Raw genomic sequence first — 57,671 nt, forward strand, 5'->3', positions numbered from 1 at the left:
TCGATGGTCGGGCCAATGGCCGTCACGCTCAGGTTTTCCGCCACGCTCATTTGCCGGCGTCCTGGATGGCACGTACCACGGTGTTCATGTTGTCTGTCATTTCCTTTTCGTACTTCTCGGCACTGTATTCGCCGTAGGAAATGTGCGACAGCGGGTAGAGCTTGACCCCCGACTCGCGCTGGATGGTGTCGACGTAGGTGGACGGGAAGTCCAGCTCGGAGAAGATCACCTTGACGTCCAGTTCGCGCAACTGGTCGATGGTCTTCTTCAACTGGCTGGGGCTTGGCTCGATGCCGTGGGCCGGCTCCACCACCGCGGTGACCTCCAGGCCGAACTCGCGCAACAGGTAGTCGTAGGCCGCGTGTACGGTGGCCACGCGCAGGTCGGCATTCGGCGCCTCGGTCAACTGGGCGAGGGCGTCGGCACGCAGCTTGCGCAGGCGTTTGCCGTAGGCGCGGGCGTTCTGCGTGTAGGTCTTGGCGTTGGCCGGATCGAGCTTGCCCAGCTCCCGGGCGATGTTGTTGACCTGCGCGATGGAGGCGCTGATCGACAGGAAGGTGTGCGGGTTGACCACCTTGCCTGCGCCCCGCGCCGCGATGCCGGTAGCGGCCAGCAGCGGGACATTGGCGTTGGCCTCGATGACGTCGATGTCCGGCTTTTCGCTGGCGGCGATCATGCGGTCGGCGAAGTCGTCGTGGCCGACGCCGTTGAGTACCACCACGTCCAGCGAGCCGATGCGCTTGATGTCTTCCGAGCGCGGCTCGTAGGCATGCGGGTTGAAGCCGGCCGGGATCAGCGGCACCACGTCGGCCTTGTCGCCGACGATATTGCTCACGTAGCTGTAGTAGGGGTGCAGGGTGATGCCGATACGCAAACGCTTGGCGTCGGCGGCACTGGCGGCGCCGATGAACAGCAGGGCGAACAGGCCGATGGTCAGGCGTGACAGCAGGGGACGTGCGCGGAACAGGCGGGAAATGGGCATTGGCGAGCGGTCTTCTGTCGGGTGAATCGGAGGTGATCAGTGGCGATGTTGGCGGGTCACACCTGCGTCGTACTGGGCGGCGATCTGCTGCCAGCCGGCCGCGATCAGGCTGGGCGCGTCCAGGCTGGAAGGCGCGCTGGCGCTGTTGCGGTTGAGCCAGACGTCGGCCTGTTCATGCTCGGCGCCGACCAGCATGAGCAGGGAACCGGCCACGTCCAGCGCCTGGCTGGCACCGAAATAGGCGGGTTCGTCACCACGCAGCAATTGCCATTGGTGGCGGCCACGGCTGGTCGCGCTGGCATCGGCGGCGAACGGCGGAAAGCCTTCCTCTGCCAGTTCTGCCGGGCTGAGCAGCGTCTGCTCTTCGTCACGGCGGATGCGGATCTCGTCGTAGGCGACGCGCAGGTCGGCGAAGATGCCCTGCTCGGCGGCACTGAGATCGCGACGGGCATCGATCTGATGGCTCTCGATACGGGTTTCGCTTGCCGTCTCGCCATGCCAGGCCACTACCGATCCGGCGGCCAGCAGGATGGCCAGGCACAGCAGCAACACGTAGAGGGTTTCATGACCAGCCCCGGCCGGGCGTACGACCTGAACCGTCATGGTGCCTCGATTTCCGTGTGGTCGATTTCCACGATATGGCCGGGGCCGGCATCGAACAGCACGTAGAACTCGCCTTCGGGACGCTTGAAGGTGATGGTCGAGTCTTCGGCCAGCTTGCCGGGCACCAGGATGCTTTCGTCGTAGCCGATCACGTCGAGGGTCACGCCGGCGGCACCGCTGCCGTCGGAAAAACCGCCGGTGCAACGGATGTGCTCGGCGTCGATGTCCTCGCACTGGCACATCGGGTTGTGCGCCAGGGCGGCGCCGCTGAGTACCAGCAGGGCGCTGCCCAGGGCCAGGCGCAGGCAGGTGCGGGCAGGTTTGATCATGGTTTGCCTCCTTGTTGTTTCTTCAGCCAGGCGACGGTGGACGGGGATGCCTGCTCGAGGGGCACGGCTGCCTGGTGTACGGAACCGTCCCAGCCCTCCATGGTGATCCACAGTTCGGCATCGGGCTTGGTTCGGGGCGGCAGCGGCACGGTGGCACCCATGCGGTGTGCGGTGCCGAAGAATATGCCACCGGCGGCACGCAGGCTGCGAGGCTTGCCAATGCGCAGGTAGGTGGCCTTGACCTGGCTGGCGCAGTCGGCGCACAGGGCGCCATTGAAGGCCTTCATGTAGCCTGCGGGGCCATCCAGCTCCGGAGGGCCTGCACGAAATTCGGCCAGGCGGATCGACCAGGGGCCGACCGCCACGTCACCGATCATGCGTTCGCCCAGGCCGCTGGTGCCAGTGAACAGCGCCACATCGGCGAAGTACTTGGGCATGAAGGCCAGCGGGATGAGCACCAGCAGGATGTTGACGTGGAAGCGCCACTTGTACCAGAGGCGGCTCAGCGGCGAGGCGGGGCGGGCGGCGACGGCCTTGCTCATGCCTTGGCCTCCGTGTTGTCGGCGGTGTGTTGGGCGGCGCGGGCGCGGGGCGGGCGCTTGAGCACCTTGGCGGTGGCCTGGGCGGTGCGCTTGGTCCAGATCAGCAGGCCGCTGAGCACCATCATGCTGAGCACCAGGCCGAAGAAGAACCAGATCATCTTGATCCAGAGGCCGCCGAAGTCGCCGGTATGCAGAGGGCGCATGGACTCGGTGACGAACTCCAGCTTGGAACGGTCTTCGAGCAGGCGCTGTTGTGCCACTTCGCCGGTGTAGGGGTTGATGGAGGCACTCTGGAACATCAGCGGGTACCAGCCGCGGCCGCCGACGGAAATGTGATCGTAGGCATTGCTCGGCAGGCGCGTGAAACTCACGTCCAGGCTCGGTACCTTGTCGATGGCGATGCTCGCCGCCTCGTCCACGCCGATCATCGGAATCGGCTCGCCGGGCCTGGCGATCGGCACGTCTTCACGAGCCACAACGGCGGGCACCCCTTCGGTCGAAATGGAGATCTGATTGTCGAACAGGATCGCCTGGATCAGGAACCAGATGCCGGTGACCGACACCACGGCGATGAACCAGATCGACCAGATGCCGCTCAGGCGGTGGAAGTCGCCCCAGAAGATGCGCGCACCCTGGTTGAAGCGCAGGCGCGGTTTGAAGAAGCCTTTCCAGAACTTCTTGTAGACCACCAGCCCGGTGATCAGGGACAGCAGCATGGGAATGCCCATCATCGACACCAGGTACCAGCCCCAACTGAAACCGTTGGTGAACGGCACCAGCCACCAGCCGTGCAGGGCGCGGGTGAACTGGCGGAAGTCGAACTGCGGGCTGACGCCCTGGATGTCGCCGGTGTAGGGGTTGACGTAGAGCGTTGGCATGCTGCCGTCCGGATAGGCGACCCGCACGGTGAGCGCGAAGTGGGACTCGTCCGGCCGGGTGATGGACTGCACGATGGTCTGTGGCTCGGCCTTGTTGATCGCCGCCAGTATCTGGCCGAAGGTCAGCAGCTCGGCATCGTCCGACGGTTTGCTGGCACGCACGTCCGGGTTGGCCAGCCAGACGATCTCCTGGCTGACCACGGCCAGGGTGCCGGTGACGCAGACGATCAGCACGAAGAACCAGATGGGCAGCGCGAGCCAGCTGTGGACGAGGAACCAGATCTTGGAGCGGGACTTCTTGGACATTGAGTATCAGTCTTGTTGAAAGGCCGTGGTCGCTGGGCGGCACAGCGAGAAGGGGCTCTTTATTAACGAACGAAACCCCGCCTGCCTTGCGGCCTGCGAGGGTGAAATCCGGTGGCGGGCGTCAGTATCGCGCGCTTTGGGTGTCGATTACTTATAAAGACGGATGAGAAGCGTAAAACCCGCAGCCGCAAATGAAAATAATTATTTCAGTGATTCAGGCGGAGTGGCGATGGGCGCGACGCAGCTCGCCGGGGGTCTGCTGCAGCCAGCGTTTGAAGGCGCGCTGGAAGGCCTCCGCCGAGGCGAACCCGAGCAGGTAGGCGATCTCCCCGAACGACAGTTCGGTGTCACGTACGTAAGCGGTCGCCAGGTCGCGGCGGGTTTCGTTGACGATGCTGCTGAAGCGCGTGCCTTCTTCGGCCAGGCGCCTGCGCAGGGTCCAGCTCGGCAGGTGCAGGTGGCGGGCGATTTCTTCCATGTCCGGCTCGCGGCCGTGCAGGCGCGGGCCGAGCAATTGGCTGACCCGTTCACGCAGGCTGTGGGTACGGGTCAGGCGCTGCAGCTCCTGCTCGCACAATTGCAGCAGTTCCTGCCAGGTACCGGGGCAGTGCAGCGGGTTGCCCAGGTCGAGCGTCTGCTGGTCGAGGCGCAGGCCATTGAAGTCGGCATCGAAGCTGGCCGGGCAGGCGAACTCCCGTTGATAGCGTTCGGCATAGGCCGGGGCGCAAAACTCCAGTTGCAGGGCCTCGGCTTGCAGCGGCGCCTGGGCAAGCGCGGCCAGCTGTTGCCGCCAGCCTGTCAGTACCGCGTCGACCACGAAACGGTTGTAGGCGTTGTAGGGGCCGATCGAGTGGAAACGCAGCCAGGCGCCGCTGCTGTCCTCGTGAAGCGTCGAGCGGCCCCGGTAGTTGGAGGCATACAGCGGCTCGAAACGGATCAGCGTGCGCGCCGCCTCACGCACCGTAGGCGCCTGGGCGGCGGTGATACCCGCCAGCCCGACCTGCTGCATGCGGCTGTAACGGCCCGTCAACAGGCCCAGCGCTGGCTCGCCGGTGAGCCCGATGGCGGTGTGTCCCAGGTGCATGTAGCGCGCGATCGACAGTCGGGCACGGGGCTCGGCCAGGCGAGCGGCATCGAGGCCATAGCGCTCCAGCAGGGGTTGCGGCGCATGCCCCAGGTCACGCAGGGCATCGGCCAGCGCGTAGACGAAGCCGACGGAGAGATCGCCCAGGCGGATGCGTGCGGGGTTCATGGGCTCTGTCGCTGCTCGTGGAGGAGCGTGCAGCGTATCCTGACCGACACCGCCTCGCCAGCCTGGCTGTCATCCACGATCAGTAAGTTGTCATTCATGATCATTGAGGCAGGGGCATGGCTTCACTATCGTCTGTCGCATACCGACCGCTGCCCACGAAGGCTGCGGCATTCCGTGATCACCGCCGATGGATCCATGACCATGACCGCCTACCCGCATTTGCTCGCTCCGCTGGATCTGGGTTTCGTCACCCTGAAGAATCGCACCCTGATGGGCTCCATGCACACCGGGCTGGAGGAAAAGCCAGGCGGGTTCGAGCGCATGGCAGCCTATTTCGCCGAGCGGGCTCGCGGCGGCGTCGGCCTGATGGTCACCGGTGGCATTGCACCGAACGAGGAGGGTGGGGTGTACGCGGGTGCGGCCAAGCTGAGCACTGCAGAAGAGGCCGAGAGGCATCGCATCGTCACGGCCGCTGTGCATGCCGCCGACGGCCTGATCTGCATGCAGATCCTGCACGCCGGTCGTTATGCCTACAGCCCCAAGCAGGTGGCGCCGAGCGCCATTCAGGCGCCGATCAATCCGTTCAAGCCTCGGGAGCTGGATGAAGAGGGCATCGAAAAGCAGATCGCCGATTTCGTCCGTTGCGCCGTGCTGGCGCGCCAGGCCGGTTACGACGGTGTCGAGATCATGGGCTCCGAGGGCTACTTCATCAATCAGTTCCTCGCCGCTCACAGCAACCAGCGTACCGATCGCTGGGGCGGCAGCTATGAAAACCGCATGCGCCTGCCGGTGGAGATCGTGCGCCGGGTGCGCGAGGCGGTCGGTATCGATTTCATCATCATCTACCGGCTGTCGATGCTCGACCTGGTGGCAGGCGGCAGCGACTGGCAGGAAGTGGTGATGCTCGCCAAGGCCATCGAGGCAGCAGGGGCGACCCTGATCAACACGGGCATCGGCTGGCACGAAGCGCGCATTCCGACCATCGCCACCAAAGTACCGCGGGCGGCGTTCAGCAAGGTCACCGCCAGGTTGCGCGGCGAGGTGAAGATTCCGCTGATCGCCACCAACCGCATCAACACCCCGGAAGTGGCCGAGCAGGTGCTGGCCGAGGGCGATGCCGACATGGTGTCCATGGCCCGGCCGTTTCTCGCCGACCCGGAGTTCGTCAACAAGGCGGCAACTGGCCGTGGCGATGAAATCAACACCTGCATCGGCTGCAACCAGGCCTGCCTCGACCATACCTTCGGCGGCAAGCTGACCAGTTGTCTGGTCAACCCGCGCGCCTGCCACGAAACCGAGCTGAATTACCTGCCGAGCGCAGTGGTGAAATCGATTGCCGTGGTCGGTGCCGGCCCGGCCGGCCTGGCAGCCGCCACGGTGGCCGCCCAGCGTGGTCATCGCGTCACCCTGTTCGAGGCGGCGGACGAGATCGGTGGCCAGTTCAACGTCGCCAAGCGAGTGCCCGGCAAGGAGGAATTCTTCGAAACCCTGCGTTACTTCAAGCGCAGGCTGGAAACCACCGGCGTCGACCTGCGCCTCAATACCCGGGTCACTGCGGGCGACTTGCTGGCTGCGGGCTTCGACGAGGTCATCCTCGCCACTGGTATCGTGCCGCGTACCCCGGCGATTCCCGGGATCGAGCAGGCCAAGGTGATCAGTTACCTGGACGCCATCCTGCAACGCCGACCGGTCGGCCAGATGGTCGCGGTGATCGGCGCCGGCGGCATCGGCTTCGATGTCAGCGAATTCATCACCCACGCGGGCGCGGCCACCAGCCTGGACCCTGAGGCGTTCTGGAAGGAGTGGGGCATCGACCCGACCCTGCAGGCCCGTGGCGGTGTCGCCGGTATTCAGGCGGAGGTCGAGCCCGCCGCGCGCCAGGTGTTTCTGCTGCAGCGCAAGAAGAGCAAGGTCGGCGACGGCCTGGGCAAGACCACCGGCTGGATCCACCGTATCGGCCTGAAGAACAGGCAGGTGCAGATGCTCAATGCCGTCGAGTACCTGAAAATCGATGACGATGGCCTGCACATCCGCATCGCCGATGGCGAGCCGCAGCTGTTGGCGGTGGATACGGTGATTCTCTGCGCCGGGCAGGATCCGCTGCGTGAGCTGCAGGACGAGCTGCTGGATGCCGGGCAGGCGGTGCACCTGATCGGCGGTGCCGACGTGGCGGCCGAGCTGGATGCCAAGCGCGCCATCGATCAGGGCTCGCGTCTGGCCGCCGCGCTCTGACGCATCGCCGAGCGCAGTGCCGAGCAGGTCGCCGTGCGGGCCTTCGCGCTGCTGAATGACTGCCAACCGGGTCACACCGTCGATGAGCCGTTCTCGCCTAGACTGGGCGGGCAGCGGCGCCAGCGCTGCACGATACCGGGAGCCGTCATTCGTCTGGAGGGCATCGATGAGCAAGCCGCAACTGGTCGAGGCCGTGATGTCCTTCACCGAGGACGGCAGCATCGGCAGACAGATGTTCTACACCGAGTTCGAGGCGTTGCTCGATGGCCTGGCGAGGATGCCGGTTTTCGCCGATCAGCAGGTTCGCCTGGTCTATGTGGTGATCAATGCCCGTCTGCAGATCCGGTGCGCGGTGTTCTTCTACCTGGACTTCGACGAAAGCGGCGCGCCCGACAGTGGCTGGAACATCCCCTTGCAGCAGATCGCCGAGCGTGCCGGACGGGGTCCCGATCTCGGCGCCGGGCCCATTCGTCTGGCCTGCCGCAGCCAGTGCCCGGTGTCCTGGCACCAGATGCACCTGTGGGATCCGAACCTGGCCAGTGGCAGTAACGACCTGGCCACGCTGCGTGACGCCGTCAAGCGCAACGGCCTGGGTATCCTGCTGGGCGACGAAGACGCCGCCGGTGTCGCCCCCGAACGCCTGCAGGTGGCCAGCGAGGATCGCTGGTACGCCGTGGATAGCGCCCGGGCCCAGGAGCGCAAACTTGCCGAACGGCTGTCCCACGACTATCGGCAGAAGGCTGCGCAACTGGTCATCCGCCAGCGTGAGCGACTCGCCAGGCTGAAACAGGAGCAGCGGGTCGAGCTCGCGCGGGTCGCTGCCGAGGCTGCCAGGCAAGTCACCGACATGCAGGCGCAGATTCAGGTGTTGCGCCAGACGCTGCAGCAGCAGGAGGCCCTGGCTCTACGCTTCAGGTCGCAGCTGGCCGCACAGCAGCGCGAGCGCGACGAACTGGCGGCGCGCTCGCACGAGGCGGTCGTTGAAGAGCCGCATGTGCGCAACCTGGGTGCCGGAACGGCCCCGCACAGCGGCACGGACCGGTTGCTGCAGCGGCTGGTCGAACAGGGTGTGGTGTTCGTCGTGTTTCATCCGGGGGCCGGGCATCTCAGCGTGCCGCTGGAGGATGTCGACCGCTATCTGGCCAGCCCGGTGGCTTACGCCGCGAGCCGCTGCTCGGTGTCCGAGGCCCTTTATCGCCAATGGCTGGAGCACTACCAGTGGCCGCGCTGCGAGGCCCTGCAGGCCGATGGCGAACGCTGCCATCGTGAGTTGCAACGCATCGCAACGCCAGGACGTTTCGTGGACGGTGATTCCAACCGCTGTGCGCCACACAAGGCGGTGCTCCGGCGTACCCCGGACTGAGGCTGGGATACAATCACCGGCCATTTCACCTGTCGGGTGCTTTCGTGCCGTCACGTTCCCTCGCCGCGCTCAGCCACTGGCGTCCCCATGCGCCGCTGCAGCCCGTGGCATTCGATTGGTTGGCGGGCGTCGAGCTGGCGCTGTTGCGGCTTGATCTGGTCGATCCGCTGATCAGCGGCAACAAGGGGTTCAAGCTTGCGCCCCATCTGCGCGCCGCCGCGCAACAAGGCGCTCGCGGCATCATCAGCCTGGGCGGCGCCCATTCCAATCACCTGCATGCGCTGGCCGCCGCCGGCCAGCGTTTTTCGTTCGCCACCGTGGCGCTGCTGCGCGGCCCACCGCAAGAAACCCCGACTGTGGCGGATCTGCAGCGCTTCGGCATGCAACTGCACTGGTTGGGCTATGGCGGCTACCGTGAGCGTCATCGCACGGGTTTCTGGGCGCGCTGGCAGCAGCGCTACCCCGGCTTCCATGTGGTGCCGGAGGGGGGCGGTGGTCTGCCGGGGGCCATGGGCTGCGCGGGGTTGCCGCTACTGGTGAGCGAGCAGTTGCCGGCGCTGGGCTGGACGGATTATCACGGCTGGTGGCTGGCCGTCGGTACCGGTACCACGCTGGCGGGGCTGGTGATCGGCGAAGCAGGGCAGCGTATCGTGCATGGCGCACTGGCGGTGCCCCGCGACCACGGCGTGCCGGCGCAGGTGCGGGCCTTGCTGGCGGAGGCCGGCATGGACGATGCCGGGTATCGCTTGCTCGATGCCTGCCGGGGCGGTTTCGCGCGCCAGGATGCCGAACTGCTGGATTTCATGGCGCAGTGCGAGCTGCACAGTGGCGTTCCCCTCGAACCGCTGTACACCGCCAAGGCGCTGATGGCCTTGCGCGAGGCCATCGGCAATGGTGCGATCAGGGCCGGCACGCGGTTGATCTTCGTGCATACCGGCGGGTTACAGGGGCGCCGAGCGGCGCTCTCGGCAGGCGGGCGCCTGTGAGAATCGTCTGCTTCCTGCGCGAGCGCCGGCGGTGTGCCGTCTCGGTCATCTGTTGAGCGGCGTACCCGAGCCTGTAGCGGGCTGGCCCGTCGTTGGCCAGTGGTCAGCGACCAGGAACAGGCGCTGCCATTCACGCAGATAACCGCTGCCGTCGGGCCGCAGGTCGACCAGCAGTTGGGCGTCAGCGCTCTCGGGCAGCTCATCGAGCCAGCGTTGCAAACGGGCCGGCGACCAGTCTTCCGTCTGCGGCAGCCGTGCCGGTGCCAGCCAGGCACGGCGTGGCAGCGGTTGCCAGTGGGCCTGGGCATCTGCGGCATGGAATGCCGGCCAGTCACGCCGGTGCAGCCAGGTACCGCGCAAGTGCCGCGGGTGGGCGCCCGCTGGTGCGGCACGCTGCCGGGCATGGGGGTAGAACAGGTAGCCAGCGAGCCACATGGCTGCCTGGATCGGCTTGCCAGTCAGCGCCTCCAGTGCCGGGCGCGCTTCGGGCCGGGCCGACAACGGCAATTGGTGGCTGGCGAGGTGCTCGAGCTTGATATCCAGACGGTCCTGGCTGCCCGGGCCGATCCATTGACCGGCGCCAGGCGAGGTGTTGCCCAGGTACAGCTTGATGGCCAGCTCCAGGTGATGCACGCCACTGTCGTCGCGCAGCAGCAGATCCAGCTCGCCCAGGGTGTGCCCAGCCTCGCGGATCGGCAGGTTGGCCGCCAGTACCTCGATACCCGGTGCGGCCTGCAGGGCGAATTGCCACAGGCGCTCGTAGTAGAGGCCCAGGCGGCGCACCGAACGCTGCGCCAGCCATGCATGCAACGCCTGCGGGGCCTGGTCCTGGCGTTGCAGCCAGGCCGCCAGCCGCCCGGGCTGCCGAGCCCACGGGCTGGCGCTCAACGGGTGGCGCTGCGGGCATGGCGAGCGCGCCAGCAGGGGCGGCGACAGCAGTACCCAGGCGAGGTCGCGGGCAACCGGGTGCTGCAGGCGCTGGGGCAGGTCGGCCAATGCCTCGAAAGGGTCGTGCTGGCAGGTTTTCATCGATTTCAACCGGATGCCCCGCTGTCTGGATGGTGCGCCCCGCGAACAGGCCCTGGTAGCCGAAGTCGGGCGGCCGCGGGGGCTCGTGCCGAATGCCTGGCGCAGTGGCTGTCCTGCCGGCGCGGCTCCGGGCAGGCATCAATGTACGAACAATAATTATTCTTGATAGGATGCGCGCCCCTTTCGTATCGCCTTCGGCCGGCGGGCCAGTGTCAGAGCGTTATTACCACGAACCCATGGGCTTCATCACTCGTACCTTGAGCAAATCGGCGCGCGCAGGACAAGCGCAGTCGTGCCACCCATCCAGAGACCCGATGTCATCATGAAAACAAACCACAGACTGGCGGCCGGCAACGGTCTTCTTCAGCGCAGTGCCTGTGCCACCGGCGTGCTCGCCCTGGCACTCGCCCAGCCGATCTGGGCAGAGGACGCCGTAGTGAAGGCTGCGCAACTGGAGTTGAAACCCGTCACTATCGACGCGAGCGCCGAGCAGAGCACCACCGAGCGCAGCAAGGTCAGCTATCAGGCCACCCGTGCATCGGTGGCCACCCGCACCGAGGCCCCCCTGGTGGAAGTGGCGCAGTCGGTCAACGTGGTCACCAATCGCGTCATCGAGGACCGCGCTCCGCAGAGCCTGGATGAGGCCATCAATGCGGTCAGCGGCGTCAAGCAGGGCAATACCCTGGGCGGTACCCAGGATGCGATCCAGAAGCGCGGCTTCGGTACCAACCGCGACAATTCGATCATGCGCGATGGCATGCAGTCGGTGCAGGCCCGCAATTTCACCCCGACCACCGAGCGTATCGAAGTGCTCAAGGGGCCGGCCTCCATGCTCTACGGCGTCCAGGATCCGGGCGGGGTGATCAATGTCGTCAGCAAGAAACCGCAGCTCCAGTGGGCGCACTCCATTTCCGGCTGGGGCACCAGCTTCGGCGGTGGCGGCACGCAGATCGACAGCACCGGGCCGCTGGGTGAATCCGGCCTGGCCTACCGGATGATCGTCGATGACCAGCACTACGACTACTGGCGCAATTTCGGCGATATCGACCAGACCGTGGTGGCGCCCTCGGTTGCCTGGTACGGCGAAGACACCACGCTGACCCTGGCCTACGAGCACATGGAATATTCGGTACCCTTCGACCGCGGTACGCAGATGAACCCGCTCACCGGCAAGGTGCTGGACATCCCGCGCACGCGTCGCCTGGACGAACCGTTCAACGTCACCACGGGCCGTTCCGACGCCCTCAACATGCGCCTCGAGCGGCGCCTGAACGACGACTGGAAGCTCAACGTCGGCTACGGCTATAGCCGTAACTACTACAACGACTACCAGTCGCGCTTCCGTACCGCCGACTACACCAGCGGGCTGACCACCCGCCGTGGCGATGCGACCCGCGATGCCAGGCAGTTCGCGCATACCGCCACGGTCAGCGCGCTGGGCGACCTGATGTGGGGGGATGTCGAGCACGAGCTTCTGATCGGCGTCGACTACATGAAGAATCATCGCAAGCTCGGCGACCTGATGCGCGACACCCAGCGGGAGGACTTCAACTACAACGACCCGGTGTATGGCCAGGCGCCGCTGCCCAGCACCGTGCGTGCAGCGGACAGTGACCAGACCGACGAGCTGGATACCCATGCGCTGTTCGTTCAGGACGCCATTCACCTGAACGAGCGCTGGATCGTCCAGGCAGGGCTGCGTTACGACGCCTTCGAGGAGCTCACCGGCAAGGGCCGTCCGTTCGTCGTCGGCGCCGACGTGAAGAAGAGCAAGGTGGTACCGCGCCTGGGCCTGGTCTACATGATCCAGCCGGACTGGTCGGTGTACGGCAGCTACAGCGAGTCGTTCCGCCCCAACACCTCGATCGCCTCGCCGATCGGCGATCTGCCGCCGGAGGAGGGCCAGGCCTACGAGATCGGCAGCAAGTTCCAGAACGAGCGCGTCACCGCGACCGTGGCGGCATTCAATATCGTCAAGCAGAACGTGCAGACCAGTGAAACCTGCGGCGACACCACCTGTACCCGGGTATCCGGCAAGGTGCGCTCGCGGGGCCTGGAAGTGGACGTCACGGGGGAGCTGAACGAATTCTGGAGCCTGACCGGCAGCTACGCTTTCACCGACACGGAGGTGCTGGAAGACCCGATCCTCGAAGGTCAGCCCCTCGATGGTGTATCCAAGCACACCGCCGCACTGTACCTGACCCGCAACTTCGGACGCGTCGGTGTCGGCGAGCTGCGTGCCGGCGCCGGGGGCCGCTACATGAGCCGCTGGGGCGCCAACGATGGTGCGGCTGGCGCGGCCAACACCGAGTACTACCTGCCCTCGGCCAAGGTGGCCGATGCCTTCGTTGCCTACAAGATGACCCTCGATAATCGTGACCTGACCCTGCAGCTCAACCTGAAGAATCTCTTCGACGAGCACTACTACGTGTCCGCCAGCGGGCTCGGTTCCCCGGCCGTGGTCATCGGCGAGCCTCGCCAGTTGGTCGGCAAGGCGACCCTGGCGTTCTGACTGATGCGTCTGGCGCCGCCGCCAGGGCTGCGCCATGACCCGCGGGCAAGCACTGCTCGCTACCTGACGCAACACGGGCCATGCGCTTCGTCCACGCCAGGCACGGGCGCCTGGCCGTTGTCCTCGCGTCGGCACCTGCCTGTCCGCCGGGCAGCCGTGGCCAGGTTGCGGGTGGTGGGCGCCAGGGTTTGCCGCTGCGCCGGCCTTTCACCCATAATCGGCACACTACAGCCAGAGTGTCGCGGGAGCCCCATGGAGCATTTTCGTAATATCGGCATCATCGGTCGTCTGGGCAGTACGCAGGTGCTCGACACCGTACGCCGACTGAAAAGGTTTTTGCTCGAGCGCCAGTTGCACGTGATCCTCGAGGATTCGATTGCCGAGATGCTGCCCGGCCATGGCCTGCAGACCGCGGCGCGCAAGCACCTGGGTGAGTTCTGCGACCTGGTGATCGTGGTCGGTGGTGATGGCAGCATGCTGGGCGCCGGTCGTGCTCTGGCCCGCAACAAGGTGCCGGTGCTCGGCATCAACCGTGGCAACCTGGGATTTCTCACCGATATCCGCCCGGACGAACTGGAGTCCAAGGTCGCCGAGGTGCTGGAAGGCAACTACCTCTCCGAGAACCGTTTTCTGCTCGAGACCGAAGTGCGCCGGCATGCCGAGGCGATCGGCCAGGGCGATGCGCTCAATGATGTGGTGCTGCACCCGGGCAAGTCCAACCGGATGATCGAATTCGAGCTGTACATCGACGGCCAGTTCGTCTGCAGCCAGAAGGCCGACGGCCTGATCGTCGCCACGCCTACCGGCTCCACCGCCTATGCATTGTCGGCGGGCGGACCGATCATGCACCCCAAGCTGGATGCCATCGTCATCGTGCCGATGTACCCGCACACCCTGTCCAGCCGCCCCATCGTGGTGGATGGCAACAGTGAGCTGAAGATCGTCGTCTCCAAGGATCTGCAGCTCTATCCGCAGGTGTCCTGCGACGGCCAGAACCACTTCACCTGTGCGCCCGGCGACACCATCACGGTGCGCAAGAAATCCCAGAAGCTGTGCCTGATCCACCCGCTGGATCACAACTACTACGAGATCTGTCGCACCAAGCTGGGATGGGGTAGCCGACTCGGCGGCGGAGGCGACTGATGCGCCTCGACCCGGCTCGCGGTTACGACCTGATCGGTGATGTCCACGGCTGTGCCGATACCCTGGAACAGCTGCTCGAACGCCTGGGTTATCGTCGTCACCACGGGGTATGGCGCCACCCCCGGCGCATGGCGGTGTTTCTCGGCGACCTGATCGATCGCGGCCCGCGTATCCGCGAGGCGGTGCACCTGGTGCATGACATGGTGCGCGCCGGCGAAGCGCTGTGCATCATGGGCAACCACGAGTTCAACGCGCTCGGCTGGGCGACCCCGGCGCTGCCGGGCAGCGGCCGCCAGTACGTGCGCGAGCACAGCCCGCGGCATGCTCGCCTGATCGGCGAAACACTCCAGCAGTTCGAGGCGCACCCTGACGAGTGGCGCGAAGTGCTGGCCTGGTTCTACCAGCTGCCGCTGTTTCTCGATGCCGGGCATTTTCGCGTGGTGCACGCCTGCTGGGACGAGGGGATGATCGCGCCCTTGCGCCAGCAGTTCCCCGACGGCTGCATCGACGAGCATTTTCTGCAGGCTTCCGCCGTGCCCGGCAGCTACGCCTGCACCGTGCTCGACCGCTTGCTGCGCGGTACCGACATGCGCCTGCCGGATGGCCTGAGCATGACCAGCGGCGACGGCTTCAAGCGGTCGTTCTTCCGCACCAAGTTCTGGGAGGACGACCCGCAGACCTACGGCGATATCCAGTTCCAGCCCGATGCCTTGCCCGATCCCGTGGCCAGGCTGCCACTCAGCGAAGGGCAGAAGACCGCCCTGTTGAAGTACGGGCCCGATCAGCCGCTGCTGTTCGTCGGCCACTACTGGCGCAGTGGCACGCCTGAACCGATCCGCCCGAACCTGGCCTGCCTGGATTACAGCGCCGTGATGTGCGGCAAGCTGGTGGCCTACCGGCTCGATCAGGAAACCCGCCTGGACCCGCGCAAGTTCGTCTGGGTCGAGGTAGCGCACCCGGAGGTTCTGCCATGAGCCCGGTGATCGCCCTGCATGCGCCGCTCGATGAAGACCTGGCGCCATTCCTGCAAGTGCTGCGCACCCTGGGTGTCGCTCACCGGGTGGCGGAACGCGCCAATCAGCAGGTGCTCTGGGTGCCGGACGAACACACCGCCGGCCAGGTGCGCGCGCTGTATGCCCGCGTGCCCCGGGGCGATCCCGGTCTGCAGCCGTTGCCCGTTGCGGCCGCGGGCCAGCGCACCGGTGTGCTCGCCCGGGCCAGGCGCAGCCCCCTGACCCTGGTCGTGCTGGTGCTGACCCTGCTGGTGGCGCTGCTCACCTGGGGCGGCGAGGACTACGACAGGGTGCGCTGGCTGAGCTTCGTCGACTTCCATATCGACGGGCAGTACATCTATTTCGACTCCTTCGCCGAGGTCGTCGACAGCGGCCAGTGGTGGCGCGTGTTCACGCCGATGCTGCTGCATTTCGGCGTGTTGCACCTGGCCATGAACAGCCTCTGGTACTGGGAGCTGGGCCGGCGCATCGAGGCGCGCCAGGGGGCGCCGATGTTGCTGGCCCTGACCCTGTGGTTCGGCCTGGCAGCCAATGTTGCCCAGTACCTCTACGGCGGACCGGCACTGTTCGGTGGTCTGTCCGGTGTGCTCTACGGGCTGCTCGGGCACTGCTGGCTGTTCCAGTGGCTGGCACCGACCGATGCATACCGGCTGCCACGCGGTGTGCTGGTGAGCATGCTGGTCTGGCTGCTGATCTGCATGACCGGTGTCTTCGAGCTGCTGCAGTTCGGCGCCATCGCCAATGCTGCCCATGTCGGCGGGCTGCTCGCCGGGTGCCTGACCGGGCTGCTTGGCGGTCTGCTGGCCCGGCGCGTTCGCTGACGGCTCGTCACCAGCGGTAACTGAGCGAACCGATCAGGCTGCGCTCGTCGCCGTAGCGGCAGGTGGTGCCGCAGTAGAGGTATTTCTCGTTGCTCAGGTTCTGCGCCTTGGCCGCGACTTCCCAGTGCTCGTCGACCTCATAGCTGACCAGGGCATCGAACAGGGTGTAGGCCGGGATCTTGCCAGCGTAGGTACTCGGTGTCGTGCGCGTGGTGCCGGTGTAGCGGGCACCGCCCGCGATGCGCAGCCGCGGCAGGCCGAACACGCCGAGGCGATAGCTGGCCCACAGGCTGGCGCTGTGATACGGCACGCCCTCGATACGCTTGCCGAGGTTGCTGGCGGTCTGGTCTTGCAGCACGTGGGTATCGGTGTAGGCATAGGAGGCGGTGAGCGCGAGGTTTTCCGTGGCTTCCGTCTTGGCTTCCAGCTCGAAGCCCTTGGAGCGGGTCTTGCCGTACTGCACGTAGGTGCCGGTGGCGGCATCCAGGCTCAGCGCGTTTTCCTGGTCCAGTTGATAGACCGCGGCGCTGATCAGCGTGTCGCTGCCCGGCGGCTGGTAGCGCAGGCCGATTTCGTACTGCTCGCCTTCCAGTGGAGCGAAGGAACTGCCGAACGCCGGGTTGCTGACGTTGGCCGGCTGGAATGACTGGCTGTAGCTGACATAGGGCGCCAGGCCATTGTCGGCCAGGTACACCAGGCCAACGCGGCCGGTGGCCTTCTTGTCGTCGCGGCTGGTGCGGGCGCCATTGGAGAAGGTGGTGGTGCGGCTTTCCGCCCAGTCCTGGCGGCCACCGAGCAACAGCAACCAACGTTCGTCGAACCGGATCTGATCCTGCAGATAGAAGCCTTTCTGTGCGCTGTGCAGGTCGCTGCCGCTGTCGGCCGCGGTATTGACGCCGTAGCCGGTATGCACCGGGTTGCTCAGATCCAGCGATGGCGCCAGTTGGGCCGGGGTGGCGCTGATCTGGCGATGGGAGTCGTAGGTCTTGTGGTAGTAGTCGGCGCCGACCAGCAGGGTGTGCTGCCAGCGGCCTGCGTCGAGGGTGTATTGCAGGTTGTTGTCAGTGGTCCATCCGCTGGAGCGCTCGTCGCGCTCGCTGTAGCGGCGCAGCAGTCGAGTGCCGACGATGGCCTGGGGGATCAGGTAGTCCCAGTCGGTGTGCGCCTGGAAGTAGCGCAGGCTGTGATTGACCTTGAGGTTGTCGCTGAAGCGGTGCTCGAACAGGTAGCCGAGGGTGTCCATGCGGTTGTTGAAATGGTCGTAGCCCGGCTCGCCGGTGAAATCGTCGCGACCGATCTTGTAGCCCGGCGTGTCGCTGTAGCTGCTCAGGTTGTAGGCCATGGGCGGGGCGAAACCGGTGAAGGTTTCCTGGTGACTGGCCAGCAGCGTCAGCGAAGTGTCGTCATTCGGTCGCCAGGTGAAGGCGGGCGCGATGTAGCGGCGATCATCCTCGACATGATCGACCTGGGTGCCGCTGTCGCGCCACAGTCCGGTCAGGCGATAGCTGAACCGGCCTTGCTCGTCCAGCGGGCCGCCGAGGTCGAAGGTGTACTGACGACGGTCGTAGTTGCCCAGCTCCAGGCCAACCTCGTGCAGCGGCTCCTGGGTCGGGCGCTTGCTGATGGTGTTGATCAGGCCGCCTGGCGAGAGCTGGCCATAGAGCACCGACGATGCGCCCTTGACCACTTCGACCCGTTCCAGGCCATAGGCCTCGACGCTGCCGTCGTAGGGGTTGGCCTGCAGCTTCATGCCATCGCGCAGGATGCCGCCGGTGCCGGCACCGACGTTGAAGCCGCGCAGGGTGAAGTCATCGGCGGTGCGGCTGAAACCGGCCGGCTGGCTGCCGAAGCCGGCGGTGTACTTGAGCGCGTCGGAGAGGTTGTCGCTCTTGCGGTCGTTCATTTCGTCGCGGGTGACCACCGACACCGTTTGCGGGGTTTCCAGCAGCGAGGTGTCGGTCTTGGTTGCGCTGCCGCCGCGTTGGGCCACGTAGCCACTCAGCGGCCCGCTGATCGACTCGACGTTGCCCGAGGCGCTGATGCTGGTCGGGCTGAGCGTCAGTTGGTCACTGCTGGTGGGCTGTACGCTGAGGGCGCCGCTGGCGGTGGTGCGCAAGCTCAGGCCACTGCCCACCAGAGCCTGGCTCACCGCTTCGCTGGCGCTGAGTCGTCCCCGCACCGCGGCGGCTTGACGGCCCTCCACGTCGGCGGGAACGAACAGCACCTGCTGCCCGCTACGCTGACCGATCTCGATCAGGGTATCGACCAGCGGTGCAGCGGCAAGCGCAAAGTCGATGCGTTGCTCGGCTGCCTGCAGCGGGGCGTGGATCGCGGCCAGAATCACGCTGGCGACGAGGGGGAAAGGGGCGAGGTGACGCATGGGGCAAGGCTCCGGACCGGCAGAACGGGAGGGGTTTGCTGTTCTGTGCGTCGAGGGCCTGGTTTTTTCAGGGGGGAGCAGAAAATTTTTTATGCGTGGTCGATGCGCGTCCAGATGCCCAGGTAGCGCTCCACCTTCAACGGCAGTACATCCTGCAGGGCGCGCAAGGCGTGTTCGCTGTCGTCCAGGCTGAACACGCCGGAAATCCTCAGATCGGCGGCCCGTGCCGAGAGTTGCAGGATACCGCGGTGGTAGGGGCGCAGGCGCCCGATCACCTCGTCGAGGCGCAGGTCGCGTGCCTCCAGCAGGCCGCGGGTCCAGGCGTCGGGGCGGGCGGTCGCGGCGTGCAACAGCTGCAGGCCACCGGCATCGAGGCGCACGCCCTGGCCCTTGAGCAGGTGCCACTGCGATTCGAACGCCGAAACCCGGGCCTCGCCGTCGAGCAGCCAGAAGAGCGCGAACTCATCCTGCAGCTCGAGCAGGCAACGGCCGCTGGACAGGTGCACCTCGCCGAATGGGCAAGCCAGCTGGAACGGTTGTGCGGGCAGGGCCGCCACGTCGATCTGCAGGCCGCCGCCGAGCAACGTCAATCGCCGCTGGCCAGGCAGGTCGACGGCACTGCGGGCGTTGAGGGTGAGGGTCGAGCCATCGGGCAGGGCGAGACGCCTGCGTTCGCCGGTCGTGGTGCGCAGGTCGGCGCGCCAGTTGGCCAGCGGCAGGCCGGGCTGTTCCAGCACGTGTGCGCCCAATGCAAGCCCGCCCAGCACCAGTGCCCCGCGCAGGAAAGCGCGGCGGCCATTGCGCGGGGTGTCCAGCGCCTTGCGCGCGGCGCCACCGGCCAGGGCGGGCAGGGTCCGACCGAGGCGACCCTGCAGTTCGCGCCAGGCTTCGGCATGGCTGGGATCGGCCTGCAGCCATTGCTGGAAATACCGGCGTTGTTGCTCGTCGAAACTGCCGGAGCTCTGTCGCGCATGCCATTCGATGGCCTGTTCGATGGCGGGCGTCATGGTACTGCCTGGTAGCAGGCCTTCAGGCCCTGGACCACGTACTGATGCACGCGGGTGACCGATACGCCCAGCTCCTCGGCGATACGGACATAGGTGAGGCCGTCCAGCTGGCTGTACAGGAAGGCTGCGCGCGCCTTGCTCGACAGGCCGTCGAGCAGGCGGTCGATTTCCAGCAGCGTCTCCAGCAGCAGGTGCTGTTCTTCCGGCGAGGGCGCCAGGCGTTCGGGTTCGGCGGCCATGGCTTCGCGGTAGGCGCGCTCGAGGTCGCGGCGTCGCCAGGTGTCGAACATCAGACGCTTGGCGATGGTGGTGAGCAGCGCCCGCGGCTCGCGGATGCCCTGTGGCCGGGGCATGGCCACCAGTTGGGCGAAGGTTTCCGACGCCAGGTCCGCCGCCTCGTCCCGGCAGCCGAGACGGCTGCGCAGGCGCTCGAACAGCCAGCCGTGATGCTCGCCGAACAACGTGTGCAGGATGAGCGTTCTGGATCGCAGGTCGGTGGGTGGCATGGCGACAGGTCTGTTATTGAAAACTATTATCAATTCTTGCACTGGCCCGCCTCGCTGACAATCGTCCTCGCTGCACGAGCCGCCGCGGCCATGCGCAATGCCCGTGCGCCAACGCGTGCGGCCCGGTACTATGTCGCTTTGCTTGTCGGGAGTTACCCCATGTCCTCCTTCGTCGAACTGATCCGCAACATCACCCCGGACGTCTATGAAAGCCTCAAGCTGGCCGTGGAGATCGGCAAGTGGCCGGACGGGCGCAAGCTGACCCAGGAGCAGAAGGAACTGAGCCTGCAGGCGATGATCGCCTGGGAGGTGCAGAACCTGCCCGAAGACCAGCGCACCGGCTACATGGGCACGTCCGAGTGCGCCTCGAAGTCCGAGCCGATCCCGAACCTGCTCTACAAGTCCTCGGAAACCCTGCACTGATGGTTGAAGTAGCCCGTGGCGCCCTGAGCAAGATGGCCACCCGCCTCGATTCGCCCGTGCAGTACGCCTTTCGCCTGGGTGACGAGCAGGTCGCCGTCAACCCGATGATCGGCAAGACCGTGCGCCTGGAGTTTCTCGGCGCGATTCATTGCAGCCATTGCGGGCGCAGAACCAAGACCAGTTTCAGTCAGGGTTATTGCTACCCCTGCATGCAAAGGCTCGCCCAGTGCGACCTGTGCATCATGAGCCCGGAACGCTGCCACTACGACGCCGGTACCTGCCGCGATCCCGGTTGGGGCGAGCAGTTCTGCATGACCGATCATGTGGTCTACCTGGCCAACTCGTCGGGCATCAAGGTGGGCATCACCCGCGCCACGCAGATCCCCACGCGCTGGATCGACCAGGGTGCGACCCAGGCGCTGCCGATCCTGCGAGTCGCCACTCGCCAGCAGTCCGGTTTCGTCGAGGACCTGCTGCGCAGCCAGGTGGCCGACAAGACCAATTGGCGCGCGTTGCTCAAGGGCGATGCGGCGCCGGTCGACCTGCTCGCCGTGCGCGAACAGATCCTCCAGGCCTGTGCCGAAGGCATCGATGCGCTGCAGCAGCGTTTCGGCCTGCAGGCCGTGCAGCCGTTGAACGAACAGCCGGTGGTCGAGATCCGTTACCCGATCGAGGGCTACCCGGCCAAGATCACCAGCTTCAACCTGGACAAGAATCCCGTCGCCGAAGGCACGCTGCTCGGCATCAAGGGCCAGTACCTGATGTTCGATACCGGCGTGATCAATGTCCGCAAGTACACCGCGTACCAGATCGCAGCCAGCTGCGCCGCCTGAGCGGCAGGCGCAGCTGACGCCATTCACCTGCCTGTCGCGTCAAAGGACGTGGCATCGAAGAGGTTCCCCATGCGTACCGAGCAATCGAAGACCATCTACCTGAAGGACTATCAGGCTCCGGATTACCTGATCGACGAAACCCACCTGACCTTCGAGCTGTTCGAGGATCACACCCTGGTGCACGCCCAGTTGGTGATGCGCCGCAACCCGGCGCTGTCGGCGGAGCTGCCGGCACTGACCCTCGACGGCCAGCAACTGGAGCTGCTCGAACTGAAGCTCGATGACCGCGTGTTGAGCGCCGCCGACTACAGGCTCACCGATAGCCACCTGACCCTGCAGCCGACCCAGACCAGCTTCGTCGTCGACAGCAGCGTGCGCATCCATCCGGAAAGCAACACCGCGCTGGAGGGGCTGTACAAGTCCAGCGGCATGTTCTGCACCCAGTGCGAGGCCGAGGGCTTTCGCAAGATCACCTATTACCTCGACCGCCCGGACGTGATGAGCAGCTTCACCACCACGGTGAGCGGCGACAAGCAGAAGTACCCGATCCTGCTGTCCAACGGCAACCCGGTGGCCAGCGGCCAGGAAGACGACGGTCGGCACTGGGCGACCTGGGAAGACCCGTTCAAGAAACCGGCCTACCTGTTCGCCCTGGTCGCCGGTGATCTCTGGTGCGTGGAAGACACGTTCACCACCCTGAGCAGCCGCGAAGTGACCCTGCGCATCTACGTCGAGCCGGAAAACATCGACAAGGTGCAGCACGCCATGGACAGCCTGAAGAAGTCCATGAAGTGGGACGAAGAGGTCTACGGTCGCGAGTACGACCTGGACATCTTCATGATCGTCGCGGTCAACGACTTCAACATGGGTGCCATGGAGAACAAGGGCCTCAACATCTTCAACTCCAGCGCCGTGCTTGCCCGCGCCGAGACGGCCACCGATGCCGCGCACCAGCGGGTCGAGGCGATCGTCGCCCACGAGTACTTCCACAACTGGTCGGGCAACCGGGTGACCTGCCGCGACTGGTTCCAGCTGTCGCTCAAGGAAGGCTTCACGGTGTTCCGTGATGCAGCGTTCTCCGCCGACATGAACTCGGCGACGGTCAAGCGCATCCAGGACGTGGCCTACCTGCGTACCCACCAGTTCGCCGAGGATGCAGGCCCCATGGCCCACCCGGTGCGCCCGGATGCGTACATGGAAATCTCCAACTTCTACACCCTGACCATCTACGAGAAGGGTTCCGAAGTCCTGCGCATGATCCACACCCTGCTGGGCGAAGAAGCCTTCCGCAAGGGATCGGATCTATACTTCGAGCGCCACGATGGCCAGGCCGTGACCTGCGACGACTTCGTCAAGGCCATGGAAGATGCCGGGGGCCAGAACCTGACCCAGTTCAAGCGCTGGTACACCCAATCGGGCACCCCGCGCCTGGCCGTCGCCGAGCGTTACGACGCTGCCGCGAAAACCTATACCCTGACCTTCACCCAGAGCTGCCCGGCCACGCCAGGGCAGCGCGAGGGCGACAAATTGCCCTTCGTGATTCCGGTCGAGTTGGGGCTGCTCGATGCCCAGGGCGACGACCTGCCACTGCGCCTGCAGGGCGAGGCCGCTGCCGCTGCCGGTAGCCGCGTGCTGTCGGTGACCGAGGCGCAGCAGTCGTTCACTTTCGTCGATATCGCCGAGAAGCCCCTGCCGTCGCTGCTGCGTGGCTTCAGTGCACCGGTCAAGCTGAGCTTCCCCTACGACCGCGATCAACTGATGTTCCTGATGCAGCACGACAGCGATGGGTTCAATCGCTGGGAAGCGGGGCAGCAGCTCAGCGTGCAGGTGCTGCAGGAATTGATCGGCCAGCATCAGCGCGGCGAGACGCTGGTGCTCGATCAGCGACTGGTCAGCGCACTGCGCACCCTGTTGCAGGACGACGCGCTGGATCAGGCCATGGTCGCCGAGATGCTCTCGCTGCCGGGCGAGGCCTACCTCACCGAGATCAGCGACGTGGCCGATGTCGACGCCATCCACGGCGCGCGTGAATTCGCCCGCCAGCAGTTGGCCGAAGCCCTGTTCGAGCCGTTGTGGCAGCGTTATCAAGCCAACCGCGAGGTATCGCGCACTACGCCTTACATGGCCGAAGCCGAGCACTTCGCGCGTCGCGCCCTGCAGAACATCGCGCTGTCGTACCTGATGCTGACGGGCAAACCCGAGGTGCTGGCGGCGACGCTGGAGCAGTACGAGGCGTGCGACAACATGACCGAGCGCCTGACCGCCCTGGCCGTGCTGGTCAACTCACCGTTCGAGGCTGAGCGCAGCAAGGCCCTGGCTGCCTTCGCCGAGCACTTCAAGGACAACGCCCTGGTCATGGATCAGTGGTTCAGCGTGCAGGCGGCCAGCACCTTGCCGGGTGGCTTGGCGCGCGTGCAGGCGTTGATGGAGCACCCGGCGTTCACCCTGAAGAACCCCAACAAGGTGCGTGCGCTGATCGGCGCATTCGCCGGCCAGAACCTGGTGAACTTCCACGCCGCCGATGGCAGCGGATATCGCTTCCTGGCCGACCAGGTGATCGTGCTCAACGCCCTCAACCCGCAGATCGCCTCGCGCCTGCTGGCGCCACTGACCCGCTGGCGCAAGTACGGCAGCCAGCGCCAGGCGCTGATGAAGGCGGAGCTGGAGCGGATTCTCGCTTCCGGTGAGCTGTCGGCGGATGTCTACGAGGTGGTGAGCAAGAGCCTGGCGTGAGCCAGGCCGCATTCGGGCTGCCTGCTCGACTCGCACCGGAAGCGCTGCTGCTCCCGGTGTGACCGCCCAGTGCGGCAGGAGCCCGCTTGCGGGCGGTGCAATCGCCGCGTCATTGGCTGCGCGTCCGGGGTCCATGGGATTGCCGGCCCTGGCTCCCCCGAGTGCCTATCCCCGGCCCGCCGCGGAGCCACTTCCCAGGCCTGAAAGCTTCGTCCTAGAGCGGTTTGACTTGCTTTAACGCGCGTCATCGGGCCGAATGTTACCGTTGGTTCCCGCAGTAACGGTTTTTCGTTACCTGCCGGCATCGACTGTTATCCGGTTATACGCCGACACACTGAATACCTCGCGTGATCGATTGACGAGCGCGTGGAGCTGTGCGCGTTTGGCACGATTTCCTGGGGAGGAGCGTGCCTTGGCAGGCGATAACCGACGCAAATTGATCAGTGGCTGATCAGTCATAAAAAGACGCTACGGAGCTGCTCTGGAAAAGCGCTTTCAGCTAATACGAGCGTTTGAACTGGCACCAAGGTTGCACTGCATGGGGCAGTGACGTCAGCCAGTTCAGCGCAATGGCAGGATACCCGAACAAGGTGTCCGCCAGGCCCACCGGAAACGGGCCGGATAGAACAACGACTGTCTGTCAGCGGAGTAGCGATTCAATGCGTATCAAGTCCTTTGAGCCGGCCTTGCGCCTGTTGCCGGCGCAGGCGGGTTATGCCCTGGCCAGCGTGTTACCGCTGCTGGTCACGGTGCCCGTACAGGCGGCGGAGTTCAGCTTCGCCGACAACGAAATCAGCGGCTCGCTCGACACCACGCTGTCCTACGGGCAGCTCTGGCGTGTGCAGGGGCAGAGCAGAAGCAACGACGACGTCAACGTCAACGACGGCAATCGCAATTTCGATACCGGGCTGGTTTCCGAGGTGTTCAAGATCACCTCCGACCTGGAAATGAATTACCAGAACTACGGCCTCTTCGTGCGTGGCACGGCGTTCTATGACACCCGGATCATGGACAAGCGCAACGACTTCAACAGCGGTAACAGGCTCACTCAGCCGAGCCAGAACTTCCCCAACGATGACAGCTTCACTCGCGATACTCGGCACAAGGCCGGACGCGATGCGCAGATTCTCGATGCCTACGTGTATGGCAACTGGGATGTCGCCGAGCGTCCGGTCAGTGCGCGTCTGGGCCGGCAGGTGTTCAACTGGGGCGAGGGCGTGTTCTATCGCGGTGGCGTGAACACCAGCAACCCGGTGGACGGCGCGCGCTTCCGGCTGCCAGGTTCGGAGATCAAGGAAGTGCTGATCCCCGTCGAGGCGGTCAGTTTCAATATCGGCCTGACCGACAACCTGTCGATGGAGACTTTCTACCAGTTCAACTGGAAGGAAACCGCCATTGACCCGGTGGGCAGCTACTTCTCCGAGACCGACCTGTTCGCCGAAGGTGGCAATACCGCCTATTCGCGACAGCCCGCACTGCTCCCGCTGGCAGGCTTGTACAGCGGCCTGGGCGCCACCGGTGGCCTGCAGGGTGGCCGTGACATCGACGCCAACGGTTATATCAAAGTGGCGTCCATCGGCAAGGACATCAACGCCAGGAACGATGGCCAGTTCGGTGTAGCCTTGCGCTATATCGCCGAGCAGTTGAACTCGACCGAGTTCGGTTTCTACTTCGTCAATTACCACGCCAAGGAGCCCACCGCTGCGGCTGATCTGGGTAGCTATCCCGGGCTGAATCTCGCAGCCATCCAGGCGGCCGCCACGCCGGCCATCCAGCAGTCGGTCGCTGCCGCGGTCGGCCTGACGGTGCCCCAACTGCAGGGCGCCATCGCGGCCGATCCTACCGGTGGTCTGGCCAATGCCTACCGCAGTGCGCTGGCCAGTGCCGTGGGCGGTATCGCCACCATCGATGTCGCCAACAGCATCAACGCCCGCCGCGAGTACGTCGAAGATATCCGCATGTACGGTTTCAGCTTCAACACCACACTGGGCGATGCCTCGCTGTTCGGTGAGCTGTCCTACCGGCCGAACCTGCCGATCGGCGTCGCCGCCACCAACGACCTGCTCGGCGATCTGTTGCGTCAGGCACCGCAACTGGTGCAGGGCCAGCAGGTGAATATCGGTGGCCGCGCGCTGCAGCTCGGCGACCAGATTCACAACTACGAGCGCGTCGAGGCCTACAACGCGTCGCTGGGTACCCTCTACAACTTCGGCCCGTCGCTGGGCTTCGATGCCCTGACCGGCGTGGCCGAACTGGCCTCCGAGCACCTGCGCGGCAGCGACCTGCAGTACACCGCATACGATGGCTCGACTCGCTACTACGCCGGGCGTGGCGATTCCTCCTACGCTTTCGGTTATGGCCGCAGTTATCAGGTCAACAAGAACGCCTATGGTTACACCCTGGTGCTGTCCGGCACCTGGAACGACGTCGTGGCCGGGGTCAACCTGTCGCCCTTCGTCGTCTACAAGGATGACTTCGAGGGTAATTCCTACCAGACCGGTAACTTCGTCGAAGGCCGCAAGGCTTATACCCTCGGTATGAAGGCCAATTACATGAACAGCCTGGAAGCCGAGCTGCAGTACACCGAGTTTTCCGGTGGCGGCAACAACAATGCCGTGCGCGACCGCGACAATCTCGGCGTCAACGTCAAATACTCTTTCTGAACACGGGGAAACGGCATGTTCAACATCAAAGGCGTTGCAGTGGCGCTGGTCCTGCTGGCGGTTAACGCCCAGGCGGCTGTTTCGCCTCAGGATGCGGCCAGGCTGGGCACCAGCCTGACGCCGCTGGGCGGCGAGAAGGCCGGCAATGCCGCGGGCAGCATTCCGGCCTGGACAGGCGGTGTCACTCAGGCACCGGCTGGTTATCAAGGCTCGGGCACGCACCATGTCGATCCTTTCGCGGACGACAAACCGCTGTTCACCATCACCAAGGCCAACCTGCAGCAGTACCGGGACCACCTCACGCCCGGGCAGATCGCGCTATTCGAGGCTTACCCGGATACCTACCAGATGCCGGTGTACACCAGTCGCCGTTCCGGTTCGGCGCCGCAGTGGGTCTACGACAATACGGCGAAGAATGCGCTCAGCGCCAAGCTGCTCGACGGCGGCAACGGCTTCGCCGATGCCTACGGTGGCATTCCGTTCCCGATCCCGCAGAGCGGGGTCGAGGCGCTGTGGAACCACATCGCCCGTTACCGCGGCACCTACATCGTGCGGCGTGCCTCGGAAGTGGCGGTGCAGCGCAATGGCGCCTACTCGCTGATCACTTCGCAGCAGGAGGCTATGTTCCGGTTCTACGACCCGAAGGGCAGCTATGCCGACCTGAACAACATCCTCTTCTACTACCTGGCGTTCACCCGCAGCCCGGCGCGCCTGGCCGGTGGCGCGGTGCTGGTCCACGAGACCCTGGATCAGGTCAAGGAGCCGCGCCAGGCCTGGGCTTACAACACCGGTCAGCGTCGCGTGCGCCGTGCACCGAACCTCGCCTATGACACGCCGATCTCAGCTGCCGATGGCCTGCGTACCGCCGACGATACCGACATGTTCAACGGTGCCCCGGACCGCTACGACTGGAAGCTGGTCGGCAAGAAGGAAATCTACATCCCCTACAACAACTACAAGGTCACCAGCCCGCAGGTCACCTACAAGGATCTGCTGCAGGTCGGCCACCTCAATCCCGCCTTCACCCGCCATGAATTGCACCGGGTGTGGGTTGTGGAGGGCACGCTCAAGCCCGGCGCCCGGCACATCTATTCCAGGCGCACCCTGTACCTCGACGAAGACAGTTGGCAGGCCGCCGTGGTCGATCAGTACGATGGTCGGGGTGAATTGTGGCGCGTGTCCCTGGCGTACCTGAAGAACTACTACGAGCTGCCGACGACCTGGTCTGCGCTGGATGTATTCCACGATCTGCAGGCGCGTCGCTACCACGTGCAGAATCTGGATAACGAAGAAGCCAATACCATCGACTTCAGTCAGCCTGCCGTCGATGACGGCTACTTCACGCCGGCGGCGCTGCGCCGCCGCGGGACGCGCTGAGCGACTGACGTCAGCGGCCGTGCGGCCGTCATTCGTGCGGTCGATAAGACGGGCTTTTTCTTACAAAACAGTGGATTTTGGTGACTACCAGGATCTGCAAAGGCCGCTAGCATGAGCGTCGCTGCACAGGCGCTGGCCATAACAAGAAGAAGGGGGAGTTGTGTATGAGTGAGCCCGTTTTGCGGCGTACCAGGGGCGGGAGAACCTTGCAGCCGGCGCTGCAGGCGCTGGCGCTGTGCGCACTGCTGGTGGCCGCCGCGCCGCTCGTGCAGGCGCAAGCCCCCGACGAGGCCGTCACCTATTCGGTGCCCTCGGCAAAGGCCATATCCAGTCTGTTGCTCGATATCGCCCACGCCGGCAAACGCCTGGTCGCGGTCGGCGAGCGCGGCCACATTCTCTATTCCGATAACGAGGGCACCAGCTGGGCGCAGGCCAAGGTGCCCACCCGGCAGATGCTCACCGCGGTGTTCTTCGTCGATGATCAGCACGGCTGGGCGGTCGGTCACGATGCCCTGGTACTGGCCACAACCGATGGCGGCGCCACCTGGAATAAGCAGTTCGAGGACTTGCAGCGCGAGGCACCGTTGCTCGACGTCTGGTTCAAGGACCGGCAACACGGCTTCGCCATCGGCGCCTACGGGGCGCTGCTGCAAACCAGCGATGGTGGCGTCACCTGGGAAGATGTCAGCGACCGTCTCGACAACGAAGACGCCTATCACCTCAACGGCATCGCCGAGGTGAAGGACACCGGCCTGTTCATCGTCGGCGAGATGGGCAGCCTGTTTCGCTCCATCGATGGCGGCGAAACCTGGGAGACCCTTGAAGGGCCCTACCAGGGCTCGCTGTTCGGCGTGCTCGCCAGCGGCGAGCCGCACGGCCTGCTGGTCTATGGCCTGCGTGGGCATCTGTTCCGCTCCGCCGATGGCGGCGACAGCTGGCAGCAAATTGCACTCTCGACTGCCAGTGGCGGCACCCTGGAGTTCGGCCTGGCCAGTGCCGCCTTGCTCGACGACGGCACCATCGTGGTGGTCGGGCATGGCGGCAGCGTGCTCACCAGCAGCGATCATGGCCACAGCTTCAGCGTGTTCAATCGCCCGGATCGGGTATCGCTGGCGGGCGTGACCGCAGGTGCCGATGGCACGCTGATCCTGGTCGGGCAGGGCGGCGTACGCCTGACCTCGTCGACCGGTGCCAATCCAGGCCAACAATGACCAGCTGGGGTAGTGTTCGATGAGTAACCATCACCAAGACAAGGCCAGCCTGCTCGAGCGCCTGATCTTCAACAACCGGCCGGCGGTGATCCTGATCTGCCTGCTGGTCAGCGTGTTTCTGTTCTTCCAGGCCACCCAGGTGCGGCCGTCCACCAGCTTCGAGAAGATGATCCCGCTGAGCCATCCGTTCATCCAGAACATGATGGAGCACCGCAACGACCTGGCCAACCTGGGCAATACCGTGCGGATTTCCGTGGAGGCCAAGGAGGGCGACATCTTCAGCCAGTCGTACATGGAAACGCTGCGCCTGATCAACGACGAAGTGTTCTACATCCCGGGCGTCGACCGTTCGGGGCTGAAGTCGCTGTGGAGCCCCAGCGTGCGCTGGACCGAAGTCACCGAAGAGGGCTTCGCCGGTGGCGAGGTGATTCCGCAGACCTACGATGGCAGCCCGCAGAGCCTCGAGGAACTGCGCGGCAACGTGCTCAAGTCCGGGCAGATCGGTCGCCTGGTGGCCAACAACTTCAAGTCCAGCATCATCGACGTGCCGCTGCTCGAGTCCTACCCGGATCCCGAGGATCAGGGCCGTTTGATCAAGCTCGACTACCAGCAATTTTCCCACCAGTTGGAAGAGAAGATCCGCAGCAAGTACCAGGCGCAGAATCCCGAGGTGCAGGTGCACATCATCGGCTTCGCCAAGAAGGTCGGTGACCTGATCGATGGCCTGGTCATGGTGGCGCTGTTCTTTGGCGTGGCACTGCTGATCACCTTCGTGCTGCTGTACGGGTTCACCTGGTGCATCCGCAGCACCATCGCGGTGCTGATCACCACCCTGGTGGCGGTGGTCTGGCAACTGGGGCTGATGCACTCGGTCGGCTTCGGCCTCGATCCGTATTCCATGCTGGTGCCGTTCCTGATCTTCGCCATCGGTATTTCCCATGGCGTGCAGAAGATCAACGGCATCGCCTTGCAGTCCAGCGGCGCCGACAATGCCCTGACCGCGGCGCGGCTGACCTTCCGGCAGCTGTTCCTGCCAGGGATGATCGCCATCCTCGCCGACGCCGTGGGCTTCATCACCCTGCTGCTGATCGATATCGGGGTGATTCGCGAACTGGCCATCGGCGCCTCCATCGGTGTCGCGGTGATCGTCTTCACCAACCTGATCCTGTTGCCGGTGGCGATCTCCTACATCGGCATCAGCAAGAAGGCCGTGGAGCGCAGCAAGCGCGATGCGGTGAGCGACCATCCGTTCTGGCGGGCGCTGTCGAACTTCGCCAGCGCCAGGGTCGCGCCGCTTTCCGTGCTGCTGGCGCTGGCCGCGGCGCTTGGCGGCTTCTGGTACCAGCACCAGAATCTGCAGGTCGGCGACCTCGATCAGGGCGCGCCGGAACTGCGCCCGGACTCGCGCTACAACCTCGACAACGATTTCGTGATCCGCAACTACTCGACCAGCTCCGACGTGCTGGTGGTGATGGTCAAGACCGCGCCTGAAGGCTGTTCGAGCTACGAGGCCATGGCCGCCATGGACGAACTGATGTGGACGATGGACAACACGCCCGGCGTGCAGTCGGCGATCTCCATGGTCAGCGTGTCGCGGCAGCTGATCAAGGGCATGAACGAGGGCAACCTGAAATGGGAAACCCTGTCGCGCAACCAGGACGTGCTCAACAACTCCATCGCCCGCGCCGACGGCCTGTACAACGCCGACTGCTCCCTGGCACCGGTGCTGGTATTCCTTCAGGATCACAAGGCCGAGACGCTGAAAGGCGCGGTGGCGGCGGTCCAGGCGTTCATCGCCGAGCATCGGTCGGAGAACGTGGAGTTCCTGTTGGCGGCGGGTAACGCCGGCATCGAGGCTGCGACCAATGACGTGATCAGCACCTCGGAGCTGCTGATCCTGGTGCTGGTCTACCTGTGCGTCGGGGTGATGTGCATGATCACCTTCCGCTCCTTCGCGGCGACCCTGTGCATCGTGCTGCCGCTGATCCTCACCTCGATCCTCGGCAACGCCCTGATGGCCTTCCTGGGCATCGGCGTGAAGGTCGCCACCCTGCCGGTGATCGCGCTGGGCGTGGGTATCGGCGTGGACTACGGCATCTACATCTACAGCCGCCTGGAAACCTTCCTGCGGGCTGGCTTGCCGTTGCAGGAAGCCTACTACCAGACCCTGCGCTCCACCGGCAAGGCGGTGCTGTTCACCGGGCTGTGCCTGGCCATCGGCGTGGCCACCTGGATGTTCTCGGCGATCAAGTTCCAGGCCGACATGGGCCTGATGCTGACCTTCATGTTCATCGTCAACATGTTCGGTGCCCTGTGGCTGCTGCCGGCCCTGGCGCACTTCCTGATCAAGCCGGAGAAGCTGGCCGGCAAGCAGGGCGGTTCGTTGCTGGCCCATTGAAACCGATGGCGACATGAAGAAACCGCGGCCTGGCCGCGGTTTTTTTTCCCGCCTTTCTCTGCAGCCACACTTCGGGCCATGCGTGTTTTCTTCAATACGCCTCGGTGGCCACCGGTTAGTTTGCCTCACTCCAAATCAGTGGTGGGCATGCGTGATGAGTCTGTTTCTGTCCATGGCGGCCTTCGCACTGGCCGCATCCATTTCTCCCGGACCGGTCAATCTGGTTTCGCTGAGCACCGGTGCGCGGCACGGATTGCGGGTTGCGTTGCGACATGTCGCTGGCGCGACGCTGGGCTTCACGTTGCTGCTGGTGCTGATCGGCATGGGGCTGCACGAACTGTTGTCACTATTACCCGGGCTGACCGTGGCGATTCAGTGGGCGGGCGTGGCATTTTTGCTGTATCTGGCGTGGCGATTGGCGGCCGACGATGGGTCGCTGCAGGCGGGCGAGGGGGCACCGGTCGCGTCGTTCATGCACGGCGCGCTCATGCAATGGCTGAATCCCAAGGCCTGGCTGGCGGCTATCGCCGGCATGGGGGCCTTCGTTGCCGATGGTGAGGCTTTGCTGGTCTGGCAGTTCGCCGCGATCTACTGTGTGGTGTGTTACCTGTCGCTGGCGTGTTGGGCCTATGCCGGAACCTGCTTGCAGCCGTACCTGCAGGCGCCGCAGCGGGTGCGGGTTTTCAATCGGGTGCTGGCGGGGTTGTTGGTGGCCAGTGCGGGGTATCTGGTGTTGGCGTAAGCCCGTTAAAGCCTATTCACGATCTTTATGCGCATGAAGCGGCAACTACAAGGCATTCCTGCACAGGGTGGACAACGCTCTTTTTGTCCACCATTACGATCGCAGAGCGATGGACGGGTCGGGCCGCGTAGGTGAAGCGTCGCCCACCCTACAAAAGGCCGCTCCCGCCACTTAGCTGCCGAAATCGATGAACCTGGGCTGAAAGATTATGAACAGGTTCTTAGAGCGCCAGAGAACCGGAACTCGGCATTGGGCCGGGTATGGCGTGGTTGTCCCTAGCCGCGATACTGGCCGGGGGTGGCAGCGAGGAACTGTTTGAAGGTGCGCTGGAAGTGCGCCTGGTCGGCGAAGCCGGCCTCCAGAGCCACGTCGGCCAGTGGCGCACCGCTCTTCAGGCGGTAGTGGGCGAACTGGATGCGGCGGTTGAGCAGGTAGGCGTGGGGCGTCATGCCGTAACGTTGCTTGAAGCCGCGAATCAGCTGCGACGGTGACAGCTGCGCGGCTTCGCACAGGGTGTCGAGCCTGAGCGGTTCGCCGCAATGCTGGTGGATCAGGCGGGCGGCCTGTTCCAGACGCGAGTTGATACGCTCGTCGCTGTCGCCTTCCAGCGCCAGGCGTTGCAGGGCAAGGCTGAAGAAAGCCGTTGCGCGGGCGGCCTTGTCGTTCGGGGCAAGGGCAGGGTCGAGCAGGGTCTCACGCAGTTGCAGCACGTTCTGATACAGCCCTGCATCGTCACTGGCGATGCAGGCGAAGCGCTGGAAGACCGGCGTATCGGTCAGCCCCTGCGCCTGCTGCAGGCGGCCCAGCCACTGTGGGTCGACATACAGCATCAGGTACGACCAGGGTTGCCCGTCGATGGGGTTGCAGGCATGCACGTCGCCGGGATTCATCAATACCACGGTGCCCTGGCTGACGTGACGGTCCACATCACGATTGCTGTAGGTGCTCTGCCCACGGGTGATTGCACCGATGGAGAAGATCTCGTGGCTGTGCCGGCCATAGCAGACCTGGCGGCCATCTTCGATCGAGCGCAGCTCGACGAAGGGCAGGGCGTCATCGCGCCAGAAGCTGGGAAGCGTGGAGACTGGCTGCTCGGTCATCGGTCTTTCCTGTTCAGCGCGGATAAAGAGGCGGCAGTTGAGTGGTTTCCTGGCCGTTTTCCTGGGCTTTTTCCGCCGCTGGCAGCTCGCCGATGGCCTGCCACAACTGGGTGCCTTGCCAGTGCTGGCCGCTTTCGCTGTACAGCGCGCCGTTGAGGCCGTCGAGGGCCTCGGACAGCGGTGCGAAACGGGCCGCCATATCGGCCAGGGTTTCCGGTTGCTGGCGCGCCCAGGCATCGAGGGCCTGGCGGGTGGCCTGGCTGTCGTTGGCCAGGCAGGCGCGCCTGAGGTCGTCGAGCAGGGTGCGTGGGCTCGGGCCACTCTGCGCCGCGCGCTGGATGGCGGGCTGGCGCCGTGCGTGCCACCACAGGCCGAAACCGAGCACGCTGGTCAGGGCGAACAGCACGCTGCTCAGCTGCCACGGCCACAGACGTGCTTCGTCGACCGCGATGCCGCGTGGCGGTGGTTCAACCGCCTGCTCCACGCTCATGGCCGGGTCCGCTGCCACTTCCAGGCTGCGTCCCGGCAGGCTGCTGCGTTCCAGGCGGTCCTCATGGGTGTTCCACCACACCACCTCGACTGCCGGCAGTTGCAGGGTGCCGGCCTTGCTGGCCACCAGGGCTTCGCGCTCCTCACGGCTGCCGATCAGGCCGCGCTCGCTGCGTTCGTTGTTGAGCTGCGGTTGGTCCGGGTAGCGGCGCAGGCCGTCCACCGTGGTCGCGGGCAGTGGTGGCAGTTGCGCACTGGACAGGCCATCGGCCTTGAGCATCAGGCTACGGGTCAGCGAGTCGCCGACCTTGAGCTGCCCCGGCTCCGGGCTCCAGCCCTCGGCCAGGCTCAGGGCACGGGCCGGCAGCCACGGTGCGTCTGCCGGGTAATCAGCAGGCTTGGCCTTGACCGTCAACGGGATTTCCGGCGATTTGACCCGCGTGACCTTGCCGGGGCGCGGCCCGAAGGGCAGGTAGTCGTTTTTGCTGGCGCGTTCGGCCAGGGTGGCGCTGAACACCTGGCCAGGGATCGTCAACTCGCCGCTCTTCTGCGGGAAGATGGCGTAGCGCAATTCGATCACACCGTGGCGGAGCCCACCGATATCCTGCTCGTAGGTGCGCGGCTCGCCCAAGGACTCGACCCGCGCATCGGCGATTTCCAGCGGCGTCAGGCTGCTGTCGTCGTACAGCGACACGGAATGGTAGATACGCAGGGTCAGCACGCTCTGCGCCTGCACGTAGACGCTTTCCTGATCCAGGCTGGCATCGATGAACACAGGCGCCATCTGCTCGTTCGCCTCCTGGGCGGTCGACTCGAGAACATGCAGGCTGATCGGCTGGCTCTGAGAATCGCCCAGGCGCAGCGGTGGCACCACCACGTAGCCGCTGTGGCGCGGTCGCAGGGTGACCATCCAGCGCGTGGTGGCGCGGGCTTCGCCACCCAGGGTGGTGAGGCGATTGACCTGGCGGGTGCCAAGCACGTCGAACAGTTCGTCGAGCGGCGTCAGGTCGGGCTTGCCGAACTGCGTGGAGTCCATGGATTCCAGGGTCAGGTCGACACTTTCACCCAGGTTCAGCCGGCTGCGGTCGACGCTGGCGACAAGGTCCTGCGCGCCGGCCTGAAACGCCAGCAGGCAAAAGAGCAGGGTGCAGAGCAGGCGGGTCATCGTGGCGGTTCCTGACGCTGTTGCTGTTCGTACCAGAATTTGCGACGCAGCAGTTCGCCCGGGTCATCGGGAATCTGCCGCAGCCATTGTTCCAGAGCCTGGCGACGCTCACCATCGAGCGGCTCATCGACTTCCGAGCTGCGCGTATCGGCGGGTGGCGAGGCCGGCCGTTCAGCGCTCTCACCTGTTTCCGAGGGCTGGCCCGGCGAGGTTTTCGCATTGCCCGGCGGCTGTTGCGCCTGCGACGTGCCGGGCTCGCCCTGGCTGGCCTCCCGCGCGTCCGGGGTGGGGGCTGCAGATTGACCGGGTTGCTGTTGTTCGTCGTTTTCCTCGCGCGTTTTACCGTCCGGCTGATCCTTCGGCTGGCTTTGCTGCTGTTCGCGCTGGCGCAGCAGTTCTTCCACCAGGGCCTTGTTCTGCTCGGCCTGGAGCAGTTGCGGGTCGATTTCCAGGGCGCGCTCGTAAGCGTCTACGGCGGCCTCCAGTTCGTTGCTGCGGGCCAGGGCGTTGCCGCGGTTGTACAGGGAGGCGGCACTGTCGTTCAGGGCGAATTGCTCGGCTGCGGCGGCGTAGTCTCCGGCTTCGTAGAGTGCCAGGCCACGCCACTGCGGGTCATCGAAACGCTCTGCGGCCTCCTTGGGGCGCTGTGCATCGAGCAGGCGCTGGCCCTGCTGATCGGCACGCAGCCAGAGGTCATCTAAGCTGAACGCCAGGCTCGTCTGCGGGGTGCCCAGCAACAGCAGCGGCAGGCACAGCAGCCAGCCGCGGCGTCCGGCACAGGCCGCCAGCAGCAACAGTGGCAGCAACAGCCAGTACCCCTGGTCGGCCCAACTGCGCAGCTGCGTCTTGTGGCCGTCGTCGCGCACCTGCTGTGGGCCATCGAGCAGGCCAAGGGCGCGCACGTCACGCTCGTCGAGGCTGATGCTACGGTACTGGGCGCCCAGGTCGCGGGCGAACCGGCTCAGCCCGGCGGCATCCAGGCGCGGCATGAGGATGGCGCCCTGATCGTCCTTCATGAAGGTGCCGTCCTCCTGGATGATCGGCGCGCCCTCGCTGCTGCCCACACCGAGAATGCGCAGGCGCTCGCCACGGCTGCCGAGCAGCTTGCCGATGGCGCTGCGTTCGCTGTCATCCAGGCTGCTGGTGATCAGCAACAGGCGGCCCTGACCCTGAGCGCCGTCCTTGAGCAATTGCAGGGCCTTGGCCACCGCCAGGTCGGCGCGCGCACCCGGCTCCGGCATGATCGACGGCTTGAGCGCCTCGAGCAGGTTGCGGCTGGTGCCCAGGTCGTCCGACAGCGGCACCAGGGTGTGGGCGCTGCCGGCATACACCACGATGGCGGTCTGCGCATCGCCGCGGGCCTGCAACAGGTCGAGCAGTTTGCGCCGCGCCTGGGCCAGGCGATTGGGCGAGGCGTCGCTGGCCAGCATCTGCGGGGTCAGCTCGAGCACCACCACCAGCGGATCCGCCGGCTTCAGGTCGTTCTGCTCCACCCGCTGCCAACTGGGCCCGAGCAGCGCCAGGATGGCCAGCAGCCAGGCCAGGCCGAGGGCGATCCACGGCAGGCGGCTGCTGCGGCCCCGGCCGCCACGCAGCAGCACGGCATGGAAGGCGGGCGGCAACAGCGCCTGCCAGCGGCCGCTGCGTTTCTCGCGATGGGTGAGCAGCCACAGCAGCCAGGCTGTCAGTGGCAGCAGCAACAGCCACCAGGGGCGCAACAGGTGGGGCCACAGGCCGTTGAGTTCGCTCATGGTGCCTTGCGCCCCAGCCGCTGCAGGAGGGTGAGCCGCTGCTGGCGCAGCTGCGGCCACAGGCCGCGAGTCACCAGCACCAGGCTGAGCAGCACGGCCGCTGCCAGGGGCCAGGCATAGAGCGCCAGGGCAGGGCGCGCCAGGGTCGGTTGTTGGGCTACCGGTTCGAGGCGATCGAGGGTCGCTTCGATGGCTTGCAGTTCGTGCTGATCGCGGGCACGGAAATAGTCGCCGCCGGTGAGCTCGGCGATCGCGCGCAGGGTCGGTTCGTCCAGGTCCAGGCTCGGGTTGAAACCGAAGGCCGCGAAGTTGCCACCTTGCTGCGGGTCGGCGCCGATGCCGATGGGGTAGATGGTCACGCCTTCTTCGGCGGCCAGGCGGGCGGCGGTCATCGGCTCGATTTCGCCGCCGTTGTTGGCACCGTCGGTGATCAGTACCAGCACGCGGCTGTGTGCCGGCCGCTGGCGCAGACGCTTCACCGCCAGGCCGATGGCATCGCCGATGGCGGTATTCTTGCCGGCGATGCCGATCACCGCTTCGTCGAGCCAGGTGCGCACGGTCTGCCGGTCGAAGGTCAGCGGCGCCTGCAGGTAGGCCTGGCTGCCGAACAGGATCAGCCCGAGTCGATCACCGCTGCGCCCCTCGATGAACTCGCCGATCAAGTGCTTGACCAGCGTCAGGCGGCTGACCTCCTCGTCGTCCCAGCGCATGTCGGCGTAATCCATGGAGCCGGATACGTCCACGGCGATCAGCAGATCGCGCCCGCTGGCCGGTAGTGGCAGAGGCTCGCCGACCCATTGCGGGCGTGCCGCGGCGCACAGCAGCAGTAACCAGAGCAGGGCGAAATGCACCTGTTTCTTCCACGGCGGAAGCTGCAGGCGGGCGCGGCGCCCGGACAGGTTTTCCAGCTCATCGAGAAAGCTCACCTGCAACGCTGCCTCGCCGCTGTCGGCTGGCGGCAGCCACAGGCGCAGCAGCCAGGGCAGCGGCGCGAGCAGGAATATCCATGGCCAGGCGAGCTCAAACATGCTTGCGGATCCAGATGGCGACGGCCCCGTTGAGGCCCTCGATGGCCTTGTCGTCCAGATTGCAGTGCGGCTTGTAGGCGCCTTCCACGAGGATCATCCAGCGGGTCAGGCCGGCGGCCGGGCAGCGGTTGTCGAGAAACGCCAGCCAGGCACGGCTGCTCAGGGTATGGCTGTGGCTGTCCGGGTAACGTTCGCGGCACAGGCGTTTGAGCAGGCCGTTGATCTGCTGCAGCCAGGGCCCGGCCGGGATGCCGTCATAGGGTTTGCCGAGGCGTTGCAGCTCCTGCAGGGCCGCTTCGCGCAGCGGGTCGAGGGGCTGTTCGGCGGCCGGCTTGCGCTGCGTTCCGGGCAACCGCCTGAACAGCCGCCAGGCCACTACGCTGAGCACCGGCAGGAGCATCGCCAGCAGCCACCAGCCCGGTGCGGGCGGCCACCAGCCAACGGCGGCCGGGGCGATCAGCGGTTGCAGTTGATCGAGCGGGTTCATGCCGATTTACCGGGGCGCAGGTTGTTCAAGTGTTCACGCAGTTGTTCGACCAGCTCCTGGGCGGTGGACAGCGACAGCAGCGGCACGCCGAGTTTCTGCGCCAGGCGTTGCCAGCGCGCCTGGCGGGCCTGCGCCTGGGCGGCGTAGCGGTGCTGCAGGCTGGCGTCCTCGGTGTCCACTTCCAGCTGGGCGCCGCCATCGGCGAAACGCAGCAGGCCGGATGCCGGCAGGGCATGATCGAGGGGGTCGGAGACCGGCAGCAGCAACAGGTCGGTGTGCCTGGCGAGCAGGATCAACTGTTGTTCGCTGCTGTCGCTCAGGGTGCGCTGGTCGCAGAGGATCACCACCAGGCTGCCGGGGCGCAGCACTTCGCGGGCGCGGCGCAGGGCCTGACCGAAGCTGTCCCGATAGACCGGAGCATCACCGTGTAGTGCCTGGTTGGCGCGGGCCAGGCGGCTGAGCAGTTGCAGCAGGCTCTGCTTGCTGCGCCGTGGTTTGATTTCGTGGTGGTCCTGGGCGCCGAATACCAGGCCACCGATACGGTCGTTATGGCCCAGTGCGGCCCAGCCGATCAGCCCGGCGGCGCGGGCGGCGAGCACCGATTTGAACATCAGGCCGGAGCCGAAGAACAGTTGTCGGCTCTGCTCCACGAGTACGTAGACCGGCCGCTCGCGTTCTTCGTGGAACAGTTTGGTATGCGGTTCCTGGGTGCGCGCGGTGACGCGCCAGTCGATGGTGCGTACATCGTCACCGGGCTGGTAGACCCGTACCTGGTCGAAGTCAACGCCGCGTCCGCGCAGCTTCGAATGGTGCAGGCCAATCAGCGGGCTGCGCCTGCCCGGCGTGGAGAACAGCGGTACTTCGCGAACGTGGTGACGCATGTCGATGAGTTGCTTGAGATCGGTACGGATGCCCGCCTGCAGCTCGGAGTCATCCGTCTGCGCTTGCATCAGGCTACCGCGACCACGTCGAGGATGCGCTGGATCACGCGATCCTGATCGATACCCGAGGCCTCCGCCTCGAACGACAGGATGATGCGGTGGCGCAGCACGTCGAACAGCACCGCCTGGATGTCTTCCGGGCTGACGAAGTCGCGGCCGGCCAGCCAGGCATGGGCACGCGCACAGCGATCCATGGCGATGGAACCGCGCGGGCTGGAGCCGTGGGCGATCCACTCGGCCAGCTCGGCATCGAACTTGCCCGGCGTGCGCGAGGCCATCACCAGTTGCACCAGGTATTCCTCCACCGCGTCGGCCATGTACAGGCCGAGGATTTCCTTGCGTGCCGCGAAGATCGCCTGCTGGCTGAGGCGGTGGTCGGGCTTGGTTTCACCGTGCAGCGCCTCGCCGCGGGCCTGGGCGAGGATCTTGCGTTCCACGTTGGCATCGGGGAAGCCGATCTTCACGTGCATCAGGAAACGGTCGAGCTGCGCCTCGGGAAGCGGGTAGGTGCCTTCCTGCTCGATGGGGTTCTGGGTGGCCATGACCAGAAACAGCGGTGACAGGTCGTAGGTGCTGCGGCCTACCGACACCTGGCGCTCGGCCATGGCTTCGAGCAGTGCCGACTGCACCTTGGCTGGCGCCCGGTTGATCTCGTCGGCGAGCACCAGGTTGTGGAAGATCGGCCCCTGCTGGAACACGAAGCTGCCGGTTTCCGGGCGATAGATCTCGGTGCCGGTGATGTCGGCGGGCAACAGATCGGGGGTGAACTGGATACGGTGGAACTCGGCCTCGATGCCTTCTGCCAGTTCCTTGATCGCCTTGGTCTTGGCCAGGCCGGGAGCCCCCTCGACCAGCATGTGGCCGTCGGCGAGGAGGGCGATCAGCAGCCGGTCGATGAGCTTTTCCTGGCCGAGGATCTGGCTGGCCAGGAAGTGGCGAAGGGCGAGCAGCGCGTCTCTGTGTTCCATAGGTTTTCCAGGCTGGAAAGCGCGAGCGACGACCCCGCTCGTCAGGGCCGACCATGATAATCGAAGGCAGGGGGGTTAGGCCATGGAGGACGATAGGGTGCAAGGGCTGTCGCCGTCCGGCGTTTCGCCACTCGACCCGGGTATCCCGGCGCTGGTCGGCGCCAGTGGCGTTCAGCGTCTAGACTCGATGGCGTGCCAGGCGCTTGAAGGAGGTATTCCTGGCCCACCGCAAGGCCGTCATCGGCATCCGCCCGCTCCGCGCGCGCCGTATCAGGATCGGCCTGACACTGTCGCAACACCGCCTATCGAGGAGGTCTCCATGGCAATGATGAGGGCAGCGGTTTTCGTGGCGCCGGGACGAATCGAACTGACCGACAAGGCCATTCCCGACGTGGGGCCCAACGATGCGCTGGTGCGCATTTCCACCACCACCATCTGTGGTACCGACGTGCACATCCTCAAGGGCGAATACCCGGTCGCGCCAGGGTTGACCGTCGGGCATGAGCCGGTGGGGATCATCGAAAAGCTCGGCAGCGCGGTCAAGGGCTACCGGGAGGGACAGCGGGTCATCGCCGGGGCCATCTGCCCCAACTTCAACTCCTATGCGGCGCAGGACGGGGTGGCCTCGCAGGATGGCAGCTACCTGATCGACAACGGCCTTTGCGGTTGCCACGGCTACAAGGCCACGGCGGGCTGGCGTTTCGGCAACCTGATCGACGGTACCCAGGCCGAGTATGTGCTGGTGCCGGATGCGGAAGGCAACCTCGCCCCCATTCCCGACGGGCTCAGCGACGAGCAGGTGCTGATGTGCCCGGACATCATGTCCACGGGGTTCAAGGGTGCCGAGAATGCCAATATTCGTATCGGTGATACCGTGGTGGTCTTCGCCCAGGGGCCGATCGGCCTGTGTGCCACTGCCGGGGCTCGCTTGCTGGGGGCATCGACCATCATCGCGGTGGACGGCAACGACCACCGCCTGGGCATCGCCCGAACGATGGGCGCGGATATCACGCTGAACGTCGGGCAATGCGATGTGGTGGAGGAGGTCATGAAGGTCACCCGTGGCCGGGGGGCCGACTCATCCATCGAGTGCCTGGGCCTGCCCAGTACCTTCGAGCAGGCCATGAAGGTGCTCAAGCCCGGTGGCACGCTTTCCAGCCTTGGCGTCTATTCCAGCGATGTGAAGATCCCGCTGTCGTCCTTCGCGGCCGGTCTCGGTGACCACCGGATCAACACAGCGCTGTGCCCCGGTGGCAAGGAACGCATGCGCCGGCTGATGAGCGTGATCGAATCCGGCCGGGCAGACTTCGGCTCGCTGGTGACCCATCACTACGCGCTGGCCGACATCGGCACGGCCTACGAGCTGTTCGCCCACCAGCGCGACGGCGTGCTCAAGGTCGCCATCAAGCCCTGAACCCCTGCGCGGGTGGTGATGAGCGCGGCAGGGTGGCCGGGTCGGCACCGAGACGATGCGGCGGGCGTGCCTGAGCGCAGGATGTTGTACGACGTCTGCCGAGGTGCTGACGGGCATGAACGAAAATGTCGCCGCACCGCAAGCGTGCATTCCGCTTGCCTCGTTAAGCTGCCCTGGCGCCTGGGACCGGGCGTCGTGGCGCATGCCGGGTAGCGCTTGCAGGCGGCCGGTCTAAGGTTGAACTACGCATGGAAACACGAATCGCACATACCAAGCCCATAGATGGAGCATACACATGGCGTTCTTCACCGCGGCCAGCAAAGCCGACTTTCAGCAGCAACTGCAAGCGGCCCTGGCGCAGCATGTCAGTGAACGGGACCTGCCAGGCGTGGCTCTGTTCGCTGAACAATTCTTCGGCATCATCGCCCTCGAGGAATTGACGCAACGGCGCCTCTCCGACCTGGTCGGTTGCACCCTTTCCGCCTGGCGCCTGCTGGCCAGCTTCGACCCTGCCCAGCCCCAGGTGCGCGTGTTCAACCCCGACTATGAAAAACATGGCTGGCAAAGCACGCACACCGGCATCGAGGTGCTGCACCCGGATATCCCGTTTCTCGTGGATTCCGTGCGTATCGAACTCAAGCGTCGTGGCTACAGCATCCACACCCTGCAGAACAGCGTGCTGAGCGTGCGCCGCGATGCCCAGGGCGCGCTCCTCGAGTTGCTGCCCAAGGGTACCACCGGCCAGGATGTCACCCGCGAGTCTCTGATGTTCCTGGAGATCAACCGCTGCGCCAGCAACGCCGAGATCAAGTCGCTGCACAAGACCCTGCTCGACGTGCTGGAAGAAGTGCGCCTGAGCGTCGCCGATTTCCAGCCCATGAAGGCCAAGGCCCAAGAGCTGCTGGCCAAGCTGGGTGAGGGCAGCCTCGGCCGCGGCCACAGCGAGGCTGCCGAGCTGGATGAGATAAAGGTATTTCTCGCCTGGCTGCAGGACGACCATTTCACCTTCCTCGGCTACGAGGAATTCACCGTTCACGACGATACCAGCGGCGGCTACCTGCAGTACGACGAAAGCTCGTTGCTGGGGCTTTCCAAGCGCCTGCGCAGCGGCCTGAGCCAGGACGACCTGCGTATCGAGCCCTATGCGCTGGCCTACCTGCGCGAGCCCAGCCTGCTGTCGTTCGCCAAGGCCGCGCAACCGAGCCGCGTGCACCGTCCGGCCTATCCGGATTTCGTTTCCATCCGGGAAATCGACGACGCAGGCAAGGTGCTCAAGGAGTACCGTTTCCTCGGCATCTACACCTCCACCGCTTACAGCGAGAGCGTGCGCGAGATTCCCTACATTCGCCGCAAGGTCGCCGACGTGGAGAAGCGCTCCGGCTTCATCTCCCAGGGCCACCTGAGCAAGGAGCTGGTCAAGGTTCTCGAAGTGCTGCCGCGCGACGACCTGTTCCAGACGCCGGTGGACGAGCTGGCCAGCACCGCGCTGTCGATCGTACAGATCCAGGAGCGCAACAAGGTGCGCCTGTTCCTGCGTTTCGACCCCTATGGCCGTTTCGTCTACGCCCTGGCCTACGTGCCGCGCGACATCTATTCCACCGAGACCCGCCTGCGCATTCAGCAGGTGCTGGTCGATCGCCTGCAGGCCAGTGATTGCGAGTTCTGGACCTACTTCTCCGAGTCGGTACTGGCCCGGGTGCAGTTCATCCTGCGCGTGGACCCGAAGACCAAGCTGGACATCGACCCGCAGCAGCTCGAGCGTGAGGTCATCCAGGCCTGCCGCTCCTGGACCGACGACTACGCGTCCCTGGTGGTGGAGAACTTCGGTGAGGCCAAGGGAACGCGGCTGCTTACCGACTTCCCCAAGCATTTCCCCGCCGGTTACCGCGAGCGCTTCCCGGCGCATTCGGCGGTGGTCGACATGCAGCACCTGCGCAGCCTCTCCGACGAGCGCCCGCTGGTCATGAGCTTCTACCAGCCGCTGGTGCCGGGCGAGCGCCAGCTGCACTGCAAGCTGTATCACGCCGATACGCCGCTGGCGCTGTCCGACGTGCTGCCGATCCTCGAGAACCTCGGCCTGCGCGTGCTCGGTGAGTTCCCCTATCGCCTGCAGCACCAGAACGGTCGCGAGTTCTGGATTCACGATTTCGCCTTCACCTATGCCGAGGGCATCAAGCTCGACATCCAGCAGCTCAACGACACCCTGCAGGATGCCTTCGTGCACATCGTGCGCGGCGACGCCGAGAACGATGCCTTCAACCGCCTGGTACTGACCGCCGGCCTGCCATGGCGCGACGTGGCGCTGCTGCGCGCCTACGCCCGGTACCTGAAGCAGATTCGTCTGGGCTTCGACCTTGGCTACATCGCCAACACCCTGCTCAACCATGCCGATATCGCCCGCGAGCTGGTGCGGCTGTTCAAGACCCGCTTCTACCTGGCCCGCAAGCTCGGCGCCGATGACCTGCAGGACAAGCAGAACAAGCTGGAACAGGCGATTCTCGGTGCCCTGGACAACGTCGCGGTGCTCAACGAAGACCGCATCCTGCGTCGCTACCTGGACCTGATCAAGGCGACCCTGCGTACCAACTTCTATCAGCCCGATGCCCAGGGCGAGGCGAAGCATTACTTCAGCTTCAAGTTCAACCCGAGCGCGATCCCCGAACTGCCGCGGCCCGTGCCGAAGTTCGAGATCTTCGTCTACTCGCCGCGGGTGGAAGGCGTGCACCTGCGCTTCGGCAACGTCGCCCGCGGCGGCCTGCGCTGGTCCGACCGTGAAGAAGACTTCCGTACCGAAGTGCTCGGCCTGGTCAAGGCGCAGCAGGTCAAGAACGCGGTGATCGTGCCGGTCGGTGCCAAGGGCGGTTTCGTGCCACGTCGCCTGCCCGTGGGCGGCGGCCGCGACGAGGTCCAGGCCGAGGCCATCGCCTGCTACCGCATCTTCATCAGCGGGCTGCTCGACATCACCGACAACCTGAAAGAAGGCGAGGTGGCACCACCGGCCAACGTGGTGCGCCACGATGCCGATGACCCCTATCTGGTCGTCGCCGCCGACAAGGGCACCGCGACCTTCTCCGACATCGCCAACGGCATTGCCGGCGAATACGGCTTCTGGCTGGGCGATGCCTTCGCCTCGGGCGGTTCTGCCGGTTACGACCACAAGGGCATGGGCATCACCGCCAAGGGCGGCTGGGTTTCCGTGCAGCGTCATTTCCGCGAACGCGGCATCGACGTGCAGAAGGACCTGACCACCGTGATCGGTATCGGCGACATGGCCGGTGACGTATTCGGCAACGGCCTGCTGCTGTCCGAATCGCTGCAGATGGTCGCAGCGTTCAACCACCTGCACATTTTCATCGACCCGAATCCGGATGCGGCGCACAGCTTCGTCGAGCGCCAGCGCCTGTTCGACCTGCCGCGCTCGAGCTGGGCCGACTACGACACCTCGCTGATTTCCCAGGGCGGCGGCATCTTCCTGCGCAGCGCCAAGAGCATCGCCATCAGCCAGGAAATGAAGGCTCGTTTCGACATCCAGGCCGACAAGCTGGCGCCTACCGAGCTGCTCAATGCACTGCTCAAGGCGCCGGTGGATCTGATCTGGAACGGTGGTATCGGCACCTACGTCAAATCCAGCCGGGAAAGCCATGCGGACGTCGGCGACAAGGCCAACGACCTGCTGCGCGTCGACGGTCGCGAGCTGCGCGCCAAGGTGGTGGGCGAGGGCGGCAACCTGGGCATGACCCAGCTCGGCCGTGTCGAATTCGGCCTCAACGGCGGCGCCAGCAACACCGACTTCATCGACAACGCCGGTGGCGTGGACTGCTCCGACCACGAGGTGAACATCAAGATCCTGCTCAACGAGATCGTCACCGCCGGCGACATGACCGGCAAGCAGCGCAACACGCTGCTCGCCGAGATGACCGAGGACGTCGGCAATCTGGTGCTGGGCAACAACTACAAGCAGACCCAGGCCCTGTCGCTCGCCGAGCGCCGTGCCCGTGAGCGCCAGGGCGAATACAAACGCCTGATGGTGGCCATGGAAGCGACCGGCAAACTCGACCGCGCCCTGGAGTTCCTGCCTACCGAAGAGGAGCTCAACGAGCGCGCCACCAATGGCCAGGGCCTGACCCGTCCGGAACTCTCGGTGCTGATTTCCTACAGCAAGATCGAGCTGCAGGAGTCGCTGATCAAGTCCGACATCGCCGACGACGATTACCTGGCTCGCGAAATGGAGACCGCCTTCCCGCCACGCCTGGCCCAGCAGTATGGCGAGGCCATGCGCCGTCACCGCCTCAAGCGCGAGATCGTCGCCACGCAGATCGCCAACGATCTGGTCAACCACATGGGCATCACCTTCGTGCAGCGCTTGAAGGAGTCCACCGGGGTGGGTTCGGCGCAGGTAGCCGCTGCCTACGTGGTGGTGCGTGACGTGTTCCACCTGCCGTTCTGGTGGCGGCAGATCGAGGCCCTGGACAACCAGGTGCCGGCCGATCTGCAACTGACCATGATGGATGAGCTGATGCGCCTCGGCCGTCGTGCCACCCGCTGGTACCTGCGCAGCCGTCGCAACGATCTGGACGCTGCCCGCGACGTCGCCCACCTCGGTCCGCGAGTCAAGGCGCTGGCCATGCGTCTGGACGAACTGCTCGAAGGGCCGGCTCGCGACCAGTGGATGGCGCGCTACCAGACCTACGTCGAAGCCGGCGTGCCGGAGCTGCTGTCCCGCGTGGTGGCGGGCACGGGCCACCTGTACACGCTGCTGCCGATCATCGAATCGGCAGACCTCACCGGCCGCGAGCCCACCGAAGTGGCCTCGGCATACTTCGCCGTCGCCGACGCGCTGGATCTGTCGTGGTACCTACAGCAGATCAGCGGCCTGAGCGTGGAAAGCAACTGGCAGGCCCTGGCCCGCGAGGCGTTCCGCGACGATCTGGATGCCCAGCAACGGGCCATCACGGTATCCGTGCTGCAACTGCCGGGCGGCTCGGAGTCGATCGAGGAGCGGGTCGAGGCCTGGCTGGAGCAGAACCGTCGCCTGGTCGACCGCTGGAAGGCCATGCTGGCCGAGCTGCGCTCTGCCTCAGGAAGCGATTACGCCATGTATGCCGTGGCCAATCGCGAACTGAGCGACCTGGCGCAAAGCCAACTGCCGCTATTGCCGGCTTGATCGACTGAGCGGCTGCAACAAACGAAAACGCCCCGACTGGTTCGGGGCGTTTTTTTATCGCTCAATAATGAAGAACCCGTCGCCCGCAAGCGGGCTCCCAGCCATCGGCAGCGAGGTATCCGTGCAGGAGTCGGCTTGCGGGCGAATTGTGGGCACCCCGCGGGCCAACGAAAAGATCGCCGTCTCAAGGCTTCTGCTGGAGGCCTTCGAGCAACGCCTTGTGGAAACGTTGCGGCTCCTGAATCTGCGGCGAGTGGCCGAGATCCGGGAAGGTCACCAGGGTCGCATCGGGAATGCGTTTCGCCGTCGCCGGGCCCAGCACCTGGTAGTCGCCCAGTTTGCCGCGCAGCGCTTCGGGGGCGGCGTCCTTGCCGATCGCGGTATTGTCCTTCTCGCCAATTAGCAGCAGCACGGGCATCGTCAGGTTGGCGAACTCATAGACCACCGGCTGGGTATAGACCATGTCGTAGGTGAGCGCCGAATTCCAGGCGACGATCTCCTTGCCATCGCCGTTGAACATACCGGCCTGCATCTCCACCCAACGGTCGAACTCGGGGCGCCACTGGCCTGCGTAATAGGTGTTCTTCTGGTAGTTGCGGCTGGCTTCGGCAGTGCTCTTCAGTTCGCGCTGGTACCACTGGTCGACGCTCAGGTAGGGCACGCCGAGGGTCTTCCAGTCTTCCAGGCCGATCGGGTTGACCATCGCCAACTGCTCGACCTGTTCGGGGTAGAGCAAGGCGTAGCGCGTGGCGAGCATGCCGCCCATGGAATGACCCAAAACCGTCACGCGCTCGATCTTCAGCTGTTCCAGCAGCGCATGGGTATTGCGGGCCAGTTGCTGAAAACTGTACTGGTAATGAGCAGGCTTGCTCGACTTGCAGAAGCCCACCTGATCCGGCACCACCACACGATAACCCGCCTCGCTCAAGGCGGCGATGCTGCCTTCCCAGGTCGCGCCGCAGAAATTCTTGCCGTGCATCAGCAGCACGGTTCGGCCATTGGCCTGTTTCGGCCGCACGTCCATGTAGGCCATCTGCAGCGAGTTGCCTTGGGAGTCGAAGGTGAAGCGCTTGATCTCGTGGGGGTAATCGAAACCTTGCAGTTCTGGGCCATAACTGGGCGTTTCGGCAGCCAGAGCTGGCAGGCTGCCAACGATCAGTAATGTGGCGAGGGCAATGCGCACGGGGGATGCTCCAAGCGTTGGGGAGGAGCAAAGACTGACAGCAACACGCGGCCGGCATTGCCGGCAAGTGTTTACAAAACCTGTCCCAGTAGTGGGTTTCAGCCCAGCTCGCGAACGTAACGCAGCATATCCGGGGCGCCGGCCTGGCACAGGCCTTCGCCCAGGGCGCATGCCTGTGGCGAGTGCTTGGGCAGCAGCAGGAACTCGGGTGAGCCCGGGGTACGCAGCAGGCTCAGGCGCGCGTAGGGCACGTCGTGATCCATCAGCAACTGCATGAAGGTGGCATCGCTCCAGGCGGCGCAGGGCATGGCCAGGGCGTGGTAACGCCGTTGCAGATCGCGCAGGCCGTTTTCGCTGATGCGGTAGTGGGTGATGTCTGCCGGCAGACCGATTTCCAGGCCACGCAGCCGCGCATAGGCCACGGCGCTGGCGAAGGCCGCTGGGTGCGATTCGCCTGCCCAGAACAGGCGCTCGCCGCGCCATTGGGCCTGCCAGAGGTCGAGGCGTTGAGCGGGAAAACCCGGCAGTGCCTGGCCCAGGGTCTTGAGAAAGTCCCGGTAACTGATGATGCGGATTTTCCGGCAGGTTGCGCTGGCGGCGTAGTCTTCGAAACTGGCGTGGCGTTCGTCGCACTGCACCAGGCTGTCGACCCGGCGCAGGTCGAGCTGGTCGATCTGCCGATGCACGACCTCGACGAGATTGGTCAGGGCGGCGTGAGCGTCGGCCTTGTCCTCCTGTACGGGACCGGAGAGCGCGTTACGGGGCAGCTTCTTGAGGCGATGCAGGGGCGGGCCGCCCAGCCAGCAAATGCTGTCGGCGAAGCCTGGAATCGCTGCAAATGGCAGGCGCAACCGACTGGCGCGCTCGAAGATCGGCTTGCCGCCACGGCCGAGCAGCCCCACGCGTTGAGCCAGTGCGGCCAGGCGTGAGGCAAGGGGGCTGGGCTGTTCAGGCAGGCTCATGACAATTCGCGGACCTCGGTATGCCCGCTGCAGTGTGGCAGAGCTGGCCGCCCGTGGCGAGAGGGGGGGAGCGAGGTGGCGCGTTGCAAGTGCCAGGCAGCCGCGAGCCACTGCCGGCGGCAGTGTGGCAGAATCCGTTCATTCGTTTGCGAGGAGCTCCCCATGCCCACTCTGGTTCTGGATATCGTGTTATCGGCAGAGCGCCTGCGGGTCATCTATCAGGGACGGGCCAATCGCATTCAGGCCGTCAGTCGCGATGGCCGGCGGGTGAGCATCCCCTCCCATCACTTCCGACCGTTTTTCGGCCATGACGGTATCCGGGGCGCCTTCGAGCTGCACTTCAGCGAGGACGGTGAGCTGCTGAGCCTGCGTCGGCTGCCGTAGGCCTCGCTAGGCGGGCTGCTGGGCGGCTATAATTCGCGCCTTTCGATTTCGCCACCGACGAGCTGAGCCTGCCCATGTACAACCTGGCCCGTGAGCTGCTGTTCAAACTGTCCCCGGAAACCTCTCACGAACTGTCCCTCGACCTGATCGGCGCGGCCGGCCGTCTCGGTCTGGCCGGGCGTCTGAGCCGGGCACCGAACAGCCTGCCGGTCACCGTGATGGGCCTGCAGTTCCCTAATCCGGTCGGCCTGGCCGCCGGTCTGGACAAGAATGGCGAGGCCATCGACGGCTTCGCCCAACTGGGCTTTGGCTTCGTCGAGATTGGCACGGTCACACCGCGTCCGCAGCCAGGCAATCCCAAACCCAGGCTGTTCCGCCTGCCCGAAGCCGAGGCGATCATCAACCGCATGGGCTTCAACAACCATGGTGTCGATCACCTGCTTGCCCGGGTGCGTGCCGCCCGGTTCCGTGGGGTGCTGGGTATCAACATCGGCAAGAATGCCGACACCCCGGTGGAACGAGCGGTCGACGATTACCTGATCTGCCTGGACAAGGTCTATGCCCACGCCAGCTACGTCACGGTCAACGTCAGTTCGCCGAACACGCCAGGGCTGCGCAGCCTGCAGTTCGGCGACTCGCTCAAGCAATTGCTCGATGCCCTGCGCAGGCGTCAGGACGAATTGGCACTGAGCCACGGCCGCCGTGTGCCGCTGGCGATCAAGATCGCCCCGGACATGACCGATGAGGAAACCGTTCAGGTTGCGGCAGCGCTGCTGGAGAGCGGCATGGATGCGGTGATCGCCACCAACACCACGTTGAGCCGCGAGGGGGTCGAGAACCTGGCGTTTGCCAACGAGGCCGGCGGCCTGTCCGGCGCGCCAGTACGCGACAAGAGTACCCATACGGTCAGCGTGCTGGCGGGCGAGTTGGGCGGACGTGTGCCGATCATCGCCGCGGGGGGTATCACCGAAGGTCGTCATGCCGCGGACAAGATCGCGGCAGGGGCGAGCCTGGTGCAGATCTACTCGGGGTTCATCTACAAGGGGCCGGCGCTGATTCGCGAAGCGGTGGACGCGATTGCCGCGGTGCGCCGCTGAGAGGGAAATAAAAAGGGCCCCCTTGGGGGCCCCTGGGCTCTCGCCCGCCGCTCGGATGGAGCGTGCTTGGTGAAGTCGGTTGGTCCCTGGTTTAGCCGACAGCTCGAAGTTCGTTGAGTCGATGGATACCGGCGGTGCCGGTCAAACCGTCCCAGTTGTCACCGCGGCCTTCACGCCAGCCATTGAGCCAGGCCTGACGCACGGACGGAAGAGTGAAAGGACACAGCTCGCGGGATTTACCACTGATACCGTACTGATAGCCGCGCAAAAAAGCTTTTTCTAACGGATCACGCTTAAGTCTTCTCATAGGGTGTTGCCCTCACTTGTTGACTGTTTATGTCCCGTAGACCTCTCGGAGGTCAGGCAGAAGGTCTGCCATGGAGTCCGCTGCCGGCGTCGCGAGCCTCCTGTGCCAGCGTCATTGCGACGTTGGCCTGGGTAGATTTCTATCGAATGCATGAACCGGTGTGAATGATCGATTTGTCATAAGGACGTAACGGTTTTGCGGGTGAGGCCATAAGCTACGGGTAATTTTTACCTGGGCCTCGGCGAAAGTCGCGCTAACCGGGGCCTTACCCCTTGTCTGCTGGTGTTTTGCCATCGTGAATGGCTATCGATTACACCTGCTATTTATTCCGACGAAGGGTCGCTTTGCGACGTTTTGTCACTTATTTTTGGTTGCGCCTCGTGTGGCGCCAACCCATTACCGCCTGCGGGCACTGGATTTCTGATGTCGGACGATAACGAACTCTTCCTCACTTGCCCCAAGGGGCTCGAAGGCCTGTTGCTGGAGGAAGCCAAGGCGTTGGGCCTGGAGCAGGCTCGCGAACACACCTCGGCCATTCGTGGTGTGGCCAGCATGGAAACGGCGTATCGCCTGTGTCTGTGGTCGCGCCTGGCCAACCGGGTGCTGCTGGTGCTGGCGCGCTTTCCGGTTCGCGATGCGCAGACCCTGTACCAGGGCGTGCTCCATGTCGACTGGTTCGAACACCTGGAGCCGAGCGGCAGCCTGGCCGTCGAGTTCAGCGGCCATGGTTCGGGCATCGACAACACCCATTTCGGCGCGCTGAAGGTCAAGGACGCCATCGTCGACAAGCTGCGCCAGGCCGATGGCACCCGCCCGTCGGTGGACAAGCTCAATCCTGACCTTCGCGTGCACTTGCGTCTGGATCGTGGCGAGGCGGTGCTGTCGCTGGATCTGTCCGGTCACAGCCTGCACCAGCGCGGCTACCGCCTGCAGCAGGGCGCCGCGCCGCTGAAGGAAAACCTTGCTGCCGCCGTGCTGATCCGCGCCGGTTGGCCGCGGATCGCCGCTGAAGGTGGCGCCCTGGCCGACCCCATGTGCGGCGTGGGCACCTTTCTGGTCGAGGCCGCGATGATCGCTGCCGACATCGCGCCGAACCTGACCCGCGAACAATGGGGCTTCAGCAACTGGCTCGGCCACGTGCCGGCCACCTGGAACCGCTTGCGCGTTGAAGCCGAAGAGCGTGCCGCTGCCGGCCTGGCCAAGCCGCCGCTGTGGATCCGCGGTTACGAGGCCGATCCGCGACTGATCCAGCCTGCCCGCAACAACATCGACCGGGCTGGGCTGAGCGACTGGATCAAGGTCTACCAGGGCGAAGTGGCGACCTTCGAGCCACGCCCTGACCAGAACCAGAAAGGCCTGGTGATCAGCAACCCGCCCTACGGCGAGCGCCTGGGCGACGAGGCGAGCCTGCTGTACCTCTACCAGAACCTTGGCGAGCGCCTGCGCCAGGCCTGCATGGGCTGGGAAGCCGCGGTATTCACCGGTGCCCCGGACCTTGGCAAGCGCATGGGCATCCGCAGCCACAAACAATACGCCTTCTGGAACGGTGCCTTGCCCTGCAAGCTGCTGTTGATCAAGGTGCAGCCTGAGCAGTTCGTCACCGGCGAGCGCCGTACTCCCGAGCAGCGTGAGCGTGAACCTGAGCAGAACGAACAGCAGGTCGAAGAACCGAAACTCAACCGCAACGGCAACCCGATCAGACCTGCACCGGCTCCCGTGGAGCAAGCGCGGCTGAGCGAAGGCGGGCAGATGTTCGCCAACCGTCTGCAGAAGAATCTCAAGCAGCTCGGCAAGTGGGCGCGCCGCGAGGGCGTCGACTGCTACCGTGTCTACGATGCCGATATGCCCGAGTATGCCCTGGCTATCGACCTCTACCACGACTGGGTGCACGTGCAGGAGTACGCCGCACCACGTTCCATCGACCCGGAAAAGGCCCAGGCCCGTCTGTTCGATGCGCTGGCGGCCATTCCCCTGGCGCTGGGCGTCGACAAGAGCCGGGTGGTGATCAAGCGCCGCGAGCGGCAAAGTGGTACCAGGCAGTACGAGCGCCAGGCCGCTCAGGGCCAGTTCATGGAAGTGAAGGAGGGCGGCATCAAGCTGCTGGTCAACCTGACCGACTATCTGGATACCGGGCTGTTCCTCGACCACCGTCCGTTGCGCCTGCGCATCCAGAAGGAAGCCGCGGGCAAGCGTTTCCTCAACCTGTTCTGCTACACCGCTACGGCCAGCGTGCATGCGGCCAAGGGGGGGGCGCGCAGCACCACCAGCGTCGACCTGTCGAAGACGTATCTGGACTGGGCGCGGCGCAACCTGTCGCTCAACGGTTTTTCCGACAAGAACCGCCTCGAGCAGGGCGATGTGATGAGCTGGCTGGCCGATGATCGCGGCGAGTACGAGCTGATCTTCATCGACCCGCCGACCTTCTCGAACTCCAAGCGCATGGAAGGTGTGTTCGACGTCCAGCGTGACCACGTGCAACTGCTGGATCTGGCCATGGCACGCCTGGCGCCGGGTGGCGTGCTGTATTTTTCCAACAACTTCCGCAAGTTCCTGCTCGATGAGCAACTGCCTGCGCGTTATCAGGTGGAAGAGATCAGCGCAGCGACCCTCGATCCGGACTTCGCCCGCAACGCCAAGATCCACCGCGCGTGGAAATTGATGGCCAAATAACTGACAAACCGTAGCCTGGGTCGAGCGCAGCGATACCCAGGCTACCTCATGCTTTTATCTGGCAGCGCTCTTCGGCTGCTTGTAGAGGTCGAGCAGCACCTGATCGAGGATCGCCGAGGCGCCCCATGGCTTGGGGTCGTTGAGGATCGCCACCACGGCCCAGCTGTTGCCGTTGCTGTCGCGGCTGAAGCCGGCGATGGCGCGCACGTTGTTCAGGGTGCCGGTCTTGATGTGCGCCTGGCCGGCCATGGGTGTGTTGCGCAGGCGTTTGCGCATGGTGCCGTCCAACGCGACGATCGGCATGGAGCTGATGAACTCGGCAGCATAAGGGCTCTTCCAGGCAGCCTCCAGAATACGGCCCATTTCTCGCGCGCTCAGGCGCTCCGCCCGGGACAGCCCGGAGCCGTTCTCCATTACCAACTGCGGCGCGGTAATGCCCTTGCGGGCCAACCAGGCGCGAATCACCCGTTGCGCAGCGTGGGCGTCGTCGACATCCGCATTGGTGCGATTCTGCGCGCCGATGCTGAGGAACAGCTGCCGGGCCATGGTGTTGTTGCTGTACTTGTTGATGTCGCGGATGATTTCCACCAGATCGGGGGAAAAGGCTCGCGCCAGCAGGCTCGCGCTCTTCGGCACGTCGGCCTGGCGGTTCTTGCCCATGATGCTGCCGCCCAGCTCCTGGAAGATGGCGCGCACGGCACCCGCTGCATAGCCGGGATGGTCGAGCAGCGACAGGTAGGTCTGGGCGCTGCAGCCATCGGTCAACTGGCCGGTGACGATCACCCGGGTGCCGTCGAACTCCTTGACCGGGTTGTAGCGCACGTCCGGCCAGGCGGGGCATTTGCCAGCCTTGAGCACCTTGACCTGATTATCCAGCGTCAACCCCGCCAGCGGTGGCTCGGCAGCGACGCTGACCTTGCCACTCTCGGCGCGGGCGATGAAGCGCAGCGCCTTGAGGTTGACCAGCAGCGAGTCGGGGGTGACCAGATAGGGTTTGTTGGCATCGCCGCCGTCGTCGTCGAAGGCGGGCAGGTTCGGTTGCGAGAAATAGCTGCGATCGAGCACCAGGTCGCCAGTCACCTGACGCACGCCATTGGCCCGCAGATCGCGCAGCAGCAGCCAGAGTTTTTCCATGTTCAGCTTGGGGTCACCGCCACCCTTGAGGTACAGGTTGCCGTTGAGTACGCCGTCCTTGAGCTGGCCGTCTGTATAGAACTCGGTCTTCCACTGATAGGTCGGGCCGAGCAGTTCCAGTGCAGCGAAGGTGGTCAGCAGCTTCATGGTCGACGCCGGGTTCACCGACACATCGGCATTGAAGAGGGTGCCATTGCCCGGGCCAGTGAGCGGCAGGGTGACCACCGACAACGATTGCTGGCCGATCTTGTTGGCCTTGAGGCTCTTGACCACGCTTTCCGGGAGGTTGGCGCTGGTCGCCGCATGGGCGGGCAGGGCAGTGGGCAGTACCAGGCAGGCGAGTGCCAGAGGGCGGAGAATGCGCAGCCTCCGGACGACGGGTACAACGAAAAATCGCATTACGAGCTCCCACAGCGGTTTGGGACAATGCCGCGCATTATGCCCCATGGCTTCGCTATCAGGGCTGCAATCGCTGGGTTTTTCATCGGTTGACGGGCATCGTGGGCGCGAAGCTGGTAGAGTGCCGCGCGTTATCACTCTGAAGGATTTTTACCCATGGCTACCAATCGTTCCCGTCGTCTGCGCAAGAAACTCTGTGTCGACGAATTCCAGGAGCTGGGTTTCGAACTGAACCTGACTTTCAAGGAAGACCTGAGCGACGAAGCCGTCGACGCCTTCCTCGATGCATTCCTGAGTGATGCCATGACCGCCAATGGCCTGGGCTATGTCGGTGGTGACGACTACGGCCTGGTGTGCCTGTCCAAGCGCGGTTCGGTCAGCGAAGAGCAGCGCACCGCTGTCGAGGCGTGGCTGAAGGGCCGTTCTGAACTGGTCGACTTCAGCGTCAGCCCCCTGCTCGACGTCTGGTATCCGGAGAACGAGATCAACTCGGCTTCCTGATTCCTGCAAGGGCCTCGTTCGAGGCCCTTCTCATTTGCGCAGGACGATGACGGTTCGATGGCTGTGACGGCCTTCTAAACAACCTGAGCCGGCGCAGCAGCCTTCATCCCGCTCCGCTCTCGGGCTCTTCGGCCTGACGACTCTCCAGATGCCGCGCGGTAATCGCTGCCACGGCTTCGCTGAATGCCACGCATTGTTCATGAAGGATGCCGCAATGGCCGTCCAGCAGCTCGCCTTGAAGCAGCACGAAGAGGCCGAGCAGCTCGCCCTGTCGATCACGCAAGGCAATGGCCAGTACGTTCACGCGCGGTGTACCGAGTACGTTGAGCAGCGGCTGAAGATCGCCGGCCTTGTCGAAGCCCAGTGACAGTGCTGCGCTGCCCTTATCCAGAGCCTGGGCCAACCAGACCGCCGAATCGCCACCATCCAGCGGCTGGGTCTGCAGGTCGCTGGCGCGCAGTCTGTCGCCACTGTGTCCCAACTCCAGCGTTTGCGCGCGCAGGCGCCCATCCTCGACCAGATAGACGACGCCAGCCTGGGCATCGATGGCCTGCAGGGTCTGCCGGGTTATCCATTTCAGCAGCGCCTGAACGCTCGGCTGATGTCCCAGTTCGGCGATGATCTGCTGGTAATGGATGAGGGCCCGATTCATCCGTGCCATGGCCTGGGCCAGGCAGTCCACTTCCAGTACCGAGGAGCGTACGCCGCCGGCTGCGGCGAAGTCGAACCGTGCCATTGCTTCGGCCTGATCCTGCAATGCGGCAAGCGGCCGGGTGATGCAACGCGACAGCAGCCAGGCGATCGGTAGGCACAGTAGCAGGGTGGTCAGGGTGATCAGCGCGCCTTGCCAGCGAATCCGGTAGGCATCGGCGAGCAGTTCGTCCTCGGGCACCAGCAGTGCCAGGTACAGGCCATCGGGCCCACCTTCGCTGACGTGACTGCGTGAGACCACCCAGCGGCGCTTGTTCAGCGTCTCGATACCCTGCTGGTTGTGCCCCGGAGCCAGTTCGCGCAGCGTGCCGGCCAGCTCCGGTAGCAGTTCGGTCACTGGCCGCAGTCGTGGCTCGGGGGTGTGGCTGAGCAGGCGCTGGCTATCGGGATAGGCCACGGCCAGGCCCCGGGCATCGAACAGCACCACTTCGCTACTGGGAGTGACCTTGTGCTTGATCAGGGTGGCGGAGAGATCTTCCAGGGTCAGATCCGCGGCAATGACCGCCTCCTCACCGGCGGCATCGGCGAGGGTGGTGCCGATCGCGCCCGAGGAGAAGAATACGTAGGGCGTGGTGGTGACGCTGCCGTTCTGACTGCGGGCACGGCTGTACCACTCGCGCATGCGCGGGTCGTAATCCTGACTGCCCAGCGTGCGCCTTTCCAGCAGATTCAGCGCGTCGTCGAAGAACAGATACTCGCCGATTCTGCCAGCATCGTGCTGCTCGACCGACCAGATTTGCAGGGATGCACCGTCAGGCGCCTGGAATTGTCGCTGGATGGCTCGGTTACGCAAGGCGCGAACCATGAAAAAGTCGCCGCTGCGGTAACCGAGATACAGCGAAGCCAGCGTGGGATTGTCACGCAGCGCCTGGGCGAAGGGGGCGAGCAGTGCCAGGCGCCCTTGCAGATCGTCGCTGCGTGTCCCCTCGGCGAAGGCCAGTACGCCGAGCAGGTGATGGATCGGCCGGTAGGTGGCGCTGATACCCTGATGCACGTCTTGCTGGATGTGCTCGAACAGCGATGCGCTGCTGGAGAAAATGATCGCCGTAGTCTGGCGATAGGTGAACAGGCCCAGTGTGCCACCTGCGAGCAGCAGCATCAGCATGAACAGCACGCTGATATGGATGTGCAGGGGGAGTCTGCGGTGTGCAGATGGGAAGCTGCCGAGCATCGCGCGTCGCTCCACGGTGGCGCTGCTAAATGGCCAGCATAGTCAAGCGTTCAGGATTCTGCCGACTGGTGTGACTGCAGCGGGCCATCACCGTGCGGCAGGCGCTGTTTCGCTGCGCCACGGTTGTCCAGCCATTGCCGCAGGCCATGCATCAGCAGGGCGATGAAGAGTGTCAGCAAAATGCCCAGGGTGACGTTGAACAAGCGTACCTGTGGCAGGTGCCAGTCCCTGGCCAGGCTCTCGGCGAGGAGCACGAAACACACCGTGGTCTGCAGTACGAACAGGCCATAGTTGTGGGCTTGCAGTGCGCGGCTGAGGGTGATCAGCGGCAGCATGATGGCCACCATCATCGGTGGGCTCTGCAGGCTGTGGCCGAACAGG

At 65.0% G+C, this 57,671-nt stretch carries 45 protein-coding genes (2 of these 45 cut by a window edge); 21 read left to right on the plus strand and 24 right to left on the minus strand.

What is annotated here, in order from left to right; all coding sequences use genetic code 11:
• The 7 genes from BLR94_RS07120 to BLR94_RS07150 form a co-directional block, all read right to left on the minus strand.
• Window positions 1-50, minus strand: the beginning of a protein-coding gene (locus tag BLR94_RS07120) for a metal ABC transporter ATP-binding protein (RefSeq protein WP_084304056.1). 706 nt of this gene lie to the left of the window's left edge; 50 of the gene's 756 nt are visible here — the first part of the coding sequence; it begins with the start codon at window positions 48-50; the stop codon falls past the left edge of the window.
• Window positions 47-982: a metal ABC transporter substrate-binding protein gene (locus tag BLR94_RS07125; protein WP_084304057.1), complete on the minus strand. Its 936-nt coding sequence runs from the start codon at window positions 980-982 to the stop codon at window positions 47-49. Before BLR94_RS07125 ends, BLR94_RS07120 begins: the two co-directional genes overlap by 4 nt.
• A 36-nt stretch (window positions 983-1,018) precedes the next feature.
• Window positions 1,019-1,585, minus strand: coding sequence for a DUF6162 family protein (locus BLR94_RS07130; RefSeq protein WP_084304058.1), 567 nt, complete (start codon window positions 1,583-1,585; stop codon window positions 1,019-1,021).
• On the minus strand, window positions 1,582-1,914 hold the full coding sequence (locus BLR94_RS07135; protein WP_084304059.1) for a hypothetical protein: 333 nt from the start codon (window positions 1,912-1,914) through the stop codon (window positions 1,582-1,584). Before BLR94_RS07135 ends, BLR94_RS07130 begins: the two co-directional genes overlap by 4 nt.
• On the minus strand, window positions 1,911-2,456 hold the full coding sequence (locus tag BLR94_RS07140; RefSeq protein WP_084304060.1) for a thiamine pyrophosphate-binding protein: 546 nt from the start codon (window positions 2,454-2,456) through the stop codon (window positions 1,911-1,913). The genes BLR94_RS07135 and BLR94_RS07140 overlap by 4 nt, the downstream gene beginning before the upstream one ends.
• Window positions 2,453-3,640 carry a PepSY-associated TM helix domain-containing protein gene (locus BLR94_RS07145; protein ID WP_084304061.1) on the minus strand — a complete coding sequence of 396 codons (1,188 nt, stop codon included), beginning with the start codon at window positions 3,638-3,640 and terminating at the stop codon, window positions 2,453-2,455. The genes BLR94_RS07140 and BLR94_RS07145 overlap by 4 nt, the downstream gene beginning before the upstream one ends.
• A gap of 214 nt (window positions 3,641-3,854) precedes the next feature.
• A complete protein-coding gene (locus BLR94_RS07150; RefSeq protein WP_084304062.1) occupies window positions 3,855-4,892 on the minus strand; it encodes an AraC family transcriptional regulator in 1,038 nt (345 codons plus the stop codon).
• Window positions 4,893-5,087: 195 nt separating this feature from the next.
• Between BLR94_RS07150 and BLR94_RS07155 the strand changes: the two genes are divergently transcribed.
• The 3 genes from BLR94_RS07155 to BLR94_RS07165 all read left to right on the plus strand — a co-directional run bounded on the left by BLR94_RS07155 (window position 5,088) and on the right by BLR94_RS07165 (window position 9,473).
• On the plus strand, window positions 5,088-7,124 hold the full coding sequence (locus BLR94_RS07155; RefSeq protein ID WP_084304188.1) for an oxidoreductase: 2,037 nt from the start codon (window positions 5,088-5,090) through the stop codon (window positions 7,122-7,124).
• 166 nt (window positions 7,125-7,290) lie between these two features.
• Entirely contained in the window at window positions 7,291-8,487 is a 1,197-nt protein-coding gene (locus BLR94_RS07160) for a chromosome partitioning protein ParA (protein WP_084304063.1), read from the plus strand.
• A 44-nt stretch (window positions 8,488-8,531) separates the two neighbouring features.
• Entirely contained in the window at window positions 8,532-9,473 is a 942-nt protein-coding gene (locus tag BLR94_RS07165; protein WP_084304064.1) for a 1-aminocyclopropane-1-carboxylate deaminase/D-cysteine desulfhydrase, read from the plus strand.
• A gap of 45 nt (window positions 9,474-9,518) precedes the next feature.
• Here BLR94_RS07165 and BLR94_RS07170 read toward each other — a convergent pair whose 3' ends face one another.
• The gene (locus BLR94_RS07170) at window positions 9,519-10,502 is read right to left on the minus strand and encodes a DUF1853 family protein (protein WP_084304065.1); all 984 of its coding nucleotides are present in this window, start codon (window positions 10,500-10,502) and stop codon (window positions 9,519-9,521) included.
• Window positions 10,503-10,890: 388 nt separating this feature from the next.
• Between BLR94_RS07170 and BLR94_RS07175 the strand changes: the two genes are divergently transcribed.
• The 4 genes from BLR94_RS07175 (at window position 10,891) to BLR94_RS07190 (ending at window position 15,991) form a co-directional block, all read left to right on the plus strand.
• The gene (locus BLR94_RS07175) at window positions 10,891-13,014 is read left to right on the plus strand and encodes a TonB-dependent siderophore receptor (protein ID WP_084304189.1); all 2,124 of its coding nucleotides are present in this window, start codon (window positions 10,891-10,893) and stop codon (window positions 13,012-13,014) included.
• Window positions 13,015-13,266: 252 nt separating this feature from the next.
• Window positions 13,267-14,157: an NAD(+) kinase gene (locus tag BLR94_RS07180; RefSeq protein ID WP_084304066.1), complete on the plus strand. Its 891-nt coding sequence runs from the start codon at window positions 13,267-13,269 to the stop codon at window positions 14,155-14,157.
• Window positions 14,157-15,131: a metallophosphoesterase gene (locus tag BLR94_RS07185; protein ID WP_084304067.1), complete on the plus strand. Its 975-nt coding sequence runs from the start codon at window positions 14,157-14,159 to the stop codon at window positions 15,129-15,131. The genes BLR94_RS07180 and BLR94_RS07185 overlap by 1 nt, the downstream gene beginning before the upstream one ends.
• Window positions 15,128-15,991, plus strand: a complete 864-nt coding sequence (locus BLR94_RS07190; protein WP_084304068.1) for a rhomboid family intramembrane serine protease — start codon at window positions 15,128-15,130, stop codon at window positions 15,989-15,991. Before BLR94_RS07185 ends, BLR94_RS07190 begins: the two co-directional genes overlap by 4 nt.
• A 7-nt stretch (window positions 15,992-15,998) precedes the next feature.
• Here the strand turns inward: BLR94_RS07190 and BLR94_RS07195 are convergent, their stop codons facing one another.
• The 3 genes from BLR94_RS07195 to BLR94_RS07205 all read right to left on the minus strand — a co-directional run bounded on the left by BLR94_RS07195 (window position 15,999) and on the right by BLR94_RS07205 (window position 19,884).
• Complete coding sequence (locus tag BLR94_RS07195) at window positions 15,999-18,371, minus strand: TonB-dependent siderophore receptor (RefSeq protein WP_084304069.1); 2,373 nt, start codon at window positions 18,369-18,371, stop codon at window positions 15,999-16,001.
• Window positions 18,372-18,460: 89 nt separating this feature from the next.
• Window positions 18,461-19,378, minus strand: coding sequence for a DUF4880 domain-containing protein (locus BLR94_RS07200; protein WP_244158109.1), 918 nt, complete (start codon window positions 19,376-19,378; stop codon window positions 18,461-18,463).
• Window positions 19,375-19,884: a sigma-70 family RNA polymerase sigma factor gene (locus BLR94_RS07205; RefSeq protein WP_084304071.1), complete on the minus strand. Its 510-nt coding sequence runs from the start codon at window positions 19,882-19,884 to the stop codon at window positions 19,375-19,377. Before BLR94_RS07205 ends, BLR94_RS07200 begins: the two co-directional genes overlap by 4 nt.
• Window positions 19,885-20,043: 159 nt before the next feature.
• Between BLR94_RS07205 and BLR94_RS07210 the strand changes: the two genes are divergently transcribed.
• The 8 genes from BLR94_RS07210 (at window position 20,044) to BLR94_RS07245 (ending at window position 32,264) form a co-directional block, all read left to right on the plus strand.
• Entirely contained in the window at window positions 20,044-20,307 is a 264-nt protein-coding gene (locus BLR94_RS07210; protein ID WP_084304072.1) for a YeaC family protein, read from the plus strand.
• Window positions 20,307-21,140, plus strand: coding sequence for a DUF2797 domain-containing protein (locus BLR94_RS07215; RefSeq protein ID WP_084304073.1), 834 nt, complete (start codon window positions 20,307-20,309; stop codon window positions 21,138-21,140). Before BLR94_RS07210 ends, BLR94_RS07215 begins: the two co-directional genes overlap by 1 nt.
• 69 nt (window positions 21,141-21,209) lie before the next feature.
• A complete protein-coding gene (gene pepN, locus BLR94_RS07220) occupies window positions 21,210-23,873 on the plus strand; it encodes an aminopeptidase N (protein ID WP_084304074.1) in 2,664 nt (887 codons plus the stop codon).
• 659 nt (window positions 23,874-24,532) lie between these two features.
• Complete coding sequence (locus tag BLR94_RS07225) at window positions 24,533-26,536, plus strand: DUF1302 domain-containing protein (protein WP_084304075.1); 2,004 nt, start codon at window positions 24,533-24,535, stop codon at window positions 26,534-26,536.
• A gap of 15 nt (window positions 26,537-26,551) precedes the next feature.
• A complete protein-coding gene (locus BLR94_RS07230) occupies window positions 26,552-27,913 on the plus strand; it encodes a DUF1329 domain-containing protein (RefSeq protein WP_084304076.1) in 1,362 nt (453 codons plus the stop codon).
• Between the two features lie 164 nt (window positions 27,914-28,077).
• Entirely contained in the window at window positions 28,078-29,124 is a 1,047-nt protein-coding gene (locus BLR94_RS07235) for a WD40/YVTN/BNR-like repeat-containing protein (RefSeq protein ID WP_084304077.1), read from the plus strand.
• A gap of 19 nt (window positions 29,125-29,143) precedes the next feature.
• Complete coding sequence (locus BLR94_RS07240; protein WP_084304078.1) at window positions 29,144-31,522, plus strand: efflux RND transporter permease subunit; 2,379 nt, start codon at window positions 29,144-29,146, stop codon at window positions 31,520-31,522.
• 154 nt (window positions 31,523-31,676) lie between these two features.
• On the plus strand, window positions 31,677-32,264 hold the full coding sequence (locus BLR94_RS07245; RefSeq protein WP_084304079.1) for a LysE family translocator: 588 nt from the start codon (window positions 31,677-31,679) through the stop codon (window positions 32,262-32,264).
• Window positions 32,265-32,539: 275 nt separating this feature from the next.
• On the opposite strand, the gene BLR94_RS07250 is transcribed toward BLR94_RS07245, so the two are convergent.
• The 7 genes from BLR94_RS07250 to BLR94_RS07280 are packed head-to-tail and all read right to left on the minus strand — an operon-like array spanning window position 32,540 to window position 40,193.
• Window positions 32,540-33,364: a helix-turn-helix domain-containing protein gene (locus tag BLR94_RS07250; protein WP_084304080.1), complete on the minus strand. Its 825-nt coding sequence runs from the start codon at window positions 33,362-33,364 to the stop codon at window positions 32,540-32,542.
• A gap of 13 nt (window positions 33,365-33,377) precedes the next feature.
• Window positions 33,378-35,018 (minus strand): BatD family protein, encoded by a 1,641-nt coding sequence (locus BLR94_RS07255; RefSeq protein ID WP_084304081.1) that lies wholly within the window; start codon window positions 35,016-35,018, stop codon window positions 33,378-33,380.
• Entirely contained in the window at window positions 35,015-36,769 is a 1,755-nt protein-coding gene (locus BLR94_RS07260; RefSeq protein WP_084304082.1) for a VWA domain-containing protein, read from the minus strand. Before BLR94_RS07260 ends, BLR94_RS07255 begins: the two co-directional genes overlap by 4 nt.
• A complete protein-coding gene (locus tag BLR94_RS07265) occupies window positions 36,766-37,797 on the minus strand; it encodes a vWA domain-containing protein (protein WP_084304083.1) in 1,032 nt (343 codons plus the stop codon). Before BLR94_RS07265 ends, BLR94_RS07260 begins: the two co-directional genes overlap by 4 nt.
• Window positions 37,790-38,284 (minus strand): DUF4381 domain-containing protein, encoded by a 495-nt coding sequence (locus BLR94_RS07270; RefSeq protein WP_084304084.1) that lies wholly within the window; start codon window positions 38,282-38,284, stop codon window positions 37,790-37,792. The genes BLR94_RS07265 and BLR94_RS07270 overlap by 8 nt, the downstream gene beginning before the upstream one ends.
• Window positions 38,281-39,234 carry a DUF58 domain-containing protein gene (locus BLR94_RS07275; RefSeq protein WP_084304085.1) on the minus strand — a complete coding sequence of 318 codons (954 nt, stop codon included), beginning with the start codon at window positions 39,232-39,234 and terminating at the stop codon, window positions 38,281-38,283. The genes BLR94_RS07270 and BLR94_RS07275 overlap by 4 nt, the downstream gene beginning before the upstream one ends.
• On the minus strand, window positions 39,234-40,193 hold the full coding sequence (locus BLR94_RS07280; protein ID WP_084304086.1) for an AAA family ATPase: 960 nt from the start codon (window positions 40,191-40,193) through the stop codon (window positions 39,234-39,236). Before BLR94_RS07280 ends, BLR94_RS07275 begins: the two co-directional genes overlap by 1 nt.
• 319 nt (window positions 40,194-40,512) lie before the next feature.
• On the opposite strand from BLR94_RS07280, the gene BLR94_RS07285 reads away from it, so the two are divergent.
• Both BLR94_RS07285 and BLR94_RS07290 read left to right on the plus strand, forming a co-directional pair.
• The gene (locus BLR94_RS07285) at window positions 40,513-41,607 is read left to right on the plus strand and encodes an NAD(P)-dependent alcohol dehydrogenase (protein ID WP_084304087.1); all 1,095 of its coding nucleotides are present in this window, start codon (window positions 40,513-40,515) and stop codon (window positions 41,605-41,607) included.
• Window positions 41,608-41,902: 295 nt separating this feature from the next.
• A complete protein-coding gene (locus BLR94_RS07290) occupies window positions 41,903-46,771 on the plus strand; it encodes an NAD-glutamate dehydrogenase (RefSeq protein ID WP_084304088.1) in 4,869 nt (1,622 codons plus the stop codon).
• 184 nt (window positions 46,772-46,955) lie between these two features.
• Here BLR94_RS07290 and BLR94_RS07295 read toward each other — a convergent pair whose 3' ends face one another.
• Both BLR94_RS07295 and BLR94_RS07300 read right to left on the minus strand, forming a co-directional pair.
• Window positions 46,956-47,954 carry an alpha/beta fold hydrolase gene (locus BLR94_RS07295; RefSeq protein ID WP_244158110.1) on the minus strand — a complete coding sequence of 333 codons (999 nt, stop codon included), beginning with the start codon at window positions 47,952-47,954 and terminating at the stop codon, window positions 46,956-46,958.
• Between the two features lie 98 nt (window positions 47,955-48,052).
• Window positions 48,053-48,916 carry a DUF6685 family protein gene (locus BLR94_RS07300; protein ID WP_084304090.1) on the minus strand — a complete coding sequence of 288 codons (864 nt, stop codon included), beginning with the start codon at window positions 48,914-48,916 and terminating at the stop codon, window positions 48,053-48,055.
• A gap of 162 nt (window positions 48,917-49,078) precedes the next feature.
• Here BLR94_RS07300 and BLR94_RS07305 point away from each other — a divergent pair, with 162 nt between their 5' ends.
• On the plus strand, window positions 49,079-49,300 hold the full coding sequence (locus BLR94_RS07305) for a DUF2835 domain-containing protein (RefSeq protein WP_084304091.1): 222 nt from the start codon (window positions 49,079-49,081) through the stop codon (window positions 49,298-49,300).
• A 74-nt stretch (window positions 49,301-49,374) separates the two neighbouring features.
• The gene (locus BLR94_RS07310; protein ID WP_084304092.1) at window positions 49,375-50,397 is read left to right on the plus strand and encodes a quinone-dependent dihydroorotate dehydrogenase; all 1,023 of its coding nucleotides are present in this window, start codon (window positions 49,375-49,377) and stop codon (window positions 50,395-50,397) included.
• A gap of 91 nt (window positions 50,398-50,488) precedes the next feature.
• Here the strand turns inward: BLR94_RS07310 and rmf are convergent, their stop codons facing one another.
• Entirely contained in the window at window positions 50,489-50,704 is a 216-nt protein-coding gene (gene rmf / locus BLR94_RS07315; protein WP_073268316.1) for a ribosome modulation factor, read from the minus strand.
• A 423-nt stretch (window positions 50,705-51,127) separates the two neighbouring features.
• Between rmf and rlmKL the strand changes: the two genes are divergently transcribed.
• Window positions 51,128-53,374 carry a bifunctional 23S rRNA (guanine(2069)-N(7))-methyltransferase RlmK/23S rRNA (guanine(2445)-N(2))-methyltransferase RlmL gene (gene rlmKL, locus BLR94_RS07320; RefSeq protein WP_084304093.1) on the plus strand — a complete coding sequence of 749 codons (2,247 nt, stop codon included), beginning with the start codon at window positions 51,128-51,130 and terminating at the stop codon, window positions 53,372-53,374.
• Between the two features lie 54 nt (window positions 53,375-53,428).
• Here rlmKL and dacB read toward each other — a convergent pair whose 3' ends face one another.
• Window positions 53,429-54,907: a D-alanyl-D-alanine carboxypeptidase/D-alanyl-D-alanine endopeptidase gene (gene dacB, locus BLR94_RS07325; RefSeq protein ID WP_084304094.1), complete on the minus strand. Its 1,479-nt coding sequence runs from the start codon at window positions 54,905-54,907 to the stop codon at window positions 53,429-53,431.
• A 156-nt stretch (window positions 54,908-55,063) separates the two neighbouring features.
• Here dacB and BLR94_RS07330 point away from each other — a divergent pair, with 156 nt between their 5' ends.
• A complete protein-coding gene (locus BLR94_RS07330; protein ID WP_084304095.1) occupies window positions 55,064-55,408 on the plus strand; it encodes a YggL family protein in 345 nt (114 codons plus the stop codon).
• A gap of 103 nt (window positions 55,409-55,511) precedes the next feature.
• Here the strand turns inward: BLR94_RS07330 and BLR94_RS07335 are convergent, their stop codons facing one another.
• Window positions 55,512-57,290 carry a cache domain-containing protein gene (locus BLR94_RS07335; RefSeq protein ID WP_084304096.1) on the minus strand — a complete coding sequence of 593 codons (1,779 nt, stop codon included), beginning with the start codon at window positions 57,288-57,290 and terminating at the stop codon, window positions 55,512-55,514.
• 50 nt (window positions 57,291-57,340) lie between these two features.
• Window positions 57,341-57,671: the 3' portion of an FUSC family protein gene (locus tag BLR94_RS07340; protein ID WP_084304097.1), read on the minus strand. 767 nt of this gene lie beyond the right edge of the window; the window shows 331 of its 1,098 coding nt (coding positions 768-1,098); its start codon lies off the right edge, out of view — the gene reads right to left on this strand; the stop codon is at window positions 57,341-57,343.

This window comes from Phytopseudomonas flavescens, from assembly GCF_900100535.1.
Classification (GTDB): domain Bacteria; phylum Pseudomonadota; class Gammaproteobacteria; order Pseudomonadales; family Pseudomonadaceae; genus Aquipseudomonas; species Aquipseudomonas flavescens.

Coding starts and splice junctions, on each gene's coding strand:
- BLR94_RS07270 (WP_084304084.1), bottom strand. CDS start 38,284: ATGAACCCGCTCGATCAACTGCAACCGCTGATCGCCCCGGCCGCCGTT.
- BLR94_RS07185 (WP_084304067.1), top strand. CDS start 14,157: ATGCGCCTCGACCCGGCTCGCGGTTACGACCTGATCGGTGATGTCCAC.
- BLR94_RS07275 (WP_084304085.1), bottom strand. CDS start 39,234: ATGCAAGCGCAGACGGATGACTCCGAGCTGCAGGCGGGCATCCGTACC.
- rmf (WP_073268316.1), bottom strand. CDS start 50,704: ATGAGAAGACTTAAGCGTGATCCGTTAGAAAAAGCTTTTTTGCGCGGC.
- BLR94_RS07285 (WP_084304087.1), top strand. CDS start 40,513: ATGGCAATGATGAGGGCAGCGGTTTTCGTGGCGCCGGGACGAATCGAA.
- BLR94_RS07230 (WP_084304076.1), top strand. CDS start 26,552: ATGTTCAACATCAAAGGCGTTGCAGTGGCGCTGGTCCTGCTGGCGGTT.
- BLR94_RS07205 (WP_084304071.1), bottom strand. CDS start 19,884: ATGCCACCCACCGACCTGCGATCCAGAACGCTCATCCTGCACACGTTG.
- BLR94_RS07195 (WP_084304069.1), bottom strand. CDS start 18,371: ATGCGTCACCTCGCCCCTTTCCCCCTCGTCGCCAGCGTGATTCTGGCC.
- BLR94_RS07210 (WP_084304072.1), top strand. CDS start 20,044: ATGTCCTCCTTCGTCGAACTGATCCGCAACATCACCCCGGACGTCTAT.
- BLR94_RS07245 (WP_084304079.1), top strand. CDS start 31,677: ATGAGTCTGTTTCTGTCCATGGCGGCCTTCGCACTGGCCGCATCCATT.
- BLR94_RS07255 (WP_084304081.1), bottom strand. CDS start 35,018: ATGACCCGCCTGCTCTGCACCCTGCTCTTTTGCCTGCTGGCGTTTCAG.
- BLR94_RS07240 (WP_084304078.1), top strand. CDS start 29,144: ATGAGTAACCATCACCAAGACAAGGCCAGCCTGCTCGAGCGCCTGATC.
- BLR94_RS07130 (WP_084304058.1), bottom strand. CDS start 1,585: ATGACGGTTCAGGTCGTACGCCCGGCCGGGGCTGGTCATGAAACCCTC.
- BLR94_RS07290 (WP_084304088.1), top strand. CDS start 41,903: ATGGCGTTCTTCACCGCGGCCAGCAAAGCCGACTTTCAGCAGCAACTG.
- BLR94_RS07250 (WP_084304080.1), bottom strand. CDS start 33,364: ATGACCGAGCAGCCAGTCTCCACGCTTCCCAGCTTCTGGCGCGATGAC.
- BLR94_RS07260 (WP_084304082.1), bottom strand. CDS start 36,769: ATGAGCGAACTCAACGGCCTGTGGCCCCACCTGTTGCGCCCCTGGTGG.
- rlmKL (WP_084304093.1), top strand. CDS start 51,128: ATGTCGGACGATAACGAACTCTTCCTCACTTGCCCCAAGGGGCTCGAA.
- BLR94_RS07265 (WP_084304083.1), bottom strand. CDS start 37,797: ATGTTTGAGCTCGCCTGGCCATGGATATTCCTGCTCGCGCCGCTGCCC.
- BLR94_RS07155 (WP_084304188.1), top strand. CDS start 5,088: ATGACCATGACCGCCTACCCGCATTTGCTCGCTCCGCTGGATCTGGGT.
- BLR94_RS07305 (WP_084304091.1), top strand. CDS start 49,079: ATGCCCACTCTGGTTCTGGATATCGTGTTATCGGCAGAGCGCCTGCGG.
- BLR94_RS07330 (WP_084304095.1), top strand. CDS start 55,064: ATGGCTACCAATCGTTCCCGTCGTCTGCGCAAGAAACTCTGTGTCGAC.
- BLR94_RS07145 (WP_084304061.1), bottom strand. CDS start 3,640: ATGTCCAAGAAGTCCCGCTCCAAGATCTGGTTCCTCGTCCACAGCTGG.
- BLR94_RS07135 (WP_084304059.1), bottom strand. CDS start 1,914: ATGATCAAACCTGCCCGCACCTGCCTGCGCCTGGCCCTGGGCAGCGCC.
- BLR94_RS07180 (WP_084304066.1), top strand. CDS start 13,267: ATGGAGCATTTTCGTAATATCGGCATCATCGGTCGTCTGGGCAGTACG.
- dacB (WP_084304094.1), bottom strand. CDS start 54,907: ATGCGATTTTTCGTTGTACCCGTCGTCCGGAGGCTGCGCATTCTCCGC.
- BLR94_RS07140 (WP_084304060.1), bottom strand. CDS start 2,456: ATGAGCAAGGCCGTCGCCGCCCGCCCCGCCTCGCCGCTGAGCCGCCTC.
- BLR94_RS07335 (WP_084304096.1), bottom strand. CDS start 57,290: ATGCTCGGCAGCTTCCCATCTGCACACCGCAGACTCCCCCTGCACATC.
- BLR94_RS07235 (WP_084304077.1), top strand. CDS start 28,078: ATGAGTGAGCCCGTTTTGCGGCGTACCAGGGGCGGGAGAACCTTGCAG.
- BLR94_RS07160 (WP_084304063.1), top strand. CDS start 7,291: ATGAGCAAGCCGCAACTGGTCGAGGCCGTGATGTCCTTCACCGAGGAC.
- BLR94_RS07280 (WP_084304086.1), bottom strand. CDS start 40,193: ATGGAACACAGAGACGCGCTGCTCGCCCTTCGCCACTTCCTGGCCAGC.
- BLR94_RS07310 (WP_084304092.1), top strand. CDS start 49,375: ATGTACAACCTGGCCCGTGAGCTGCTGTTCAAACTGTCCCCGGAAACC.
- BLR94_RS07200 (WP_244158109.1), bottom strand. CDS start 19,378: ATGACGCCCGCCATCGAACAGGCCATCGAATGGCATGCGCGACAGAGC.
- pepN (WP_084304074.1), top strand. CDS start 21,210: ATGCGTACCGAGCAATCGAAGACCATCTACCTGAAGGACTATCAGGCT.
- BLR94_RS07190 (WP_084304068.1), top strand. CDS start 15,128: ATGAGCCCGGTGATCGCCCTGCATGCGCCGCTCGATGAAGACCTGGCG.
- BLR94_RS07170 (WP_084304065.1), bottom strand. CDS start 10,502: ATGAAAACCTGCCAGCACGACCCTTTCGAGGCATTGGCCGACCTGCCC.
- BLR94_RS07215 (WP_084304073.1), top strand. CDS start 20,307: ATGGTTGAAGTAGCCCGTGGCGCCCTGAGCAAGATGGCCACCCGCCTC.
- BLR94_RS07225 (WP_084304075.1), top strand. CDS start 24,533: ATGCGTATCAAGTCCTTTGAGCCGGCCTTGCGCCTGTTGCCGGCGCAG.
- BLR94_RS07300 (WP_084304090.1), bottom strand. CDS start 48,916: ATGAGCCTGCCTGAACAGCCCAGCCCCCTTGCCTCACGCCTGGCCGCA.
- BLR94_RS07150 (WP_084304062.1), bottom strand. CDS start 4,892: ATGAACCCCGCACGCATCCGCCTGGGCGATCTCTCCGTCGGCTTCGTC.
- BLR94_RS07125 (WP_084304057.1), bottom strand. CDS start 982: ATGCCCATTTCCCGCCTGTTCCGCGCACGTCCCCTGCTGTCACGCCTG.